Here is a 57,671-nt window from a genome sequence, read left to right as displayed (position 1 = left end):
TACGACAACTACGGCGCCGCGCTGGCCGGGCTGGCGGTCGAACGGGTCGCCGGGCGGCCGTACGCCGAACAGCTCCGGAGCGCCGTGCTCGAACCGCTCGGCATGGCCCGCACCTCCTTCGAGCAGCCGCACCCCGCCGCGATCGCCCCCGCCCGCGGCTACCGGCCGGACGGCGCCGACGGCTGGACCGAGGAGCACGGCCAGTACGGCCCGTGGACGCCCAGCGGCCCCGGCGGGATCACCACCGCCGCCGACATGGCCCGCTGGCTGCGCGACCAGCTCGCCCCCGGCCCGGCCGCCCGGCTGATGCAGACCACCCACTACCGGCAGGACCCCCGGCTGCCCGGCCTGGGCTGGGCCTACGAGGGCTGGACCAGGGACGGGTTCACCGGCTGGTTCAAGGACGGCGACCTGCCCGGCTTCCACGGTAACCTGCTGCTCCTGCCCGAACAGCACCTCGGCGTGTACGTGGTCTACAACGGCGACGGCACCGACGGCACGGCCGGCTGGGACGGCAAGCAGCTGATCCGGGCGATCGTCGACGCCCTTCCCGGCGGGCACCCGCCCGCGGACCGGGACGGGAGCGGGAGTGGGAGCGGGGATGTGGGCGGACGTGGGAACGGGGACGGGAACGGGGACGGTGGTCGGTACGCGGGGACGTACCTGGCCGCCCGGGTCAGCCGGGGCAGCATGATGCGCACCGAGGAACTGTTCGGCGCCGTCACCGTCACGGCGGAGGCCGCCGGGCTGCGCACCGAGGGGCTGGCCCTCGACCCCCGCAACCCCGTCCAGCACTGGCGGCCGCTCGGCGACGGCCAGTACCTGGAAAGCGGCGGGCAGGCCCGGATCGCCTTCCGGGACGGCGTGCTGAGCGCCTCCGACAACCCGTCCACCGGGTACCGCCGCCTGACCTGGCGTCAGCAGCCCGGCCCCCGGCTGGCGGTGCTCGGCGCGGCCCTCGCCGTCCTGCTCGCCGCGCTGGTCGCCGTCCCCGCCACCGCGCTCGTCCGCCGGCTGCGCCGCCGTCCCGCCCACCCGCTCCCGGCCCGGGCGGCCCGGGCCGCCGCCGCCCTCGCCGGGCTGCTCGCCGCCGGGTTCCTGGTCTCGCTGCTGGCCCTGGTCGCGGACGGCAACGCGATGATGGAGGCCGTCCCGCTCGGCACCCCGCTGGCGCTCGCCCCCACCTGGTGGGGCGCGGCCGTCCCGCCCGTCGCCCTGGCCGTCGCCGCCGGGGCCGTCGCGGGGTGGCTGCGCCACTGGTGGCGGTGGCCCGGCCGGCTCGCCATGACGGCGGTCGCCCTGGCCGGCGCGGTGCTCACCGGGTTCCTCGCCGACTACCACCTGATCGCCGGGCCGCTCGGCGCGCTGCTGGGCTGACGGCCGGGTGGCGGGACTGCTGCGGGTGGCGGGGTCACTGCGGGCGGCGGACGGTCAGGCCCTGGCAGCGCCAGGAGAGGCGGCCGGCGTTGGCGCGGGGGCGGCGGTGGCCCCACTGGCCGCCCGCGACGGAGAGGTTGACGATGATCCAGGCCCGCCAGTCCGGGCCGACGCCCTGCCCGTCGGAGTGCACCGCCCGGCCGTCCAGCTCCCAGTCGACCGAGTCGGTGCCGAACACGCAGGCCACGGTGAACCACTGGCCCGGCGTCACCAGGTCGTCCAGGTAGGCCGGGGTGCCGGGGCGGACGTGGTTGCTCAGCTCCAGCATCCGCGGGTGGTTGTCGTGGTACTCCAGCACGTCCACCTCCCCGTGGCCGGGCTGGGGCCGCCCCGGCGCGAGGTCCCGGCCCCAGGTCCAGATCCCGGGCCAGACGCCCTGGTCCGCCGTCACCAGGCAGCGGGCCTCCAGCCGGTCGCCGGGCCGCAGTTCGAAGCCGCCCGCAGTGCCCTCGGTGGTCACCAGCGGGGTGCGCCAGCTGAAGGTGCTCTCCCGCAGCGCGGTGAACACGTCCCCCTTCGGGCCGTAGCCGGGCACCAGGCGGTCGAGCTTGTTGTCACCGGTGTTCCGCCCGCCGGCCGGGTACGCGGAGGTGGTGCCGGCCGCCCACTGGGTGCGGTCCGCGAACGGAGCGTCGAACACCACGGGCGCCTGCGCCGGGTCGGGGCCCGGCTGCGGGGTGGTGGGCGGGGGGTCGGTGGGCTGCGGGCTGGGCGGGGGAGGGGTGGTCACGGGTTCACGCTCCGGTGGTGCGTCCGTCTGGGGCAACACGGGGCATTCCCGGCAAAAACCTTTCCGCACCCTGCTCCGACCGGCGCACAGGGGTGAGGCGGGGTGTCCGGATGCGCCTGTATTATTCGTCAGTATGACGATAACCATGGAGGACCTCCGGGCCGGAGTCGAACGGATCGCCGCCCGGCTCGACGGAGTGGAACGGCGCGACCTGGTCGGCTTCGCCGCCTCCTACGAACTGCGCCCCTACCTCGAAGTGCACGACGGGGTGGCGCACTGGATCCTCGGCGAGCGCAGCGACGTCCTCGACCGCCGCACCACCCGCGACCTGGACGAGGCGCTCTACTGGGCCGCCCGCGAGGCCACCCGCCCGCTCTCCTGGCGCCGTCAGGCCGCCCGGCATCACCTCCGCCCGCCCGGACGCGAGCCCGGACGCGAGCCCGGACATCCGGCCCGGATCGTCGCCCTGGCCGAACAGGCCGCGCTGCTCCGCGGCCTCGACCCCGCCTGGGGCCGGCGCTTCCTCGCCGAACTCCCCACCGAGCACCCCGGCGTCCCGGCCGCGGAGGTGGCGGCCTGCCTGGCCGACCGCCCGGCTGACTGACCGGCCGCTGTGTGTGTGTGGGGGGCGAGGTCAACGGCACCCGGGCCGAGATCCTGGAACGGGCCGAACTCGGCAAGGCCGGGCACGTGCTGATCGCCGCCGAGACCGGGCAGCCCCCCGACCGGGTGCGCGGACCCCTGCCGGCGGTGGCGGGTCAGGCCGGGCGGGTGGCTGACGGTGGGTCAGGCCGGGCGGGTGGACCGTTCCAGGGCGATCAGGACGGAGTGGTAGGTGCGGCCGGTGACGTGGTCCATGCCGATCTCGCACGTCCGGTTGGCGCTCAGGTGGGCGTCGAAGTCCCGGGCGAGCACCTCGGCGGCCTCGTGCCGGGTCGCCGAGGCGGTCAGCTCCTCGTGCAGCAGGCCGCGGTCGCCCGCGAAGCCGCAGCACTCGGCGTACACCGGGGTCACCACCTCGTCGCTGACCGCCCCGGCGACGGCGGCCAGGTCGCCGACCACGTCCAGGTGGCGCATCGAGCAGGTGGGGTGCAGGACGGCGCTGGCCAGCGGGGTGGTGACGGTCAGGTGCGGGAGCAGGCCGGCCGCCCAGGTGGTGGAGTCGACGACGGTCAGCTTCGCGTGCAGTTCCCGGTTGCGCGCGGTCAGGTACGGCAGGACCTCCTCGGCGATGCCGAGCGTGCACGAGGAGGCGTCGACCACCAGCGGCAGTTCGCCGTGGCCGGTCCACTCCCAGGCCCGTTCGACGATCCGGTTCGCCATCAGCGCGTTGCCCTCCAGGTAGCCCTTGGAGTGCCAGATGGTCGCGCAGCACGTCCCCGGCAGGTCGGCGGGGATCCACACCGGTTTGCCGGCCCGCCGGGACACCTCCACGACGGCCTGCGGCAGCGAGGTGTGCTCCCCGCCGCCGGTGGAGTCGAAGATCCGGTTCACGCAGGCCACGTAGTAGACGGCTGTCGCTTCGGCGCGCGGCCCGGTCGGCGGCAGCGCCTTCGTCGCGCCGGACGGGATCTCCGGCAGCCAGGCCGGGACGAGGTCGGGCCGGACGGCGGCCCGGGCCGCGCCGGTGGCGGCCGACAGCAGCCGGTCGGGCAGGTGGGCGGCGGCGTCCAGGCCGGTGCGGGCGGCGGCCTCCAGCAGGGCGAAGCGGTCGGCGGCCGTCCGCGCGTTCCGCTCCTCGAAGGCGGAGTGCCGCCGGTGCCGGAAGTCCTTCATCAGCGCGCCGGTGTCGATCCCGACCGGGCAGGCCAGCTTGCAGGTGGAGTCGCCCGCGCAGGTGTCGACGGCGTCGTAGCCGTACGAGTCGAGCAGCTCGTCCAGGACCTTCGAGCCCTCGTCCTGGCGGGTCATCTCGCGGCGCAGCACGATCCGTTGGCGCGGCGAGGTGGTCAGGTCGTGGCTGGGGCAGACCGCCTCGCAGAAGCCGCACTCGATGCACGGGTCGGCGACCGCCTCGACCGGCGGGATGGTCTTGAGGCCCTTGAGGTGGATCTCCGGGTCGCGGCTGAGCACCACTCCCGGGGCGAGGACGCCGTGCGGGTCGAACAGCTCCTTGATCCGCCACATCAGGGCGGTGGCCCGCTCGCCCCATTCGAGCGCCAGGTACGGCGCGAGGTTGCGCCCGGTGGCGTGCTCGGCCTTCAGCGCGCCGTCGAAGCGCTCGACGGTCATCGTGCAGAACGCGTCCATGAACGCGGCGTAGCGGCGGACGTCCTCGGGGCGGGAGGCGTCGAAGGTCAGCAGGAAGTGCAGGTTGCCGTGCGCGGCGTGCCCGGAGACGGCCGCGTCGAAGCCGTGCGCGGCCTGCAGTTCGAGCAGCGCCGTGCACGCCTCGGCCAGCCGGGCGGGCGGGACGGCGAAGTCCTCGGTGATCAGGGTGGTGCCGGACGGGCGGGTCTTGCCGACGGCCGTCACGAACGCCTCCCGGGCGTGCCAGTACACGGCGGCGACGGCCCGGTCACGGGTGAAGGTGTTGGTGGCGGAGGCCACCGGGCGGACCAGCTGCAGCTCCTGCACGGTGCGGCGGGCGGCCTGTTCGTATGCGTCCAGTGTTTTGTCATCCGGGCTGCGGAACTCCACCAGCAGGGCCGTCACCTCGCGCGGGATCTGCGCCCAGTCGTCCGGGACGCCCTGCACCGAGGCCAGCGCGCGCAGCGTGTTGCCGTCCATCAGCTCGACCGCGCGGGCGCCCAGGCCGTTGAAGCCCGGCACGGCGGCCGCCGCGTCCGCCAGGGTCGGGAAGAACAGCAGCGCGGTGGAGGTGCGGCGCTCCAGCGGCACCGTCTCGAACACCGTGTCGGCGACGAAGCCCAGGGTGCCCTCCGAGCCGACCACCAGGCCGCGCAGGATCTCGACGGGGGTGGCGCCGTCCAGCAGCGCGTCCAGCCGGTAGCCGTTGGTGTTCTTCAACTCGTACTTCGCCCGGATCCGGGCCACCAGCCCGTGGTCCGCCTCGACCTCCCGCTTCAGCGCCAACAGGCCGTCGCAGAGCGCCGGTTCGGCCTCCCGCAGCCGCTCGTCGGCGTCCGGCGCGCCGGTGTCCACCACGGTGCCGGACGGCAGCACGAACGTCACCTCGGACAACAGCCGGTAGGAGTTGCGGGTGGTGCCCGCCGTCATCCCGCACGCGTTGTTCGCCACCACCCCGCCCACCGTCGCCACCCGCCCGCTCGCCGGGTCCGGCCCCAGCAGCCGGTCGTGCCGGGCCAGCGCCGCGTTCGCCCGCAACACCGTGGTGCCCGGCGCGATCCGGGCGTGCACCCCGTCCGGCAGCAGCACGGCCCCCGCCCGGGCGCCCGTCCCCGCCCAGGCCCGGCGGACGTCCACCAGGATGTCCTCGCCCTGCGCCTGCCCGTTCAGCGACGTCCCCGCGGCCCGGAACACCAGCGTGCGGCCGTTGCGGTGCGCGTAGCCGAACACGGCCGCCACGTCCTGGACCGTCTCGGGGACCACCACCACCTGCGGCACGAAACGGTACGGGCTCGCGTCGGACGCGTACTTCACCAGGTCCGACACCTTGCTCAGCACCTTCGCCTCGCCCAGCAGGTCCACCAGGCCCGCGCGCAGCGGCTCCGGGGTGCCGGCCGCCCGCGAGTCCGGAACCCGGTCGGGCGAGTCCAGCAGGTTCGCGGGGCGCAGCAACTGCGGGGACGGGACGAAGAACGGCACGGCGCAGGTCCTTCTCGCGGAGGTCCGGGGGAGGGGCGGGGACGGTCCGTCGACCCGCCGTGCCCAGGGTGGCACCCCGACCGGCCGGAACGGCCGCGCGACGCGCGGGGCCGGGGCGTGCGGCGTGCGGGGCCGGGGCGTACCGCGTGCGGGGCTGGGGCGTGCGACGTGCGGGGCTGGGGCGTGCGGCGTGCGGGGCTAGACTGGGCCGCGGTCGTGACGCCGCTCCCGCCGGGCGTCCGGGGCGTACAGGAGGTGAGAGCAGTGGAGTGCAGTAGTCCGGGCCGAAGTCGGCCCCGCTCCGGGAAGTTCTCACCCGTTCCTGGCCCCCGGCACCGCCGCCCGCGCCGCGCCGCCCGCTGAACCCCGCGTTCACACCGGCACCGCCCTGCCGCGCCCGCCACCGGGGACCGCCGCCCGCCCCTCCCGTCCCCGGGCCCGGCCGGCACCAGACCCGTGGAGGTACCCGCCGTGTCCGACTGGCGTGTGCGCGCCGTGCGCGCGAGCAAGCGACCCTTCAGCCGCACCACCGCCCGGCGGCCCGCCGACCGCACCGCGGCCCCCGAGCACTCCATGGACCCGCGCTCCGAACAGCACTCCGACGTCCACGAGCCCGTCTCGCTGGAACGCTCCGTGGTCGACGCCGCCGTCTACCACGACGGCCACCGGATAGAGACCCCCGCCAGCCTCGCCGAGATCTACCGCGAACTCCCCGGCAAGCCCGGCACCATGGCCTGGATCGGCCTCTACCGCCCCGCCGAGGCCCAACTCGTCGAAGCCGCCGAGAAGTTCGACCTCCACGAACTCGCCCTCGAGGACGCCATCGTCGCCCACCAGCGCCCCAAGCTGGAACGCTACGGCGACACCCTGTTCGTCGTGCTGCGCGCCGCCCGCTACCTCGACGACGTCGAGGAGGTCGACTTCGGCGAGATCCACCTCTTCGTCGGCCCCGACTTCGTCCTCACCGTCCGGCACTCCCAGTCGCCCGACATCTCCATGGTCCGCAGCCGCCTCGAAACCGACCCCGACCTGCTCGCTCTCGGCCCCGAAGCCGTCCTCTACGCCGTCCTGGACGCCGTCGTCGACGGCTACGCCCCCGTCATCGCCGGACTCCAGCACGACATCGACGAGATCGAGACCGAGGTCTTCGGCGGCGACCCCGAAGTCTCCCGCCGCATCTACGAACTCTCCCGCGAAGTCATCGAGTTCCAGCGCGCCACCGGCCCCCTGCTGGAGATCCTCCGCGCCCTCGAAGGCGGCTTCCAGAAGTACGGCACCGACGAGGAACTCCAGCGCTACCTGCGCGACGTCGCCGACCACGCCACCTACGCCGCCGAACGCGTCGACGGCTTCCGCCAGATGCTCCAGAACATCCTCACCGTCAACGCCACCCTCGTCTCCCAGCGCCAGAACGAGGAGATGAAGCAACTCGCCGAAGCCGGCCACGCCCAGAACGACGAGATCAAGAAGATCTCCTCCTGGGCCGCCATCCTCTTCGCCCCCACCCTCATCGGCACCGTCTACGGCATGAACTTCGACGAGATGCCGGAACTCCACTGGATGTTCGGCTACCCCTTCGCCATCGGCCTGATGGGCGTGGTCTGCGTGAGCCTCTACCTGATCTTCAAGCGCCGCAACTGGCTGTGACGCTTGCCCCTCTGACTGTGGGTCAGGCGTACGTCCAGTCCGGGCAGTACTGGACGTGGAGGAGGGACGGGACGGCGGCGGTGTGGGGGGTGGGGAAGCGGGCGGGGGCGGTGGTGAGGTCGGTGCACTTGTGGCGGGGGGAGGGGTGGGCGAGGTCGTGGTGGTGGGCGGCGGGGGCCTGGGTCAGGAGGGTGTGGAGGGCGGTGCCGCTGTCCCGGAAGGCGGGGGCGCTGGCGGTGACGAAGAGGGTGGCGGCGGCGAGGGCGAAGTGCAGGTGGTCGCGGAAGTCGGGGTGGGGGAAGCGGTCGGCGAAGCGGGGCCCGGTGGGGAAGTCGGCGGCGGGGGTGGCGGCGCGTTGGGGGCGGCCGGGGCCGAGGCGGGAGCGGAGGTCCTTCCAGGCGCTGGGGCGGAACTGCAGGGAGTGGTGGGCGAGGACCAGGTCGAGGGCGGGGTGGCCGCCGGGGTACATCGGGGCGGGGGTGGGGCCGTCGGGCAGCGGGTGGCCGCGCAGCGGGAGGTGCAGCAGGGAGTGCGGGGAGCGGGCGGCCAGGGACCAGGCGGCGACCAGCCGGGCCAGGCCGGCCCGGTCCGCGTACAGCGTCAGCCAGTGCTGCTCGTCGCGCAGCGCCAGCCGTCCCGGCCGCTGCGGGACCTGGACGATCCGGTGGGTGCGGGCGCCGGCCCGGACGTGGTGCACGGTGATCGGTTGTTCCCCCATGCGGTGGGACCTTAGCCGGTGAGGAGGGTGAGGTGGTCGTCGAGGCGGCGGTGGAGGACGCGGCTGCGGTGGGTGGTGGGGTGGGTGAAGAAGAGGTGGGGGAAGGGAGGTCGGCGGCGGTGAGGCGGGCGGCGGCTTGGTACTCGGTGAGGGGAGGTGTCCCGGGGGAGGGAGGGGACGGAGGGTCGGTGCGGGCGGGGGTCAGTGCGGGCGGGGGTGGTGCAGGGAGAGCAGCGGGATCAGTAGGCAGAGTCCGATCGAGGCGGTGACTGTCAGGACGGCGGAGCTGGTCGGTCCCGGGCCTGGGGGGCCGGTGAGCAGGGTGGTGGCGGCGGTTGCGGCGGGCAGGACCAGGGCGGCGGTGAGGCGGGCGGCGGCCGGGGTGGGCGGGGTGGTGCGGTGGGTGGTCGGTGGCGGGTCGGCGGGGAGGGTGTAGGGGTGGCCGGAGTGCAGGACGTTCCAGGCGCGGGCCTGTTCGTGCTGGTCGGCGCGGCGTGCGGCGGTGGCCGAGCAGTGCAGCGCGCCGCCGGAGAGGGCGCCGGTGAGCAGTGCGCCGAGCGAGACGGGCCAGGGCAGCGGGGTGGTCAGCAGCAGGGCGGCCGCGGCGGGGGCGCACCACCAGAGCAGGCAGGCGGTGGCGGCGAGGCGGGCGGCCCGTGGGCGGTCGGCGCCTGCCCGCAGGTCGAGTAGGTCGAGCAGGGCGGGCAGGTGCCAGGCGCTGCCGGTCGCGGTCAGGGCGGCGATGCCGAGCGCGAGGGCGGGGTGGGGCACGGCGGTTCGACCTCCGGGGCGGCGGTTCCAGGGGAGGGGGTTGTTGGTGGAGCGTCAGTTGGCGTGGGGAGGGCTGGTTCCGGAGCGGGCGGGGATGGTAGCGGCCAGGTGCGGAGCCGGGGGTGCTGTGATGGGTGAGGTGGTCGGCGGCGGGGATGTCCGGATGGTGGGGCCGAAGGTTGGGGACTCGGGGCGGATCCAGGGCGGGATGGTGAAGTTGGGGAGGGGAGGGGAGAGGAGGGGGAGGGGCGGGGGGCGGGGAGGGGCGGCGCGGCGGCGTGCGCCGGACCACTCGGCGGGGGCGGCGTCCGGGGAGCGGTGCGGTCCCCGCCGAGTGGTGGCGATTCATGTTCGTGCGGTGGCGGCCTGCCGCTCCAGGGCCGATGGTCCTGCGGGTGGCGGCCCGAGGGCCCCGGTTTCGGGGGCGTCTGGTGCTGAAGGGCCCTGGGGGGGAGGGGGTGGAGGGGGGAGGGTTCAGGCTGCGGCGGGGCGGGCGTGCGGGTGGCCGCCGTGCAGGGTGTGCAGGCCGGCGGCGAGGCGGGCCGGGTCCTGGCGGAGCCACAGGCGCAGTGCGGTGCCCAGGGCGGTGCAGGGCGTGGGAGTGGTGGAGGGGGCGGAGGGCGCGGTGGGGGCGGGTGGCTGGGCCAGGTGGGCGGCCAGGGCGGGGAGCAGGTCGGCGAGTTCGGGCGGGAGCCAGACCGTCACCGCGCACGGGGCGAAGCGGCCGAGCTGTTCGGTGAGCCGGGGTGCGTCCTGGGCGAGCAGGGCGGGGAGCACGTCCAGCAGGGCGTCCGCGACCACCTCGGAGACGTCGCCCCGGTGCCCGTGCGCCAGCTGGCGCAGCAGCGTGCGCTCCGCGGTGGTGAGTCGGACAGCCAGCATGACCTCGTCGGATTCCATCACACGGCCTTCCCCGGACGCCCGTGGCGCCCACCCGATCGGCCCGCCTGGCGGGCCGGACACATCGCTGACCTGGGGTCACTGTCCACACCCGGAGCCGACGAGGGGAAGGGCCGAACGGCCCCGGATGCAGGGCCCGAACGGCAGAGCGGAATCCGCGGGGAGGGGGAGCGGGGGTGGCTGGTGGGGCGGGTGCGGCGGAGGGGTTGCGGGGGTCGGTCGGGGTGGGGAGACGGCCGTGGGGTTGCCGGGGAAGGGGTGGGGTGCGGCGGTCGGTGGTGCTGTCGGGGTGGCGGGTGAACGAGGGGAGAACGCTCATCAACTGGGCTGACAAACTGTTGACTTGATTGTGCGTCAGCTCCTATGGTCTGACCCTGCCAAGCCCGGCGATGCGGCGGGCGCCGATACCCCAGTGGGTATTCAGCGCAATCGGGGGCGGGCGCGGAACAGTGCTGTCTCTTGGTCGGGGCGCGGTTCGGCATGCCCGGAACGCGGTGGTCGGAGGAGAGTGCGTGAGTGTGGCGGTGGAGGCCGGGCAGGGCACCGGCGCCAGATTCACGGTGCTCGGGCTGCTGGCCATCGCGGACCGCCGGGAGTCGGCGGTGCTCCAACCGTCCAAGCCCGCCGCGCTGTTGGCGGTCCTGCTGACCCACCCCAACGCCGTCGTCCCGGTCGAATCGCTCCAGCGCGCGATCTGGGGTGAGGAGATCCCGGTGACGGCCAAGGCGTCCCTGCACTCCTGCGTCCTGCGGCTGCGCCGGCTGTTCGCCAAGTACGGCATCTCCGGCAGCACCATCGAGGCGCTGCCCGGCGGCTACCGGATGGCGGCCGACGCGCGCAGCCTCGACCTGCTGGAGTTCCGCGAACTGCTCGGCCGGGCCGACCGGGCCGCCGAACCGGCCGACGAACTCGCCCTGCTGCGCGCCGCGTTGGAACTCTGGCAGCCGCCGGTGCTGGGCAACGTGCACTCCGACGTGCTGCACCGCGAGGAGGTCCCGCGGCTGGCCGAGGAGTGGCTGTGGACCGTCGAGCGGGTCTACGACATCGAGCTCGCGCTCGGGCGATGTCGGGAAGTCCTGTCCGAGCTGTGGCCGCTGGCCAGGTCCCACCCGGCGCACGAGCGCTTCTGGGAACAGCTCATCGAGGCGCTCCACCGGACCGGGCGGCGCGCGGACGCGCTCGCCGAGTACCGCCGGGTCCGTGACCACCTGCGCGAGGAACTCGGGGTCGGGCCCGGACCGGCCCTGCGGCAGCTCGAACTCGCCGTGCTGAGAAGCGATCCGCGGACCCCGCCGTCGGCTGAGATCGGGGCAGGGGCAGGGGCAGGGGCAGGGGCAGGGGCAGGGGCTGGGGCTGCCGAGAAGGCGGTCGGGTCCGTCGAGGGGCTCGGGCCGGAGCGCGTCCGGCGGGAGGCGGCGCCGGGTCCGATGGCCGAATCCGTCACCGGGGACGCCGTCCTGGCCGGACTGGTGCAGGCCGGGTTGCTCCGGGAGGGGCCGGGCGGCAACTACCGGGTGCACGAGTTGCTGCGCGCCTTCGCCCTTGCAGCGGAAGGAAGTTGGGCCCGCGCGCCGGGGGCGTCGGAGCAGCCAGGTGCCGGTGCGGGCCCCGGAGTGGAGACCGGAGCGGAGACCGGTGGGGGCCCTGGAGTGGAGACCGGAGTAGAGACCGGTGGGGGCCCCGGAGTAGAGACCGAAGCAGAGCCGGACCGTGGTGCCGTCCCCGGTGCCGGTCCGATCCCGTCCGTGCGGCAGTCAGCCGCGCCGCTGCGTACCACCGAGGTGTGAGGGACATGGCCACGTACGAGGAGATCGCCGACAGCCGCCCACGGATCCGGCGCGACGTGCTGTACACCCAGACCCCCGAGGGGGTGCTGTTCCACAACGCCCACGGCGGCTTCGGCCTGACGGCGAAGGACGGCTACCGCTTCGCCTCGCTGATCGTGCCGCACCTGAACGGGCGCCACACGGTGGCCGAGATCAGCAGCGGGTTCGGCGCGCACCACCGGAACATGCTCACCGAACTGGTCCGCACCCTCTACAGCCGCGGCTTCGCCCGGGACGCCGGTCCCGCGGCCGAGGGCCCCGCGCTGCTCACCCCCGAGGTCGCCGCCCGGTTCGGCCCGCAGGTCGAGTACATCGACCACTACGCGGGCGGCGCCGAGGAGCGCTTCCACCGCTTCCGGGAGACCCGGGTCGCGGTGCTCGGCGAGGACGAACTCGCCCGCTGGGCCGCGCTCAGCCTGATCCGCAACGGCTGCGCCGCGATCGGCGTCCTGCCCGCGCTGACCGGGGCGCCCGGGTTCGCCGAGGTCGAGCAGGAGGCCGCCGAACTGGCCAAGGCCGGCTGCCCGGTGACGATCGACAGCCTTGCGGCGGGCGACGCGGACGTCGTCTCCGGTCTGTCGGCGGGCGACGCGGACTCGGCCCCCGGTCTGTCGGCGGGGGAGGCGGACGCGGCCCCTGGGTGGGGCGGGCTCGACGGCTACGACGTGGTCCTGGTGACCGGCCCGGCCGGCACCCGCCGGACCACCCGGCTGCTGGCGGCCGGCATTCCAGCGGGACGGCTGCTGCTCCCGGTCTGGACGATCGGCGGCAGCGCGGTGATCGGCCCGCTGATGTCCGCCGACCGCACCGGCTGCTGGACGTGCGCGGCCCTGCGGCTGGGCACCGGCGTCCGGGCGGGCGACGCCGCCGACCTGTGGAGCGTCCTCGCCCCGTCCGCGCCGCTCACCCCCGGCGACCGCGAGCCCGTCGGCCCGCTCGCCGCGATGCTCGGCAACCTGCTCGGCTACGAGGTGTTCCGCCTGATCACCGGCGCCCTCCAGGCCGAGACCGACGGCCGGCTGCTGGTGCAGGACCTGGACTCGCTGGACGTGATCGGCGAACCGCTGCTCCCGCACCCGCGCTGCCCGCGCTGCGGCGAGGGACGGACCGGAGCGGCCGAAGGAACCGGGGCGACCGTCACGGCGGCCGAACTCGCGGGCACGGTGGCCGAACCCGCCGTCACGGTGGCCGAGCTCGCCGCCGCGCAGGAGGCCGGACGCCGGACGCCCGGGGAGGACGACTCCGAGGCGGCGCTGGCCGCGCTGGACGCCCGCGCGGTCCTGGTCGGCCCCTACGCCGGGGTGTTCGCCGAGTACGCCGACGACACCTGGCAGCAGACGCCGCTCAAGCTCGGCACCGTGCGCCTGCACACCGCGACCGGCCGGCGGCGGGACATCACGGCCGCAGACGTGCACCACGTGGCCGGGGCCCGGCTGCGGGCCCTGTACCGGGCCGCCGAGGTGTACGTGGAGCACGTCGTCCCGCCCCGGGTGGTCGGCGGGGAGGAGGGGAGCGGTACGGCGGTCCGGGTCCGGCCGGAGGCGCTGAGCACCGCCAGCGGGCTGCCGGCCGGCGCGGTCCGGGCGTGGAGCCCGGCGACCTCGCTGCTGACCGGTGGGCAGGCCCTCGTCCCGACCGCCGCGCTGCGCACCTTCGGCCCGCACAACCGGGACCGGGTCTTCGAGGCGACCTCGGCCGGCACCGGCGCGGGCGGCACGCTCGCCGAGGCGACGGTGCGCGGCCTGCGCACGGCGCTCGGCTACGACGCGCTGCGGCTGGCGTTGCGCGGCCGACTCGCCGTGCGGCAGGTGCCGTTGGACGATTCGGTCGACCCGGTTGCCCCGGCCGAGCCGGTCGACTCGCTCGACTCGGTTGCCCCGGCCGGGGGCGGGGTGGACGCCGAGCTCGTCTTCCTGGTCCGTTCGGCCCGGAACCTGGGCCTGGCACCGGAGTTGCTGCGACTCGGCGGCACCGACGCCCCGCTGCCGGTGGTGCTGGCCCGGGCCGCCGACCCCGGGACGGGCCGCCACCGCTGGGCGCTCGGCAGCGGCCTCGCCCTGCGGGACGCCGTGGCGGAGGCGCTGCGCGACCTGCTCGGCGCGGCCCAGCTCGACCAGGAGCCGGAGACGGGGGACGGCCGGGCCGCCGCCGATCCGGGTGACCCGCTGATCGGCGAGCTGGACCCGGCGGTGCTGGCGCCCGCGGGGACGGCCGAGATCGCGGAGGCCGGGGCGGCGGAGGCTGAGACCGCGGGTGCCGGGGTGACGGATCTGGGCTGGGCGGCGGGCCTGGACTGGGCGGGCGTGCTGGAACGGCTCCGGGCCGCCGGGCGGGACGTCCTGCTGGCCCCGTGCGGACCGGCCGACCTGCGGGCCGGCCGGATCGAGGTGGTCAAGGTGCTGCTCACGGACGGGACTTCGGATGTCTGACGGCACGGCGGGCCGACCGTCCGGTGCGGTCGGGGTCGCGTACGCCGGGCCTTGGGGCGAGTTCTTCGACTGCTGGGCAAGGGAGTTGACGGAGAGTCAGGCTGGAACGGCCGTGCTGGCGATGCTCGGCGCCCGTGACGAGCTCGCTGCGGACGGCGCGGACGGCGCGGACGGCGCGGAGGAGCGGGGGGCCGGGACGTCCGTGCACGTCTACGGCCACCACGCCGTGGTCGGTCCGGACCAGCCGTCCGGCGGGGGCGGTGCGGGGTTGCCCTGTCCGCGCTGTCTGGCCCGGCGCTGGCAGGCGGTCCGTTCCGGGCAGTTGCGGAACGCGCTCGAACTGGGCACGGGCACCCGGGCGGCGGGGAGCCCGCCGTGGGCGGTGCCGTTCCTCACCGACGCGCTCGCCGCGCTGCTGGCGGCCCGCGCGGAGAGCGCCGAACGAGCTGGCGGGAAAGGCGAGTTGGGGTCCGTCCAGCTGCTCGACCTGGAGACGTTGCGGGTCAGCGGCTTCCCGTTGCTCGCCGACGCCGAGTGCCCCCGGTGCGACCGCCGGGTCGCGGACGAGGAGTCGGCGGCCCGGATCGAGCTGGCGAGCCGCCCGAAGCGGGCGCCCGACGACTTCCGGTTGCGTACGGTGGCGGAGTACGGGCTGTCGCTGCCCGCGTTCGTCAACCCGGTGGCGGGCATGCTCGGCCCCTCGGTGGTGCCGGACCTGGCGTCGGCCTCCACCTCCTCGACGGTGGGCTGTTTCACCATGCGTTCCGGCGACTACCTGCGCGAGTGCTTCTGGGGCGGGCACACCCCCCGCTACCGGGCCAGCGTCGAAGTCGGCCTGCTGGAAGGGCTGGAGCGGTTCGCCGGCATGCGGGCGCGCGGCAAGCGCACCACGGTGGTCGCCGCGTACGACGACCTCGGGGAGCGGGCGCTCGACCCGCGCAGCTGCGGCCTGTACACGGACGAGTTCCACCGGCGGAGCGGCGTGCGGCCGTTCGCCCCGGACCGGCCGGTCCCGTGGGTGTGGGGCTGGTCGCTGCGCGACCAACGGCCTTTGCTGGTACCGGAGATCATGGCGTACTACCACGCGCCCGGCGGCGTCGGGAACCGGTTCGTCCAGGAGAGCTCCAACGGTTGCGCGTCCGGCGGCTGCCTGGAGGAGGCGGTCTACTACGGGCTGATGGAGGTCGTCGAACGGGACGCCTTCCTGCTCGCCTGGTACGGCCGGCTCGCCCTGCCCGAACTGGACGGCCGCAGCAGCGCCCGGCCGCAGACCCGGGCGCTGGTGGACCGGTTGGAGATGTACGGCTACCGGGCCCGCTTCTTCGACACCCGGATCAGCTTCCCGATCCCGGTGGTGACCGCCGTCGCCGAACGCATCGACGGCGGCCCCGGACGGCTCTGCTTCGGCGCGGGCGCCAGCCTGGACCCGGAAGCGGCGCTCTGGGCCGGGCTCTGCGAGATCGGCACCGACGCCGTCAACCTGGTCGGCCGCACCCTCCGCGAGGAGCGCCGACTGCGGGCGATGGCCGCGGACTTCGACCTGGTCCAGGTCCTGCACGACCACCCGCTGCTGTACGGGCTGCCCGAAATGGCCTGCTACGCGGACTTCCTGATGGAGCGTCAGGAGACGGTGGCGCCGGTGGGGAGGCTCGCCGAGGGGTCGATCGCCCCGTCCGACGACCTGCGGGAGGACCTGCGGCACTGCGTGGACGCGGTGGCCGCGGCCGGTTTCGACGTGGTCGTCGTCGACCAGACCATGCCCGAGCAGCGCGCCACCGGCCTGCACACCGTCTCGGTGCTGGTCCCCGGCCTGCTGCCGATCGACTTCGGCTGGCGGCGCCAACGGGCCCTGACCATGCCCCGGTTGCGCACCGCACCACGGGAAGCCGGCCACTCGGCCCACGACCTGCGGACGGACCAGCTCAACCCCGCCCCGCACCCGTTCCCCTGAACCGCCCGCACACCGCGCGGGCCGCGCCCGGCGGACCGAGCAAAACCCCAGAAGCAGATGCAGCCACTGACGCAGACCTGGATGGACGAGAGGGGAACGACCATGGGTGAGGCCCGCACGTACGCGTCCGCGGTGCTGCGGCGGGGCCGGGTCCCGATGGAGCCCGCCGACTTCGCCCCCGACTGGGCCGACCGCCCCCGGAAGGGCAAGTACTACCCCAACGCCCCGCATTTCCCGCTGCCGGACGGTCCGGTAGCGGGAAATGCGGAGCGTGAGGGTGTGGGGCGCGGGCTGTTCGGGCCGGGCGGCGAGGGCGGTTTCACGCTGGAACTGCTCGGCGGCCTGCTGAAGGACTCGTACGGGCTCACCGGCCGCCGGCTCGCCGTCCAGGCCAACTCCGACCTCGGCACGCTGCCCCGCTACCCCGACGCCAACTTCTCCCGGGGCACCGCCTCGGGCGGCGGCCTGTACCCGATCGGCATCCACTGGGTCAGCGGGGCGAGCGGCCCGCTGACCCCGGGTGTCCACCACTACGCGACACCGCACCACGCCATGCGCCGGCTGCTCACCGGCGACGTCACCGCCGACGTGCGGGCGGCGCTGGGCGGGCGGGCCGAAGGGTGTGACCAGTTCCTGGTGCTCACCGTCAAGTTCTGGCAGAACGCCTTCAAGTACAACAGTTTCGCCTACCACGTCGTCACGATGGACATCGGCGCGCTGCTGGAGACCTGGCGGATCTGGGCCGGGGCGCACGGCCTGCACCTCGGCGCGGCACTCTGGTTCGACGAGGAACGGATCGGACGGCTGCTCGGGCTGAGCCCGGAGCAGGAGGGCGTGTTCGCGGTCGTCCCGCTGCGCTGGGCCGGGGCCGGGACGGGGGCGGAGAGCGGGGGGCTGCCGACCGGGGCCCGGGTCGCGGCGGTGGAACGGGAGCGTTCGCGGACGGTCAGCACCTTCGAGACCGTCCGGCGGGTCCACGAGGCGACCCTGCGGGGCGCGGCCGAACCCCCGGCGGACGGCGTCCTGGACGCGGCCCTGCGGACGGCCTGGCAGCGGCTCCGGGCGGGGGCAGGGCCGGGGTCGGATCCGGGGTCGGGGCTGGGGCTGGAGCCTGGGGCTGTGCTGCTGCCCGTGCCGGAGCCGCCGGTGCTCGGGGCCCGGGCCGCGCTGCGGGCCAGGCGCAGCAGCTTCGGGAGGTTCACCGGGAACCCGCCGATGACCGCCGCGCAACTGGCGGCCGCCCTCGCGGCCGCCGACGCGGCCGGGCGGCTGGCGCACTGCCAGGAAGGCCCGCAGCAGCAGCCGCTGACCCGGCTGCACGTGTTCGTCAACCACGTCGCGGGCATCCCCGCCGGGGCCTACGCCTACGAGCCGCAGAAGCCGTCAGGGCCGTCAGGGCCGTCAAGGCAGCCCGAGCCGTCCGAGCCGTCCGAGCCGTCCGAACTCGCTGGGCCGCCCGAGCCGTCCGGGCGGGCCGGTTGGGTGCTGCGGCCGGTGCGGCTGGGGCCGCAGGGGTGGTTCCTGCAGCGGAACTACTTCCTGGACAACTACAACCTGGAGCAGTCGGGCGCGCTGATCGTGGTCAGCGCGCCGACCCCGGCGGTCCTGGACGCCGTCGGGGACCGGGGCCTGCGCCTGGTGAACGCCGCGGTCGGTGCGGCGTCGCAGGCGCTCTACACCGTGGCCCCGGCGGTCGGGCTGGCCTGCGGGGTGGCGCTCGGCTTCGACTCGGTCTCCTACACCGAGCACCTGGGCCTGCTGGACGGCGAGGAGTTGCCGCTGCTGATCATGATGGTCGGCCAGGAGCACCGCAGTCCCGCCGACTTCGACTACACGATCGTCTGACGGGGGCGGAGGAACGGTGACCAGCGGAACGACCGGTAGAACGACCATCCCGGACCAGGGCGTCGCCCCTCCGCGGCGGGAACCCGGGTTGAGCCCCCGCTTCATGCTGCGGGTCGGCGGCCTGCCCGTCGAGGCCGTGCACGGCCTGCGCTCGGCCGAGGCGTACGACTGGGCGGAACAGGTCGCCGACGAGGAGCAGCGGCTGGCCGAACTCGGCGGTCGGCTCAGCGAGTTGCTCTCGGTGCTGGTGAAGGCCGCCCCCGCGGCCGAGCAGCGCCGCCGACTGCTCGCGCTGCGCAGGCAGGTGTTCAACAACCGGGCGCCCGAGCGGCCCGCCGAGCTGCTCGACCTGGTCGAACAGGTCGGGCAAGCCGAACAACTCGGCGCGGCGGCAGGCGAGTTGTTCGCCGCCTGGCTGCCGGCCCGCGATCGGCTGGCCCGGCTGCACGAGGCCGGACGTCCGCTGCTCGAACGTGAACTCGTCCGCACCCGGGCCGAGTTGCGCCGCCTCGCCGACCTGGACGAACTGCGCCTCGGCCTGCTGCTCGCCTCCCCCTCCCTGGAGGGGCGGCTGGACGGCCTGGGCGCGCCGAGCGCCGCCCCCGACAAGCGGACCCGCAAGGCGGAGCGGTCGCTGCTGTCCTACCTGTACCGGACGGCCTGCAAGACCAGCCCGTTCAGCACCTTCACCCCGGTTGCCGCCGGGACCTTCGCCCCGGGCCAACTCCCTTTCGACGGCGAGGTGTTGCTCGGCGAGGCGCGCGGCAGCCACCCCCGGCTGAACGTCGTGGTGCTGGCCCGGCTGGCCGAACTCGTCGCCGCCGACCCGGCGCGCCGCCGCGACCTGCCGGTCGCCCCCGCGTCCGGCCTGGAACTGACCGAGGACCGGGTCCGCTATGTGCGGCGCTCGGTGACGGCGGGGGACGCGGGCGCCGCGGTGAGCTTCGACGCGGCCCGTGACCGGCTGTTCTTCCTGCGCCTCAGCGGCGTCCTGGACCACCTGCTCGGCATCTTCCGGCAGCGCCCCCGGATCCGCTTCGGCGAACTCGCCGCCGCCCTCGACGCCGAACTCGGCACGGCCGGGGAGCCGGGCGAGGCCGAACGCTACCTGGCCGCCCTGCTGGACGTCGGCATCCTCCAACTCCCGCTGCTCGCCACCGACGTGCACACCGCCGACCCGCTGGACGCCTTCCGCCGCGCCCTGCGCTCGCTCGACCGCCCGTGGGCGGACCGGATCGCCGACCGGCTCGCCGTCCCGCTCGCCGCGCTGCGCCGCTACCCCGGCGGCGACGTCCCGACCCGGCGCGCCCTGCTGGCCGAGATCCGCGGCGAATTCGCCGCGATCCAGGAGGAGTTGGGCGGGGACGGGGCGGCCGTCCCGCACACCCTGCTCTACGAGGACGTCTCCGCGGGCGAGGTGACGGCCGACGCCCGGCTCTGGGCCGAACTGGCCGCCCGGCCGCTCGCCGAACTCGCCCGGATCCTGCCGGTCTTCGACCTCGGCCTGGCCCAACGGCTCACCCTCAAGGGCTTCTTCCTCGCCCGCCACGGCCGGGGCGGGCGCAGCGACGACCTGCTGCAACTCGTCCAGGACTTCCACGAGGACATCTTCCACCAGTACCTGCAGTTCACCGCCGCCAAGCCCGCCGAGACCGCGCACGGCGGCCACCCGCCGGAGGAGAACTGGCTCGGCCGGCCCGAGATCGCCGACCTCGACCGGGCCCGGACCGAACTCGCCCACCGCATGGGCGAGTTGGCGCGGCAACTGCCCGCCGACGCGGAGGAGCTGACCCTCGAACCGGCCGACCTCGCCGCCGTGGCCGACCACCTGTCCTGGACGGCCGGTGACTTCGCCCCGCACAGCCACTTCGTGCAACTGTCGGTGCGGGACGGCGAACCGCTCGCGGTGCTCAACCACTCCTACGGCGGGCTGTGCTTCCCGTTCACCCGCTTCACGCACTGCTTCGAGCCCGAGGACGGGGGTGAGGGCGGGAGCGGGAACGGGAATGCCCCCGGCCTGTCGGCCGCGCTGCGGGCCGTGCTGGGCGAGGCGGTGCCCGCGGGGGCGGTCCTCGCGGAGGTCACCGCCGGGGCGGCCACCACCAACCTGAACCTGCACACCCGGCTGACCGACTACGAGGTGGTGTGCCCGGGCGAGACCAGCACCGCCCCCGCTGCGGCGCAACTGCACCTCGACGACCTGTACGTCGAGCACGACCCGGCCGCCGACCGGCTGGTGCTGCGCTCGCGCCGGCTGGGCGCCGAGGTGGTCCCGGTCTACCTCGGCTACCTCGTCCCGATGGTGCTGCCCGACATCCCGCGCAGCCTGCTGCTGTTCTCGCCGACCTCCCGGGTCACCCCCGAACTGTGGCGCGGCGTGCCCGCCGGGCCGCCGGTCCACGGCGTCACCCGCCGGCCCCGGGTCCGCTACGGCAGCCTCGTCCTGCACCGGCGCAGCTGGACCGCCGACCCCGAGGCGCTGCCCTGCCCCGCCTCCGGGGCGGGCGAGTCGGAGCGCTACCTGGCGTGGCAGCGTTGGCGCCGCCGGCACGGCCTGCCGGTGAGGGTGTTCGCCCGGATCCGGCCCGGCGGTGCGGGCGCGCCCGGCACCGTCAAGCCGCAGTACGTGGACTTCGCCAGCCCGCTCTCGCTGACCGCGTTGGACGGGCTGCTGGCGGCCGGTGCCGGGCAGCTGGTCCTGGAGGAGATGCTGCCCGGCGAGGAGGCCCTGCACGTCCGCTCGGCGCGCGGCCGGCACGTCGCCGAACTGGCCCTGGAGGTCCTGCCCCGCCCCGCCGGACCCGCAGCCCGGCCGGAACAGCCCGAAGGTGACCAAGGGCCGTATCAGCAAGGACAGTTCGAGCAGTGGCGAGGAGAGCCGAACCATGACTGACCGGCCCGCAGCACCACCCCCCGGCGCCCCCGAAGCCCCTGACGCCCCCGACGCCCCCGGCCGCGCTCCGGGCGAGTGGCTCGCGCTGCACGTGTTCTACGCCGCCAGTACCCGCCCGCTGCTGCTGCAGTGCGTGCGCCCGTTGGTCGCCGAGCTGACCGGGGAGGGACTGCTCGCCGGGTACTTCTTCATCAACTACTGGGTGGAGGGCCCGCACCTGCGCCTGCGGCTGCGCCCGACCGGCGCCGCCGGGGCCGCCGCCGAGGTGCGGCGGCGGGCCGAGGCGGCCGTCGCGGAGTTCCTGCGCCGCCGCCCCGCGCTCTACCAGGTCGAGGACAGCTTCTTCGCCGAGCTCTACAACACCATGTTCGAGCTGGAGTTCACCCCGGAGGAGCGGGCCGGGCTGCTCGGCCCGGACGGCCGGATGCGGCTGCGCGCGAACAACACCTTCAGCGTCGAACCGTACGAGCCCGAGTACGGCAAGTACGGCGGCCCGGCCGGGATCGACCTCGCCGAGTGGCACTTCCAGCACTCCAGCGAGCTGGTCGTCGAGGCCACCCGCACCATGAACCTGCACCTGCGGACCGTGGTGCTCGGCCTGGCCGCCCAGCTGATGATGACCATGGCGGCCTGCTTCCTCCCCGCGGAGGAGGACCTGCTGGTCTTCCTCGACCGCTACCACGCCTTCTGGAACCGCTCCTTCGCGGGCACCAACTACACCGCCCAGCAGGGCTACGACCGGGCCTTCCGCAGCATGGGCGACACCCTCCCGGCCCGGTTCCGGGCGATCCGGTCGGCGATCGCGGACGGCGCGCCCGAGCGGCTGCCCAGCGTGCTGCGCGGCTGGGCCGCGCACTGCCTGGAACTGCGCGACCGGGCCGCCGAGTCGGCCCGCCGCGGCCTGCTGGTCTTCCGCTCCTGGGACGGCGAACGCGACCTGACCGTCACCGACCCGGACCAGGCGCTGGCCATGCTGCTCTTCCCGTACGCGCACATGACCAACAACCGGCTCTCCGCGACCGTCCGCGACGAGGCGTTCCTCTCCTACGTGCTGGCCCGCGCGCTGCGCGAGCCCCGGCCCGCGGCGGCGCCGTGAAGAGCCGCAGCCTGCTCGACCTGACGCCCAGGATCCGCCCCGAGCTGCGGATCGGCCGGCCGCTGCGGCGCGGCGCCGCCGAGGTCCACCTGATCCAGGACCCGGACGGCGGACGGCAGTTGGAGGTCGGGCCGAAGGAGCACTTCGTCATCACCCGGCTCGACGGCACCCGCACCCTGGCCGAGGTCGGCGAGCAGTACGCCGCGCACTTCCGGGCCCGGCTCGGCGAACCGCAGTGGCAGCAACTGCTGGGCCTGCTGTACGCCCGCGGCCTGATCGAGGGCGCCCCCCGCCCCGTCCCGGCCGCGACCGCGGAGCAGAACGCAGAGCGGCACGCGGGGCAGTACGCGGAGCGGCACGCGAAGGAGCCCGCGGAGCAGTACGCGAAGGAGCCCGCGGGGCAGGGGAGTTCGGGCCTGCTGGCCGGCCGGGTCCGGATGGTCGCCGACGCGCCCGCCCTGCTGGAGCGGCTGCACCGCGCCACCGGCTTCGCCCGCCGCCCCGCCTTCCTGGTCCCGCTGCTGGCCCTGGTCGTGGCACTGCCGGTTGCGGTCGCCGCCGAGTTCGGCACGCTGGCCGACGAGACCGCGACCCTGGCCCGCAACCCCATCGCGCTGCTGGCGGTCGGCGTGCTGCTCTGGTTCAGCCTGGCCCTGCACGAACTCGCCCACGGGCTGGTCGCGCACGCCTTCGGCGGCCGGGTCGGCGAGATCGGGCTGCGCTGGCGGCTGCCGGTCACCTACCTGTACTGCGAGGTGGAGGACGTCCGGTTCTTCCCGCGCCGCCGCCAGCAGGTCGCCACCGCCGCCGCCGGAGCCGTCGCCAACCTGGTCTTCCTGCTGCCGTTCTGGCCCGCCCGGCTGCTGCTGCCCGAACACGCCCAGGCCCGCCCCTTCCTGGGCGCGCTGCTGCTGCTCGGCACCGCCGTCGCGTTCGGCAACCTCGTCCCGCTGCCGCCATTGGACGGCTACAAGGCGCTCGGCTACGCCCTGGACACCCTCCAACTGGCCACCGGGAGCCGCCGGTTCGCCCTCGTCCTGGCCCGCACCGCGCTCCGCCGCGACGGCGCCCGCACCGACCTGCTCCGCTACCCGCCCCGGCTCCGGCTGGCCTACGGCGGCTACGCGCTCGGCTGCGCCGCCCTCGCCGCGGCCGCACCGACCGCCGTCGGCCTGCTGCTGGCGGACCGGTACGGCCCGTGGGCCGGCGCCCTGCCCGCGCTGGCGGTGGCGGCCCTGCTGCTGCTCTGGGCGCTCGGCCGGGCCCACCGCGGACGGCGCGGCGAGAGCGGCGGGCCGCGCAGATGAACCACCGCAACCAGGGACACGGACCCGGTCGGCCGGCACGGACCCGATCGGCCAGGAGAGCCAGGAGAGGGAGCAGCGGCATGAGCACAGGCGACAGCCACCCGGACGCGGCGGTGGTGCTGGAGGGCATCACCAAGCGGTACGGGACGGTCCAGGCCCTCGACGGGGTGTCACTGACGGTCGGGCGGGGCGAGTTCTTCGGCATCCTCGGGCCCAACGGCGCGGGCAAGACCACCCTGGTGGAGATCGTCGAGGGCCTGCGCACCCCCGACGCGGGCACCGTCAGCGTCCTCGGCGAACGCCCCTGGCCGCGCAACACCGCCCTGCTGCGGCGCCTGGGCATCCAGACCCAGAGCTCGGCCTTCTTCACCCGGCTGACCGCCCGCGAACACCTGGAGACCGTCGCCGCGCTCTACCGCCTGGACGCGGCCGCCGCCGCCCGCGCCCTCGACCTGGTCGACCTCGGCGAGCACGCCGACCGCCGGGTCGGCCGGCTCTCCGGCGGCCAGCGCCAGCGCCTGGCACTGGCCACCGCACTCGTCCACGACCCCGAGCTGATCTTCCTGGACGAGCCCACCGCCGCCCTCGACCCGGCCGCCCGCCGCTCGCTCTGGGAGGTGCTGCGCACCCTGCGCGGCGACGGCCGCACCATCGTCTACACCACCCACCACCTGGACGAGGCCGAGGCGCTCTGCGACCGGGTGGCGATCGTCGCCCGCGGCGCGGTGCTCGCCCTGGACAGCCCCCGCCACCTGGTCAAGGCGCTCGCCGCCCCGACCCGGCTGCGCGTCCCGCTGCACCGGATCGACCTGGAGGACGCCCGCCACCTCGCCGGCGTCGACCGGGTCACCGTCGAGGGCGGCGAGGCTGTGCTGTCCACCCACGCCGCCCACCAGGTGCTGATCGCCCTCGGCGACCTGGTCGACCTGGCGGAGGTCACCACCCGCACGGCGACCCTGGAAGACGCCTACCTCGAACTGACCGCAACGGAGCGCCGATCGTGAGCGCGGACCCCGAACCGACCGCGACCGAGCGCCGATCGTGAGCGCCGACCCCGAACCGACCGCGACCGAGCGCCGATCGTGAGCGCCGACCCCGAACCGACCGCAACGGAGCGCCGATCGTGAACGCCTACACCGCCGTGACCCGGGCCAGCTACCTCGCCTACCTCCGCGACCGCACCTCGGTGATCTTCACCTTCGCGTTCCCGCTGGCCTTCCTGGCCGTCTTCGGGACGATCTTCCAGGGGCAGTCCGTCGACGGCGGCCTGTCGTACATCAACTACATCGCCCCCGGCGTGCTCTCCTGGGGCATCGGCAACGCCGCCCTGTTCGGCGTCGCCTTCACCCTGATGCACTGGCGCCGCGACGACCTGCTCCGGCTGATCTGGCGCACCCCCACCCCGCTGCCCACCGTGCTCGGCGCCCGCTACGCGGTCGCGCTGGCCACCGCCCTGATCCAGGCCGTGCTGTTCACCGCCGTGGCGATGTCCGTCTTCGGCCTGCGCCTGTCCGGGAGTTGGCCGCTCGCGCTGCCCGTGCTGCTCACCGGCACCACCGCCTTCGCCGCCCTCGGCCTGGTGGTCGGCACGCTGGCCAGCACGCCCGAGGCGGTCGCCGCGATCGCCAACTGCCTGATGGTCCCGATGGCCTTCCTCTCCGGCGCGTTCTACCCCATCGACCTGATGCCCGGCTGGCTCCAGGGCTTCTCCCGGGCCCTGCCGCTGCGCTACTTCGACGAGGGCGTCACCGACACCGTCGGCGGCCGCGGCAGCGCCCTGCTCCCGTTCCTCGACAGCGCCGCCCTGCTCGGCTTCACCCTGCTCTTCGCGCTGTTCGCGGCCCGGACCTTCCGCTGGAGCAACCGCGACTGACCCCGCCCCGCCGCCCCACCTGCCCGCCCCACCCCGTACGACCCACCCCGTACGACCCCGTCCGCCCCACCCCGCACGACCCCCTCGTCCGGAGGCACCAGATGACCACCCCCGCCGCCCTCGCCTTCGCGGAGGCCGGGCACCGGATGGCCCGCCGGCTCGCCGAACGCGCCGCCGCCGACGCCGCACCCGCCCCCGCGGTGGCCGTCCTCGGCGGCACCGACCTGCTGCGCCCCGAACCCGCCGACGCCGCCCGGCACCGGGCCCGGGCCACCGTCCACCTCACCGCGCAGAGCGTCCTGATCGGCCCCTGGGGCGGCGACCCGGACGACCCCGCCCCCCGGGCCTGCGGCACCTGCCTGGCCATGCGCTGGCAGCGCCTGCGCAGCCGCACCGAACGCGAAGCCCTGGAGACCGGCCGCCCCGCCACCCTGGCCGGCCCCGCCCTGCCCGCGCTGCCGGACCACGCCGTCGACGCCGTCTGGGCCCTGCACCGCCTCACCACCGCCCCGGACGCCCACCGCCCCGGCCCGCCCCGGGTCTCCCGGCTCGACCTGGAGACCCTCCAGGTGCGCACCGTCCCGCTGCTCGCCGAACCGCTCTGCCCGTCCTGCGCCGCCACGGCTGCCCCCGCCCCCGCCGCCACCACCGGCCCGCAGCCCGAGCCGCCGCTCGTCCCGCGCCCCCGGACGTCCCCCGGCAGCCGCCGGCTGCGCCCCGCCGACGCCTACCCGCTGCCCGAGGCCGCGCTCGCCAACCCGGTCTGCGGGGTGCTCGGCGCCGGCACCTGGACCGACGTCGCCTCACCCACTACCGCACCCGTCGCCGGCAGCGTCTTCATGCGCGGCCACGCCGGACTCACCGACGTCACCTGGAGCGGACAGGCCAACTCCTTCCGCCGCAGCCGCGCCCTGGCCTTCCTGGAGGGCCTCGAACGCTACGCCGGCACCCACCGCCGCGACCCCGCCCCGCCCCTGGTCGACTCATACCGCAACCTGGCCGCCACCGCCGGCACCGCCGTCCTCGACCCGCGCGACTGCGGCCTGTACCCGCCCCGCACCTACCGCGAGGACCCGATGCTCGACCCGTTCGACCCCGACCGGCCGATCCCCTGGGTCCGCGGCCGCTCCCTGCGCGACCTGGCGCCCGTCCTGGTCCCGGCCCGGCTCTGCTACTACAGCGCCGGAACGGCCGCCGACAACTTCGTCTTCGAGTGCTCCAACGGGTGCGCCACCGGCAGCTGCCCGGAGGAGGCGATCCTGTTCGGCCTGCTCGAACTCGTCGAACGCGACGCCTTCCTGCTCGGCTGGTACGGCAACGCCCCGCTGCCCGAGATCGACCTGACCGCCGGCCCCGGCCCCCGGCTGCGCGCCATGCTCGACCGGGCCGCCCTGCTCGGCTACGACGTGCACGCCTTCGACAACCGGATCGACCTGCCCGTCCCCGTGGTCACCGCGCTCGCCGTCCGCCGCGACGGCGGCCCCGGCACCCTGGCCTTCGCCGCCGCCGCCGGACTCGACCCCGAGGACACCGTCGAGTCCGCGGTCTCCGAGATCCTCACCTACATCCCCCACCTGCCCGGCCAGGTCCGCGAACGCCCCGCCGAACTCGCCGCGATGGCCGAGGACTTCGGCCTGGTCCGCCGACTGCCCGACCACGCCGCGCTGTTCGGCCTGCCGCAGATGGCCCGGCACGCCCGCAGCTACCTCGAACCCGCCGCCCCCGCCCGGCCCGCCGCCGAGCTCTACGCCGACTGGGACCGCGACTGCCCGCGCGGCCCCGACCTGCTCGACGACCTGCTGTTCTGCCGCGACCGGCTGACCGACGCCGGATTCGACGTCATCGCCGTCGACCAGACCACCCCCGAACAGCGCGCCCTCGGCCTGCACACCGTCTGCACCCTCGTCCCCGGCCTGCTGCCGATCGACTTCGGCTGGTCCCGCCAGCGCGCCCTGCACCTGCCCCGGCTGCGCACCGCGCAGCGCCGCGGCGGCCTGCGCGACACCGACCTGACGGACGCCGAACTCCGGCTGGTCCCGCACCCGTTCCCGTGAGCGCCCGGCGCACGTCCGGCCCGCCGAACGTGCCGGGCGGGCTCAGGCGGTGCAGCTGGTGGTGGAACAGGTGCTCGAGCAGGTGCTGGTGCTGGAGCAGCTGGTGGACGAGCCCAGCATGACCTCGCTGGTGTCCGAGTAGTCGCTGATCTCGAAGGTCTCCGACTCGAGGTTCAGGATCTCCTCGGCGAGCGAGGCGAGCGAGTTGTCGGCCATGTCGCTTCTCCTTCCGGTGCAGGGCGGACGGCCCGGCCGGGAACGGCCGGACCGGGAACAGGGCGGAGCGCCGGCACGCGTCCAACGCCCGTCGCCCGCACCACAGTTGTACCGGCCGCCGCTGGCGGCACCGGGCGCACCGCACTGACAACCCACTGACACCCCCGCCCCCCCCGGCTCCGACCCGTTCCGCTCGTCCCGCCCGTCCGACCCGATGCCCGAGGAGCCCGCGCCCGATGACCGCCCCCGCCCCCGCCCTGCCCGTCCCGCCCGAGGCGCTGCGGCCCGACCGGGCCGCGCTGGCCCGGGCCGCCGAGCTCTACCTCGACCTGCACCGCCACCCCGAGCTGTCCGGCGCCGAGGAGCACACCGCCGGGCGGTTCGCCGCCCCGCTCGCCGACGCGGGCTACCGGGTCACCCGGGGCATCGGCGGGCACGGGGTGGCCGCCGTGCTGCGCAACGGGCCCGGGCCGGTGGTGCTGCTGCGGGCCGAACTCGACGGGCTCCCGGTGGCCGAACGCACCGGCCTGCCCTACGCCAGCACCGCCACCGGCCGGAGCGCCGACGGGCGCCGCGTCCCGGTGATGCACGCCTGCGGCCACGACGTCCACCTGGCCTGCGCGGTCGGGGCCGCCGCCGCGCTGGCCCGGACGCCCGGCGACTGGCGCGGCACCGTGCTGGTGGTCGGCCAGCCCGCCGAGGAGACGCTCTCCGGCGCCCGGGCGATGCTCGAGGACGGTCTCTACCGGCGCTTCGAACCGCCCGCGACCGTCCTCGCCCAGCACACCGCGCCGCTGCCCGCCGGGATGGTCGCGCACGGCCGGGGGCCGGTGACGGCGGGCAGCCGCACCCTGGAGGTGGTGGTGCACGGCCGGGGCGGGCACGCCGGGACGCCGCACCTGGCCGTCGACCCGGTGCTGGCCGCCGCCGCGATCGTGCTGCGGCTCCCGGCGGTGGTGGCCCAGGAGACCGCCCCCGCCGAGCGGGCGGTGCTCACGGTCGGCTCCGTCGAGGCGGGCGGCGAGGGCAACGTGATCCCCGAACGGGCCGTGCTGCGGCTGACCGCCCGGGCCTTCGGCGAGCCGACCCTGGAGCGGGTCACGGCGGCGGTGCGGCGGATCGTCCGGGCCGAGGCGGAGGCCTCCGGCTGTCCGCGCGAGCCGGAGACCACGGAGCTCTCCCGCTCCGGCACCAACACCCCCGACCCGGCCCTGACCGGGCAACTGCACGCCGCGCACCGGGAGTTGCTCGGTGCGTCCCGGGTCGCCGACTGGCCCCCGTCGACCGCCACCGAGGACTTCCCGCTGTTCGGTCCGGACGGCGCCGCCCTGCACGGCGTTCCCGGCATCCGCACCGGCTACTGGATGCTCGGCACGGTCGGCCCCGAACAGTGGGCCGCCGCCCCCGGCGCCGGTGCCGCCGAGAAGCTCGCCGCCCTGCCCGCCAACCACTCCCCGCTGTTCCGCCCGCACGTCGGCACCACCCTGCGCACCGGCATCGCCGCCCTGCACGCCGCGGCCCTGGTCGCCCTCGGCCGCCCCTGACGGTCCGTCAACCTGCCTCCCCGTTCCCGGAAATCGGCCGCCGGGAACGCCGGAGCGGCCCCGGGACGCTCCCGGGGCCGCTCCGGTCGGCGGGTCAGGCGGTGGCGGGACGCGCCACCCGGGTGCGGCGGCGCAGCAGCCCGCCCAGCGCGAGGCTCCCCGGACCGGCGGCGGCGATCAGCAGGAACGCCCAGCAGAACATCGCGGCGGGCTCGCCGCCGTTCTGGATCGGCCACAGGGCGTGCTCCTGGTGCACGCTGAAGTACGCGTACGCCATCGAACCGGCGCACACCACCGCCGCGGGCCGCACCGCGATGCCCAGCAGCACCAGCGCGCCGCCCACCAGCTGGATCAGCGCGGCCCACCAGCCGGGCCACTCGCCGAACGCCGGCGCCTTGCCGTGGGCCCCGCCCAGCACGCCGAACAGGGCGGCGGCCCCGTGGCAGGCGAACAGCAGCGACACGACGATCCGGGCCAGGCCCAGCAGGACGGGACGGGCGCGCTCGGCGAGCCGCGAAAGGTCTTCGATCATGAGAACTCCTCGTGTGGGGGACGAGACCTGGAACGGGTGCGGGGAGCGCGTCCCAGGGCGGCGAACCGCCCAGCTTGAAGGACCGCGATCAATTCTGTCGCGGCGTCAGTTCCCGGGCCAAGACCCGAAACCTATGAGAATCCTCTGAGTGCTGCCCCGGCCCCGGCCGCTGCCCCGGGCGGGCGGGGCCGGGGCCGGGGCGGCGGCAGCGGCCGGTCAGGAGGTGAGGGTGAAGGTGAGGTCCGACCCGGTGGCCAGGCAGAAGCCGGAGGTGGTGACGGCCCGGACGTGGATGTGGTAGGTCCCGGGCTGCCGGTAGAGGTGGGTGGCGTAGGTCTTCGGCGGCGCGGAGGGGCCGGAGCCGGTGACGTCGGTGTAGGTGGTCTCGCCGTCGCCCCAGGTGGTGGTCATGGTGAACGTGCAGCTGGTGTAGCCGCCGGTCGAGGTCACCTCGACGGTCGGGTTGTCGCTGGTGCAGGTCGCCGAGGTGGCGAACACGCAGCGCGGGCCGTACGTCCTGGCGGGCGTGGGTGTCGGGGTCGGGGTGGGCTTCGAAGCAGGGGGCGGCGGGGGCGTGGACTTCTTCGCGCTGCCGGTCGCGGTCGTGGTCGGGCTGCGACTGCCGTCCGGGCCGCTCGGGGTGCTGCTCGCGGCGGACGCCGGGTCGGTGGGGGAGGAGCCGGCGGGGTCCGGCGCGGTGCCGGAGCCGGAAGGGGTGCCGGACGTCCCGGCGGCCGGGGCGCCGCTCGGGTGGCCGGTGCTCCCGTCCGGGGTGGCGGGCTGCTGCCCGCCCTGGATCGTGCGCGGCGGCGTTCCGAACGGGAGCAGTTGCACGGCGGTGGTCGCCCCGGCGGCCAGCAGCACGGGGACGGCGAACAGGACGAGCCGGCGGCGCCGGCCGGACTCCGTCCGGGGCCGCACCACCCGCAGGGCCCTGGTCCGCACCGAGGTGCGGGAGACCGGGGGCGGGGACGGCACGGGCCGCTCGGCGAAGGCGGCGCGGGCCAGGAGCAGCCCCATGGCGGGTTCGGGCCAGCCGATCGCCTCCGCGGGGGAGGGGCCCTGCTGGGCGGCGAGCCGGGCCAGCCGGTCGGCGGTGGGGCGGGCGGCGGGGTCCTTGTCCAGGCAGGCCGCGACGGTCTCGGCGAGGTTGGGGGAGAGGGCCCGCAGGGCGGAGAGGTCGGGCTCGGTGTGGACGATGCGGTAGAGCATGTCGACGCCGGAGCCCTCGCCGAAGGGCGGGCGTCCGGTGGCGGCGTAGGCGATCAGCGCGCCGAGGGCGAAGACGTCGACGGCCGGGGTGAACGGGCCGGTGTTGCCGGCCTGTTCGGGGGACATGTAGGCGGGGGTGCCGAGCACCATGCCGGTGCGGGTGAGCCGGCTCTGGTCGGCGGCCCGGGCGATGCCGAAGTCGATGAGGGTCGCGCCGCGGGCGGTGAGCATGAGGTTCGTGGGCTTCAGGTCCCGGTGGATCATGCCCAGGGCGTGCACCGCCCGCAGGGCCGTCGCGGTCTCGCGCAGCAGCAGCCACAGCCGGGCCACGTCCAGCGGGCCGCCGTTGACCGCGAGGACCCGTTCCAGGGTGAGGCCGGGCACGTAGGCGGTGGCCAGCCACGGCGGGCGGCCCTCGCGGTCGGCGGCCAGGAGCGGGGCGGTGGCCTCCGCGGGCAGGCGCGCCAGGTTGTCGAGCTCGTGCCCGAAGTGCCGCCGGAAGTCCTGGTCCTCGATGAACTGCGGCAGCACCTGCTTGACCGCGGCGTACCGGCCCCCGACGACGCCGAGGTAGACCCGCCCCATGCCGCCGGCCCCGAGCCGCCCCAGCAGCGGGATCCCGCCGATCTCCCGCGGATCCTCGCCCTCCAGGGCCTCGGCCCCGCTCCCGGCCAGGTCGAACCCGGCCCCTTCGGTTCCCCCACGTGGTGTCATGGACGCGCATGCTAGCGAACGGGGGTGTCCGCACGACCGGGGCCGGTGCCTCCGAACTGCACCACCGGGCCGCGGACTTCGCCCGGTGGGCGGTGGACTTTACCCGGTGGGCGGCGGGCGGTGGACGGCGACCGGGTCGCGGTACCGGGCGGACGGGGCCTGGGTCGCGGTACCGGGCGGCGCAGCCGACGCGGACCGGGCCGGAGCGCTCGCCGGATACCGCCGTCCGCCCGCCCGAGCGCCGCCCGCCGTTCGCCTGCCCGTCCGCCCGCCCGAGCGCCGCCCGCCGTTCGCCTGCCCACCCGTCCGCCGTCCGTCCGCCGCCCGGCCGGCCCTCCGTCGTCAGGGCCCTGCCGGGGTGGGGGTGAAGGAGACCTCCAGGCCGGTCAGGCCGCGGAAGTTGAGGCTGCGCTGCCAGGCCGGGGCGGGGCCGTCGAGTTTCCAGTCGGGCAGGCGGGTGAGCAGCGCCTCCAGTACGATGGCGCCCTCCAGCCGGGCCAGGGCGGCGCCGAGGCAGAAGTGCGGTCCGTAGCCGAAGGCGACGTGCCGGCCGGCGGGGCGGTGGAAGTCCAGCCGGTCGGGGTCGGGGAAGACCGCCGGGTCCCGGTTGGCGGCGCCGCACACCAGCAGCACGGCCTGCCCGGCGGCGATGGTGCGGCCCGCCAGGTCGAGGTCGTGCCGGGCCCGGCGCAGCATCAGCTGCACCGGGCTGTCGTAGCGCAGGAGTTCCTCGACGGCGCCGGGGATCAGCTCGGGCCGGGCGCGCAACTGGTCGGCGGCCTCCGGGTGGTGGAGGAGGGCGAGGACGGCGTTGCCGATGAAGTGGGTGGTGGTCTCGTGGCCGGCCACCAGCAACAGGGCGCAGTTGGCGAGGAGTTCGTCGAAGTCCTGGCCGGTGTCCTCGGCGCCGGCGCTCAGCAGCGCGCGCAGGGTGTGCGGTGCGGGCGGGCCGTCGTCGCGGGTCAGGACGCCCCGCAGGTAGTCGAGCATCTGCTCCATGGCCCGGGAGGCGGCCAGGCTCTCCTCGGCGTCCAGCCGGGAGCTGCCGATGGCCGCGGCGATCGGGTCGGACCAGGCGGACAGGGCGGACCGGTCCGCCTCGGGGACGCCGAGCAGGTCGCAGATGACGGCCAGCGGCAGCGGACGGGCCAGGTCGGCGACGACGTCGAGCCGGCCGGTCGGCTCGGCGCGGGCGAGGACCAGGTCGACGGCCTCGGCGATCCGGCCGCTCAGCGCGGCCACCGCGCGCGGGGTGAAGGCCCGGCTGAGCAGGGAGCGCAGCCGGGTGTGGTCGGGGGCGTCGCTGTAGAGCATCTGCCGGCTCAGGACCGTTGCCAGCGGCCGGAGTTCCGCGGAGACCGCCGCGAGGTCCGGGTAGCGCACCGAGGAGAAGCGCGGGTCGCTCGCGGTGCTGCTGACCACGTCGTGGCCGGTGGCGACCCAGGCGTTCAGAGTGCGGTCCCAGAAGAGCTCGCCGGTGTCCCGCAGGTCCCGGTAGAAGTCGTAGAGCCGGTCCTGGTGCTGCGGCCGGAGGGCGGACAGCAGCGACAGCGGCGCGGTGGGGGCGTTCACCGCGGCAACGTAGCACCGCGGACCGCCCCGGGGCGGGGCTTTCCGCGCACCGTGACGCCCGCCACCCGTCGGCGTCCGGGAGCCGCTGCGGGGTGCCGGGCAATCCGGGGCCCGGCCCGCTCCGAACATGTGGTGTCGGGATCGTTTCCCGCGGTCGTCGGCCGGTCTGCCGTGCGGGCGGGGAGGAGCGGGTGATGGTGGTCGTGCTGCGGAGTCGGACGGTGGTGGAGGGCTGATGGGTACGGTGGTGCACCTGTCCGGGCCGGCGCGGCCGGGACCGGATCTGAAGGAGCTGCTCGCGCGGGTGGTCCGGGGGGAGCGGGACGCCTTCTCGTCGCTGTACGACGCGGTGGCCGGGCCGGTGTTCGGCCTGGTGCGGCGGGTGGTGCGGGATCCGGCGCAGTCGGAGGAGGTGACGCAGGAGGTGCTGCTGGAGGTGTGGCGCACCGCGGTGCGCTACCGGGCCGAGCGGGGCGAGGTGCTGCCGTGGGTGCTGACCATCGCGCACCGCCGCGCGGTCGACCGGGTCCGCTCCGCGCAGGCGGCGGCGGACCGGGAGCAGCGGGTCGCGGCCGCCTCGCACGCTGCGGCCTTCGACGAGGTCGCCGAGCAGGTCGAGGGCCGGCTGGAGCGGGAGCAGGTGCGGCGCTGCCTGAAGACGTTGACCGAGCTGCAGCGCGAGTCGTTGACGCTCGCCTACTACCGGGGCTACACCTACCCGCAGGTCGCCGAGGTCCTGGGCGCGCCGCTGGGCACGGTCAAGACCCGGATGCGCGACGCACTGATCCGGATGCGCGACTGCCTGGGGGTAGGAACATGAACACCGCCGACCTGCACACCCTGACCGGCGCGTACGCCGCCCACGCCCTGGAGGCGCAGGAGTCGCTGCGCTTCGAGGAGCACCTGGCGAGCTGCCCGTCCTGCACCGCGGAGGTCGCCGAGTTCCGGGCGACCCTGGCCCGGCTGGGCTCCGCCGAGAGCGCGGCGCCGCCCGCGTCCTTGAAGGCCGCGGTGATGGCCGCGCTGCCGACGGTCCGTCAGGACGCCCCGGCCCTCGCCCCGCGGGCGGGCGGGAAGCGGCAAGGAGACCGGTGGGGCCGGCGGTGGCCGAGGTTCGCGCTCGCCGCCTGCCTGGCCGCCGCCCTGACCACCGGGGCCGTCGCCGTCCAGCAGCACCAGGAGGCCGACCGGGCCCAGGCCCGGGCCGCCGCCCTCCAGCAGCAGCAGGACCGCTTCGCGGACCTGCTGACCGCCCCCGACGCCCGCACCGCCACCGCCGCCGCCACCGGCGGGACCGGCACCGGGACGGTGGTGTGGTCCCACTCCCGCGCCCAGGCCGCGTTCCTCGCCACCGCACTGCCCGACCCCGCGGCGGGCCGCACCTACCAGCTCTGGTTCGCCGACGCGGGCACGATGCGCCCCGCCGGCCTCCTGCCCCACGGCACCGGCACCCTCCTGCTCACCGGCACGCCCGACGGCGCCGACGCCGTCGGCCTCACCCTCGAACCCGCCGGCGGCTCTCCCCACCCCAGCGGAGCGCCGATCATGCTGCTCCCCCTGTCCTGACGGCCGGTCAGTGGCAGGTCCCCCGCCCGGTGGACCAATCCGCGGCCCGGGCGGCCGCGAACCCCTGGTAGGAAGAGCGATCGCGGGCCGCAGGACACGTCCGGGGCCCGGACCGCGGAACCCCTCGCAAGGACCGATCGCCATGAAACTCCGACTGCTCGCCCCCGTCCTGACCACCCTGCTGCTCGGCGCCACCGCCCTGCCGGCCGTCGCCCACGAAGGCCCCGGCAGCGACCAGGGCGGCCGCGACGGCAGCACCTTCACCGCTTCGAAGTTCCTCTCCCCCGCCCACTCCCGGTTCACCCTGGCGATCCTGCTGCCGGTGCCCGGCAACCACGTCACCGGGGCGGGAACGGCCACCGTCCGCCTCAACAGCGACAACAGCGCCCAGATCACCGTCAACGCCAGCGGGCTGCTGGGCGGAGCCCCGCATGCGATGCACATCCACGTCAAGGGCAGCGGTGAGTGCCCGGACGCCGACGACGCGACCCTCCACAACGGGCACCCGGCGATCAGCACCACCGACGGCCTGCCCGCCTACGGCCCGATCGGCACCTCGCTGACCACCAGCGGTGACACCAGCCCGGCCAGCGCGCTGGCCGTCGACCGCTTCCCCGCCACCGGCGCGTTCCACTACTCCCGGACCATCCAGCTCACCAGCGACGTCGCCCAGCAGGTGCGGGCCGACAACGCGGTCGTGGTCGTCCACGGCATCGACTACAACCACAACGGGAAGTACGACAACATCCTCGGCCCCAGCGAACTCAACCCGATGCTGCCGCAGGAAGCCACCGCCCCGGCCCTGTGCGGCCCCCTCCACTGACCGGTCCGCCGCCTCGCGGGTCCTGACCCGCGGGGCGGCGCCCTGGCGTCCTGGCGTCCTGACACCCTGACGCCTTGTCACGCTGATGCCCGGTCAGCCCCGGTCAGCCCCGGGCCACCCGGACCGCCCAGGCGACCAGCGGCGCCTGCAGCGGCAGCCGGGCGAGGGCGACGGCCCGCTGCGGGGCCGGGCGGTGGCGCCAGTCGTAGGCCATCTTCACGTTCGCGGGGAAGACCGCCGCGAACAGGCCCGCGGCCGCCAGCGCTCCCGCCCGGCGGCTGCGCGGCAGGAGCACGGCCGCGCCGACGGCCAGCTCGGCGACACCGCTCACCCGGGTCCAGGTCCGGGGCGAGCCGGGCAGGCTCCGCGGGACGATCGCGTCGAACGGCTCCGGGGCGGCGAAGTGCGCGACTCCGGCGGTCAGCAGCAGCCCTCCCAGCAGGCGGGCGGAACGGTCGGATGCCATCGGTGCTCCCGGTGCGTGTCGGCGAAAGATTTGCTACCGAAGAGTAGCTTCGGCTGCCCGGGAGTGGAACACCGCCGGCGCGGACGGCGGGCCGGCGCGGACGGAGGCCCGGTGCCCCGGCGGTCACGGGGCGAGGGCCGCCCGGGCCAGGGGCGCCTGGAGCGGGTTGAACTGCGGGTCGGTGGCCAGGGCCAGGGACAGGTCGGTGCGGGCGTCGGCGGTGCGGCCGAGGGACCGTTCGATCTCGCCGCGGTGGTAGTGGAACAGGGCGTTGCGCCAGCCGTGGGCGAGGGCGAGGTCGGTGTAGCCGAGGGCTTCGCGGTCGGCGCCGGTGCGGTGCAGGGCCCAGGCGAGGGCGTCGGCGACCAGGGGGTGGTGGCGGCGGGACCATTCGGCCCGCAGCAGCCGGACGGCCGTGGCGGGGTCGCCGTGGTCGGCCTCGAACTGGCCGAGCGTCAGGTCGTCGACGACGCCGTTCGCGGCGGCCAGGTCGGCCTCGGCGCGCAGCAGCCGGTACTGCTCGGCGGCCTGTTCGCGGTGGCCGAGGGATTCGTGGAGTTCGCCGAGTTCGAGCAGGTACTGGGGCAGCGGCACCTTGGCGGCGGCCTGGGCGTAGTGGGCGAGGGCCTCGTCGGTGCGGCCGAGGGCGGCCTCGGCGCGGGCCTGCCCGGCCAGGGCCGGGGTGTAGGCGGGGTCGGCGGCCAGGGCGCGGCGGTAGCCGTCGAGGGCGTCGGCGGTGCGGCCGGAGTTCCGGTCGAGTTCGGCGAGTTGGTGGAGGCAGAACGCCTGGTCGGCGGGGTCGTAGGCGTCGGCGAGGGCGCGGTGCAGGGCGGCTGCGGCGTCCTCGGGGCGGCCGTGCTGTTCGAGGTCGTAGGCGGCGCGGGTGAAGGACGCGGTGCCGGGGTGGAGGTCGAGCAGGTGCTGGGCGGCGTCGGTGGCGCCCGCGTCGTCGCCGAGCTGGGTGCGGGCGTCGGTCAGGACGGCCCACGCCTGCCAGTGCAGCGGGGCGGTGTCGAGGGCCCGTCGGGCCTGGTCGGCGGCCTCGGCGAACAGGTGGCGGGCGTTGGCGAGGGCGCCGAGGCCGGTGAGCGCGTCGGTGTTGCCGGTGGGGGCGAGGGCGAGCGAGCGGTGCAGGGCCTCGTCGGCCTTCGGGTAGGAGGAGGCGTCGGCGGTCAGCCGGGCCTGTTCGACGTACTCGCCGCCGAGCCGCGCCCAGGCGGTGGCGTCGTCGGGGCGGGCGCGCAGGTGCTGCTGGTCGGCGCCGATCGCCGCGGCGAGGGCGCCGCCCGGCGGCGGCGCGGCGGGGTGGGCGGGCGCGGCGGGCGCGGTGGGCGCCGGGTGCGGCGGGCCGGCCAGGCCGCCGGCCGCGGCGAGGCCGCCGCACAGCAGGACGGTGGCGAGGACAAGGGGGAGACGGCGCACGGGAGTCGGTTCCTCGGTCGGCGGCACGGCCGGCGGCGGCCCCGGCCCGGGGCCACCGCGCGGGCGGTCACTTCTGGTTGACGGCCTTGTCGTAGGGCAGGGCCAGGTAGGGGAACGTCGCGCCGAACGGCCGGTCGGGGCCGTTGACCTTGTCGCCCGCGGCGAGGGCCTGGACGAACTTGCCGGGGGTGGCGCCCTCGACGACCTGCAGGGCGATGTCGACGACGTCGTCGCCGAGGCGGCGGCCGTTGGGGAAGCCCTGGAAGTCGCCGTTGAGGACGCCGAGGCGGTCCGGCTTCGGCGTCACCGGGGTGGACATGTTCAGCCGCAGCTCCTCGGCGGGCACGAACCGGTTCGGGTCGATGTCCCGGTTCATCAGCTGGGAGTTGAGGTCGACGGCGAGCGGGCCGTTGGCGGCCTTGGCGATGCCGGTGAGGAAGATCTCCTGCAGGTCGGTGCGCGGCGCGGCGGGCGCGGGCAGGCCGTAGACCGCCTGGACGAGCTTGGGCACCTCGGGGTCGAGGACCTTGGCGACCACCGCGGGCTGGTTGTGGTCCTCGGACGGGGGCAGCGCGTTGAACGCGTCCTTCAGCCCGGCCGGCACGACGACCTCGTTGACCAGCGGGTTGCCCAGCCGCGAGACCTGGACGTACGGCCCGACCGGGTCGGCCTTGCCGGGGCCGAGCTTCATGCTCTGCTTCTCGGTGCTCGACCAGACGCCGATGACGGGGTTGCGGGTCGGGTCGCCCTTGTACGCCAGGCGGCTCTTGGGGATCTGCAGGGCCACGGAGTTGACGTTGTACCCGGCCAGGGTGTTCTGGCCGACCTCGGAGAGGTTGCCGCCGTACAGCAGGTCGAAGACCCGCAGGTCGAGGAAGAACGGGTCGGCGGCCTGGGTGGCCACCGTCTGCCCGCCGCCCGGGAGTTGGACGGTGGCCTGCTGTCGCAGCCGCCCGTAGTCGGGCATCGAGGCCCGGCCGGTGTCGGACGGGGCGACCTGGCCGTGCTCGACCAGGGTCACCGGGTCGCAGTCCGGGTGGAGCTCCTGGAGCGTGTAGTACTGGCGGAAGCGCAGGGTGGCGTCGGTGAGGTTGTTCACCGGCCCCTTGTCGTAGAGGAAGGTGTCGGTGCCGCGCAGGTCCTCGGTGTGGAAGGTCCACCGGTAGGTGACGTCGGGGTGCCCGGTGCCCTGCGAATCGATGTTGACGTCGTAGTGCGCGCCGTCCGCCCACGGGTAGAAGTTCGGGCCGCCGTTGGGCTCCTGGAACGGCAACCAGTTGGCGATCAGCGTCACCGTGTCGGGGTTGTCGGGGCTGGTGAAGGCGTACACGTCGGTGTTGTCGACCTGCGGGTCGGCGGCGATCAGCGGCGCCTCGCGGTGGCTGGACGCCGCCGATGTCCCGGCACCGGTGCCGAGCAGGGTGGTGCCGGCCATGCCGAGGGCGAGCGCGGTGAGGACCGCGGCCGTGCGGGCCGCCGAGCTGCGACCCGGGGATCGACGAAGAAGGCTCATCAAGGAGTCTCCGATTTCCTTGTCAGGAACGGTCGTTCGCATCCGTGGCGAATGCGGGACGTACGGACGTCGTGCGGCGGGTCGGCCGACACGTACTGTCCTCCGTCCTCGGACCCGGTTCGCCGCGAACCGGCCTCCGGCGTGCCGCGATCACCCTCGCGGCCCAGCGGCATCACCCGTCCGGCCGGACGGGACGGGCACGGCGGTGGACACGGCGGGCGGACGGCCGCGACAGTGTGCGGGCACCAGCGCCGAAACCCTGCCGCGCCGCCAGCCCGCACGGGGCACCCGCGCCCACCGCCGTTCCGCACCCCGGAGGCACCGCGTGGCAGTCCACCGCACCCTGACCCGTACCGGGGCCGCCCTCGCCGCGGCCCTCGCCCTCACCGCCCTGGCCGCACCGGCCGCCCGGGCCCACCCGCTCGGCAACTTCTCGGTCAACCACTACCTCGGACTCACCGTCCGGGCCGACGGCGTCGACGCGCTCGCCGTCACCGACCTCGCCGAGATCCCCACCCTCCAGGAGCAGGACGCCGCCGACACCGACCACGACGGCACCGTCGACGCCGCCGAACGCACCGCCTGGGCCACCGGCCGGTGCGACGCGGCCGCCCACCGGACCCGGCTCACCGCCGACGGCACCGTCCTCCCCTGGACGGTCGCCTCGGCCGGGTTCGCGTATCAGGACGGCGCGGCCGGACTGCGCACCAGCCGCCTCGAATGCCACCTGCACGCCGACCGGCAACTCGCCCCGGACGGCACGGACTTCCGCGTCGAGACCGGGGCCGACCCCACCCGGGTCGGCTGGAACGAGATCACCGCCCGGGGCGACGGCGCCGTCCTCGACCGCTCCGACGTCCCCGCCGCCTCCGTCAGCCGCGAACTGCGCGACTACCCGCGGGACTTGCTCGACACCCCCGAAGGCGTCACCACCGCCGCCTTCCGCGCCCGACCCGGCACCGGCACCGGGCCCGCCGCACGGGCCGGGACGGTGACGACCGCCGCCGCGAACACCTGGCTCGCCGCCCTCGACGCCCGGCTCGCCTCGCTCGGCACCGCCCGCCACCTGACCCTGCCGCTCGGCCTGCTCGCCGTCCTGCTCTCGACCGTCCTCGGCGCCGGCCACGCCCTGCTGCCCGGCCACGGCAAGACCGTCATGGCCGCCTACCTCGCCGGCAAACGCGGCCGCCCGCGCGACGCGCTCACCGTCGGCGCCACCGTCACCCTCACCCACACCGCGGGCGTGCTGGCCACCGGCCTGCTGCTCACCGCCTTCTCCACCCTCGCCGGAGACCGCCTGCTGGCCCGCCTCGGCACCGTCAGCGGCGCACTCGTCCTCCTCGTCGGCGCGCTGCTCCTGCGGGACGCGCTGCGCTCCCGGCGCGACCGGGCCGGGAACGCCCCGACCGCGGAGACCGCCGACCGGCGCAGGCCCGAAGCGCAGCCCGTGCCCGTCGGGACGGCCGTCCACGCGCTCGGACGACCGGCCCCGCCGAACACCGGCCACCAGCACCAGCACCACCAGCACCACGATCACGGCGACGAGCCGCACGACCACGGCCACGAGCACCACGATCACGGCCACGAGCACCACGGTCACGGCCACGAGCACCACCACCATCACCACGGCCCGCTCGGGCACCGCCACGGGCACGGTCACGGCCACGGCCACCACCACGGCCACGGGCACGGACCGGCCGCCCGGGCGGACCGGCGCCGGCTGATCGGCCTGGGTGTCGCCGGGGGCCTGGTGCCGAGTCCCTCCGCGCTGCTGGTGCTGCTCGGCGCCGTCGCCCTCGGCCGCACGGTCTTCGGCGTGGCCCTGGTGATCGCCTACGGGGTCGGCATGGCCGCGACCCTGACCGGAGCCGGACTGCTGCTCGTCGGCCTCGGGCACCGCCTGGGCCCGGCCGCCACCCACCCGGCGCTGGCCCGGCTGCGCGGCCTCGCCCCCTACAGCGCCCTGCTGACCGCGCTGCTGGTCCTCGCCGTCGGCGCGGGCATGGTCCTGCGCAGCCTGCCGTCCGCCCTCTGACGCACCATCAGGAGAACCGCCGTGCCCATCCGTTCGACAGCGCTCGGCCGGGGGCTCGCCCTCGCGGCCGTACCGGCCCTGCTCCTGGCCGGGTGCGCGGGCCCGACCCGGGGTGCCCTGGACATCCAGCGCGCCACCCCCTCGCCCAGCTGCCTCGTCCACCAGACCCGCGAACCCGCCGACCGCTACACCGCGGGCCGGGACGCCGACACCGTCGCGGTGCTGGAGCTTATGCGCTACTACACCGCCAACGGCCGCGCCCCCTACTGCGACGGGAAGCCGCCCACCGCCGCGGACCGCGCCTGGCAACAGCTCTACACCCGCCTCGGCGGGGACCCCGCCCGCCTCTGACCTGGGCCCGCGCCCACCGCACTGCTCCGATCGGGTGAACGTCGCCGACCGGCACCAAGCCGGCCGCCCCCGCCCTGCGAATGACGGGTGTGCGCGGAGCCAGGGTCGGCCGTCCGCGCACCACGGGGACGGGACCCTTCGGCTGGCACCACGGGTCCCGTCCCCTTCCCGCCCCCCGGCCGCGTGCTGTCGGCCGGTGCGGTCAGGGGGCCTCCGCCGGGGGGTCGGGCGTCTCGTCGGCGAGGTAGTGGAAGGCCGGGCGGGGGTGCATCAGGAACTCGTGGTGCGAGATGTTCCAGGCGTAGGCGCCGGCCATGGCGAACAGCAGCCGGTCGCCGGCGCGCAGGGCCGGGACGGGGGCGCGGGAGGCCAGGACGTCCTTGGGGGTGCACAGTTGGCCGCAGACGGTGACGGGGGAGTCGGTGACGCCGGGGCGCGGCCAGGGGTGCGGCCAGTGGTCGACCGGCAGGACGGTGAAGGGCTGGGAGTGCCCGCGGGTGGCGGGGGTGCGCAGGTGGTGGGTGCCGCCGCGGACGACCGCGAAGTCCTCGCCGTGGCTGTGCTTCACGTCCAGGACCTCGGTGGCGTACCAGCCGCAGTGGGCGGTCAGGGCGCGGCCCGGTTCGATGCGCAGGGTCAGGGACGGGTGGCGGGCGAGCAGTTCGGCCAGGCCCCGGCCGAAGCGCGGCCAGTCGAACCGGGCGTCGGGGTCCGCGTAGTCGACGGCCATGCCGCCGCCGACGTTCACCTCGTCCAGGGCCAGGCCGTGGCGGGCGGCGAGGCCGGCGGACCAGGTGACGATCCGTTCGGCGACGCGGAGTTGCTCGGCGGCGGGCAGGCCGCTGGCCAGGTGGGCGTGGATGCCGCGCAGCCGCAGGCGGGCGAAGGCGGGGGTGGCGAGCAGGGCCAGGCAGCGGGTGACCTGCCCGGGGTCCATGCCGAACGGGGTGGGGCGGCCGCCCATCGCCAGCGCGACGCCGTCCAGGGCGCCGCCGCCGACCGGCAGGTTGACCCGCAGCAGGACGTCGACGGGGCGGTCGGCGGCCGCGGCGAGGACGTGCAGTTCGCGTTCGCTCTCCACGTGCCAGCGCCGGACGGCGGGCAGGCGCAGGGCCGCGGCGATCTCCTCGGGGGACTTGCCGGGGCCGCCGAACGCCAGCGGGGCGTCCGGCACGGTGGCGTGCACGTGGGCCAACTCGCCGCCGGAGGAGACCTCGTAGCCGTCGACCAGGCCGTGCAGGGCGGCCAGCACCGGCGCCTCCGGGTTGGCCTTGGCCGCGTAGTACAGCTCGACCCGCTCGGGCAGCGCGGCCCGGACCCGGCGGGCGTGCGCCCGCAGGGCCGCCAGGTCGTAGAGGTAGGCCGGGAGCCCGGTCAGGGCGGCGGCCGTCGCGGGGACGCTCACGGGCGCTCCTTCGCAGAGGTGGAGGCGGAGCCGGCCGGGATCGACAGCGGGGAGGCCAGCGGGACGTAGCCGGCCTCGCGGTCCGGGCGGCGGCTCCACCGGGTGAGCAGGTTGGCCTTGGCGGGCAGCGGGACGCCGGCCAGCAGCGCGGCCAGCCGGGGCGGGCAGCCGTGCGCGGCGGCGTACTGCGCCAGCACGGTCCGGACGTCGTCCCAGAGGGCGGCCTCCAGGTCGGGGTGCCGGTCGGCGAGGGCGGCGAGCAGTTCGGCGAGGTGGTTGACGACCAGGCAGTACACGACGCGGTCCCAGCCGCGCTGCGCGTCGTACGTCATCGGGCCGGCGGTGCCGGCCGGGAGCGCGGCGAGGGCGGCGGCGTGCCGCTCGGGCAGCAGCTTGGTGCCCTCCAGGTCGCGGAACAGCACCTGGGCGGGCCGGCCCCGGCCGTCCACGCAGACCAGGACGTTCTGCAGGTGCGGTTCGAGGACCACGCCGTGGTCGAAGTAGGCGGCGAGCACCGGCGGGACGACCAGCCGCAGGTAGGCCGCCCACCAGTCCCGGGCGGCCGCCCCGCCGGGGCCGGGCAGCAGCGCGCCGACCTGGGCCGCGCTGGTCGGGTGCTCGTCGGCGACGGCCCCGGCCAGCAGCGGGGTCAGGCCCGGGCGGACGGCCCCGTCCAGGCCCTCGCGGACGATCAGCCCGAAGCCCTCGAACAGGTCGAGGTCCGGTTCCCCGTCCGGGCCGGGCAGCGCCAGGGTGCGGAACGCGGGCTCGCGCAGCACCGCCGCGTCCGGGAAGCGCCGGGCCAGGTCGGCGAGCGGCTCGGCGAGCAGCCGGGTGAGGGTGACGGCCCCGGCCAGCTCGTACGCGGAGTTCTTGCGCAGGCAGTTGGTGATCCGCACGTTCAGGCTGAACTTCAGGAACGCGCCCGCGCCGTACAGGGTCCGCACCGAGGCGGTGGCCGCGAACGGGGCGCCGCCCTCGCCGAGGTCGAGCACGTCGCCGCGGGCCAGGGCGGCGGTCAGCAGCGGGTGGCCGGCCAGCAGCCGGTACTGCCAGGGGTGGGCGGGCAGCAGGGTGTAGCCGTCCGGCACCGGGCGCAGCGCGTCCAGCCGGGCGAGCGCGGCCGGGTCGGCGGTGTCCTGCACGACGTACTCGGTGCGCACGGCGAGGTGCCGCAGGCGGAACGCGGCCCGGGCCTCGGGGGCGTAGTCGGACCAGGAACCGCGGTGCGCGGAGCGGGACTTGGGCGCGGGGTGGAAGCGGTGGCCGAAGAGCAGCGCCTGCTCCGACTCCAGGTACCGGTCGCCGCCGGGGGCGGGCCGGTCGGCGAGGGCGGCGGCCACCACCTGGTGGCTGGAGGCGACCTGGTCGAGGAACTCCTCGTTGGCGACGCCGGTGCGCAGGGTCAGCTCGGCCCGGACGTGCTCGGCCAGCTCGCGCCAGCCCAACTCCCGCCATCCGTCCGGCACTTGCTCGCTGACCGGTCCGGTGAAGCGGTGCGCGCCGAGCAGCGAGGTGCGGCGCAGCGCGACCCGCAGCAGGGCCCCGCGGCGGGGCAGGCGCAGCAGCAGGGTGCCGTCGGCGACGGCGGTCTGGTGCTCGGGCCCGGAGACCTCGCGCAGCAGGCAGTTGAGCAGGGTGTGGGCGACGGCGTCGTCGGCGCTCGGCAGGGCGTCGAGGCCGGGCCGGGCGTCCGGGTCCGCGGTCTCCGGCCGGTGGTCGGTCTTCGTGGTCATCGGGGGCTCCAGCGGGTCAGGAGGACGAGGAGGGCGGCGAGTGCGGCCGCGGCGGTGCCGGTGAGCACGGGGGCGGTCGGGCCGAAGGCGCCGTTGACCGCGGCGGCGACCGCGCCCGCCGCGACCGCGCCGCCCTTGGAGACGAGTTCGAGGGTGCCGAACATCCGCCCCGGGGGCCGCCCTTCGGCGGCGGCCGCGGCGAGGACGGACAGGCAGACCAGGCCGAGCGTCAGGCCGGCGCCCAGGACCGTCCGGGCGAGGACGAAGGCGGGCAGCGTGTGGGCGGCGCCGTGCCCGGCGAGGCCGAGGCCGACCAGGGCGAAGGCGGCGAACAGGCCGGTGCGCGGCCGGTGGTGGAACAGGCGGTGCACCCGGCCCGCGGTGAGCAGGTACACCAGGTGCGGCAGTGCGAACAGCACCCCCGCCACGGTGCCGGAGACCCCGGGCAGGTGCTGCTCGACCAGGGCGATCAGGTAGGGGAAGGAGACGATGGTGGCGAAGACGAACGCGAACTCGAACGCGTAGAGCAGGCGCAGCGGCCGCCGCTCCGGCGCCGCTCCGGGCGGCCCGTCGGCCGCCGCGGTGCGGGCCGGCTGCTCCGGTTCGGGCAGGAAGGCCAGCAGCACGGCGGCCGCCAGCGGCAGTACGGCCATCAGCAGGTACTGCCGGTGCGGGGAGAGCCACGGCGAGAGCGCGCCGACCAGGACCGGCGCGGCGACCAGCGAGGCGCGGGCGCTGCCCTGCATCAGGGTGAGCGCGCGCGACAGGTCGGCGCCGCGCAGCGCCGCGCCGAGGTAGCCGTTGGTGGCGGCGAAGGTGCCGCCGAGGAAGCCCTGGAGGACCAGGGCGGCGGTGAAGGCGGGCAGCGAGTCGGCGGCGCCCGCCAGCAGGAAGGAGACGGCGAGCCCGAGTTGGGCGCGCAGCAGGAGCCGCTTGCGGCCGAACCGGTCGGCGAGCCGGCCCCACAGCGGCGCGCCGAGGGCGCTGAACACGGTCGGCACGACGTACAGCAGGCCGGCCCAGCGCCCCTCGCGGTCGCCCAGGGCGGGCAGGATCCCGGTCAGGTACGGCGGCAGGCCGAGCGCCGCGAACGAGGCGACGAAGTAGCAGGCGGCCAGCCCGTGGACCTGGCGGCGGTTCAGGCCGCCGGCGGGCCGCTCGGCGGCGTGGGTGCCGCGTTCCAGTGCGCCGGTGCTCACGGCCGCCCCGCACCGAGCAGGTAGTTGGGGCCGTCGGTGTAGTGCTTGTTGACGTCGGCGGCGCCGGAGCGGTCCTTGGCCAGCAGGGTGCCGGCCGTGACCATGGCCTTGACCGGCAGCCGCCGCGCCTCCAGCAGGTCGGTGCGCAGCGGGGCGCCGGCCGGGCCGAGCCGGTCGACGGCCGCGGCGAGCGTCCCGCGCAGCAGGCCGAGGGTCGACTCCAGCGGGGCGCGGCCGTGTGCGGCCAGGCCGAAGGCGAGCGAGGCGGTGCACAGGTGGCCGGTGATGGTGGTGAACAGGTCGGTCAGCGGCCGGTCCCGGTGGCCGAAGATCCGGGCGTCGTCGAACAGCCTTCGGTAGGGGGCGAGTTCGCCGAGCCGGTCGAGGTTGATCCGGGGGCCGTCGTTGTCCTTGTACAGCAGCCGCAGCCGGGTCCGGCCGCCGTCCTCGTCCAGCACCAGCGAGGTGTTCTGCTGGTGCGACTCCAGCGCGATGCCGTACCCGAACAGGGTGGTCTGCCAGTCGACCAGCAGCTCGGTGAGCTCCCGGTACAGCTCCGGGACGGAGCCCGCGTAGAAGCGGTCCGCGAGGTGGTCGACCACCAGGCGCCCGCCGGGCGCGGCGGCCAGCAGCGCCGCCAGCGGGACGGTGACCGCGCCGTCGAGCCCGGCGGGCTGGCGCCGGACCAGGACGGCGAGCAGCTCGTCGCCGGCGGCCTGCGCGTGGCTCTGCTCGTCGGCGTGCAGGATCCGCCCGGCGAACCGGGGCTCGCGCTCCAGGACGGCCTCGATCAGCAGCTGTCCGGCGGCCCCGTCGGCGAGGGTGCCGGGTTTGATGGTGCGCCGGTTGCGCTGCCCCAGGGTGGCGGTGGCCAGCGGCAGTTTGAGGTGGACCGACGGGTCCCGGGAGACCGCGACGGTGCGCATCGACAGGGTCGGCACCACCTCCAGGTACGGCTCCTCGGCCAGCACCGCGCCGGGCAGCTCCGGGAGCCGGTCGACGGTCAGCGGGTGCACCGGGAGGGCCAGGTAGGCGCCGCGCACGCCGAACCGGCGGGCGCTCGGCCACCAGTCGGGGAGCGGCTCCATCGCCCGCGCGTCCAGCCCGGCGGCCGGCACGGCCAGCCAGCGCAGCTCGAACGACGGGTGGAACTCCGGTGAGTACGACCGCAGTTGACGCTCCGTCAGGCCAGAGCGGCCGCGGGCGGTGGGGTACACCGGGTGGTCGAGGTAGGCGGCGAGGGTGTCGAAGGCGAGCGAGGCGGCCGGGCCGGTCCACCGGGCCGGGTCCGGGCCGTACGCCGCGGCGAGCCGCTCGTGCACCCCGGCGCGGACCGCCTCGTGCAGCTCCATGGTGGCCAGGGTCTGCCGGCACTCCTCGGCGAACGCCAGGTGCCCCGGCCGGTCCAGCGGGTCGGCCGCCTCGGCCAACCGGGCCAGGATCTCTGGGAGTCCGGTCAGCGGGGCGCCGTCCGCCTCCAGCAGCGGCAGCCGGGCGGCGTACTCGCACTGGAAGCCCTCGGCCGCCACCGGCAGGGCGAAGGCGCCGCTGCGCAGCCACGGCCCGTCGGCGCGCCGCTCGACGCTCGCGCCGCTGCGCAGGCCGAGCACGTCCTCGCGCAGCAGCGCGCTCAGCACCCGCAGCGTCAACTGCTCGGCGGGGCCGGCCGGGTGCCGGGGGCTCGCAGGGTTCACTGAACTCACACGGCTCACGGGGTGATCTCCCACCGGTTGGCCGCGAGGAACCCGGCGACGGCGGCGTCCACCCGCTGCTGGTCCGGGCCGACGGCCCAGACCACGCCCAGGTAGTCGCGGTTGGTGCGGTGCAGTGCGTGGTGCTCGCCGACCCGGCGCACCGGCCGGTAGGAGAGTTCCACGCCGTCGCTCTCGGCGTCGTACGGGCCGGGGGCGGCGGTCAGGGTGCCGGCCCGGTCGGCGAGGACCGCCTCGTTGCGGGCCCGCCGGTCGGTGCGCGCGCCGAGGTCGGCGGGCAGCCGCTCGCCGAGGTGGGCGCGCAGCACCAGTTCGAAGAACGGGATGCCGAGGATCCGCGCCAGCATCAGGTCGCACTGGTCGCCGATGGCGCGGTAGTTGACCTCGATGATCCGGGCCCGGCCGTCCGGCTGGACGACGAACTCGGTGTGGCAGGCGCCGAGCCCGACGCCGAGCGCGTCGAGCTGGGCGAGCACCTGCCCGGTGACGTCCGCGGGGTGGGCCGGGACGAAGGTCAGGACCTCCTCGATGAAGTCCGGCGGCGGGGAGAGCCGGGTGCGGAACCCGCCGAGGACGTGCCGGGCGTGCCCGTCGCCGAGGGTCTCCAGGGTGTGCAGCTCGCCGGCCAGGAACTCCTCGACGACCAGCACCGCCTCCGGCCGCCGCGCGCGGATCTCCGCGCAGCGGCGGGCGAGTTCGGCCGCGTCGCTGACCAGCGAGACGTCCTCGCTGGCCACGCCCTCGCGCGGCTTGAGCACGCACGGGAACGGCACGTCCAGCTCCACCGGGTCGGCGCCGGGCGGTAGTTCGGCGGAGCGGACGGCGTCCAGGCCGGCCAGCGCCAGGTGGCGGCGCAGCTGGCCCTTGTCCTTGGCGCGCAGCGCGGCCCGCCAGTCCTTGGCGGGCAGCCCGAAGTACTCGGCGGCCAGCGCGGTCTGGGTCTGCAGATGGTCGCTGTTGCTGAACACCGCGTCCGGGGCGCCGAGTTGCGAGACGGTACTGATCACCGCGCGGAAGTCCCGGACGTCGCACTCGACCAGTCGCGGTCTGAACTCCCGTTCCGCGTAGGCCCGCTGGTGGGCCGCGGGGTCGTCGGTGAGGATCGTGACGTCGAGTCCGAGCCGGGCCGCGGCGGGCAGGAAGCCGTCGGTCACCGAGTCGGTCGGGTTCAGGGCGAGCAGGTGGAGCCGCAAGGCGATCAGTCCCGTTCGATTGGTGGGGGCGGGTGGCTACTTGGGGGCGTCGACGCCGGCGGCCGAGGCGATGTCGCCGAGCATCCGGTCGGCGGCCTGGACGCCGATGCCGGACATCCAGGTCTCGTCCGGGACGGTGAAGACCTTGCCGTTCTTCACCGCGTTCAGGCCCTGCCAGACGGCGGTCTGCTGGACCTCGGCCTGCTTGGTCTTGGACGGGTCGTCGGAGGTGGTGACGAACACCAGGTCGGCGTCGGCCTGGTTGATCTGCTCCGGGCTGACGTCCAGCATCGCCTTGTCGACGTCCGGCGCCTTGATCGCCCGGGCCAGGCCGGCGTCCTTGAGCACCACGCCGCTGAACGAGGCGTTCTGGTACAGGCGGGTCGGGCCGGCCACGAAGCGGACCACCGAGACGGACGGCGCGGTGCCGTTGTACTTGGCCTTGATCTCCTCGCCGAGCTTGGCGGCCCGGGCCTCGTAGTCGCCCAGCGCCTTCGCGGCCTCGGTCTCCTTGCCCAGGGCCTGCGCGTACAGCTTGAGGTTGGCCTTCCACGGCTCGCCGGTGGTCTCGGCCATCACGGTCGGGGCGATCGCGTTGAGCTTGTCGTACACCTTCTCGTGCCGGACCTTCGAGGTGAGGATCAGGTCGGGCTTGAGCGAGGCGATCAGTTCGAGGTTCGGCTCGTTCATCGGGCCGACGTCCTTGGTGCCGTCGACCTTGCCCTTGAGGTACGCGGGGAAGCCGCCCTCGGTCTTCAGGTGCGGGGCGACCGCGCCGACCGGGGTGATGCCGAGCAGCGTGACGTCGTCGAGTTCGCCGGAGTCCAGCACCACGACGCGCTTGGGCTGGGCCTTGATCTCGGCGGTGCCCAGCGCGTGCTTGACGCTGCGCGGGAAGGCGGCGGCGCTGTCGCCGGCCGCCTGGCTCGCGGCGGGCTTGGCGTCGCTGGTGCCCTCGCTGCCGCAGGCGGTCAGCAGGGCGGTGGAGAGCACCGCGGCGAGCACGGCGGCGGAGAGCTTGCGGTTGGTCATGTTTCTTTCCTCGCAGGGGAGTTCGGGAGCCGGGGAGTCGGCTTTCGGGCAGGGTCCATCGCCGGTGGGGCGCACGGGCGCCACCGGAAGCTCAAGGGGGTGGGTCAGCGGCGGGCCAGCGGGACGACCAGCGGCGTGCCGGTCTCGGGGTCGGGGACGATCCGGCAGGGCACCTGGAAGACCCGCTCGACCAGTTCGGCGGTCAGCACCTCGCCGGGCGGGCCGGCCGCGGCCGGCTCACCGCCGTCCAGCACCACCAGGTGGTCGGCGTAGCGGGCGGCCTGGCCGAGGTCGTGCAGCACCATCACCACCGTCCGTCCGGCGTCCCGGTGCAGGTCGGTGACCAGGTCGAGGACGTCCAGCTGGTGGCGCAGGTCGAGGAAGGTGGTCGGCTCGTCCAGCAGCAGCAGGTCGGTCTCCTGGGCCAGCGCGAGCGCGATCCAGGCGCGCTGGCGCTGGCCGCCGGAGAGCCGGTCGACCGGGCGGTCGCGCAGCACGTCGGTGCCGGTGCGGCGCAGCGCCTCCTCCACCGCGGCCTGGTCGGCGGCCGACCACGGGGTGAGCATCCGCTGGTGCGGGTAGCGGCCGAGCCGGACCAGCGCCTCCACGGTGACCGCCTCCGGGGTGACCGGCTGCTGCGGCAGCAGGCCCATCCGGCGGGCCAGCGCCCGGGCCGGCATCCGGTGGATGTCGGCGCCGTCCAGGGTGACGGTACCGGCCGCCGGGGCCAGCAGCCGGACCAGGCCGCGCAGCAGCGTCGACTTGCCGCAGGCGTTCGGCCCGACGATCGCGGTGACCGCCCCGCCGGGCAGCTCCAGGTCCAGGCCCCGGACGACCTCGCGGTCGCCGTAGCGCAGGTGCAGGCCCCGGGCGGCCAGCCGGTCGGGGGAGGGGGCGGTGGTGGTCATCGGGAGCTCCTCTGCGGCGGTCGGCCCTGGCGGATCATCAGCGCCAGCAGCCACGGGGCACCGAGCGTCGCGGTGACGGCGCCGACCGGCAGGCCGTGCACCGGCAGCACGTGCAGGACGAGGTGGTCGGCGGCGGTCAGCAGCAGCGCGCCGGTCAGCGCGGTCAGCGCCAGGGTGAGCGGGGTCGGCGGGCCGGCCAGCAGCCGCACCAGGTGCGGCACGGCGAGGGCGACGAAGCCGACCGGCCCGGCCAGCGCGGCGGCCAGCGAGGCCAGCACCACGGCGAGCAGCAGCAGGCCCAGCCGGGTCCGGTGCGGGTCGACGCCCAGGCCGCCGGCCGAGTCGTCGCCCAGGTCGAGCACCGCGACCCGACGGTCCATCAGGAACGCGGCGGCCACCGCGGCGGCGATCGCCCCGCCGGCGCCCCACAGTTCGGGCCAGGTCCGCCCGTACAGCGAACCGGTGGTCCACTGCAGCGCCTGCCCGGCCAGCTCGGCCGGGAAGCGGACGATCATCAGGTTGACGGCCGCCGCCAGGCCCGCCTGCACGGCCAGGCCCACCAGCACCAGCCGGGTCACCGCCATCCGCGAGCGCCAGGCGAACGCGCCCAGCAGCGCAGCCGCCAGCAGCCCGCCGCCCAGCGCCGCCAGCGGGGTCAGCGCCTGCGAGGCGCCGGTGGCCAGCAGCAGCACCGCGCCGAACGAGGCGCCGCCGGTCACGCCGATCACGTCCGGCGAGGCCAGCGGATTGCGGAACAGCCGCTGCAGCAGCGACCCCGCCACCGCCAGGCCGGCGCCCGCGACCACCGCGGACAGCACCCGGGGCGCCCGGAACTCGCGCACCACCAGGACGTCGCCCGCCGAGCCGGAGCCGAACAGCGCGCGCAGCGCGTCCGGCAGCGCGATCGACACCTGGCCGGTGGACAGCGCCACCCCGGCCGTCAGCACCAGCAGCACGGCCGCCGCCGCGATCAGCAGCAGGGTCCGCCGCCGGGCCCGGGCCAGCGCACCGGGCTTCGACCCGGCCGCGGCGGGGGCGGTGCGGGCGGACGGGGCGGGGGTCAGGGTGTCCGGGCTCATCGCGCCGCCGCCGCCTTCCGGGCCAGCACCGCGAGCAGCGGCGCGCCGAGGAACGCGGTGACGATCCCGACCTCGATCTCGGACGGCCGCGCCACCAGCCGGCCCAGCACGTCGGCCAGCAGCAGCAGCACCGGACCGGCGATCAGGCAGCCCGGCACCAGCACCCGGTGGTCGTTGCCCAGCAGCGGACGCACCAGGTGCGGCGCCGCCAGGCCGATGAACGCCACCGGCCCGGCCACCGCGACCGAACCGGCCGCCAGCAGCACCACCGCCAGGCCGCCCAGCACCCGGATCCGCGCCACCGGCACGCCCAGCGCCTGCGCGGTCTCGTCGCCGAGCGCCAGCGCGTTCAGCGCCGGGGCGACCAGCAGCGCCAGCAGCACGCCGACCGCGAGCAGCGGCAGCACCTGGTACAGCCCGTCCAGGCTGCGCCCGCCGACCGAACCGGCCAGCCAGAACCGGGCCTCGTCCAGCGTCCGGCGGCTCGCCAGCATCAGCGCCGACGTCCAGGACGCCAGCACCGCCGACAGCACGGTGCCGCCGAGGGCCAAGCGCACCGGGTCCAGGTCGCCCGAGTGCCGCGCCATCCCGTACACCAGCAGCGCGGCGCCGCTCGCGCCCGCCACCGCGAACCAGACGTACTGCAGCGGGTGCGACAGGCCCAGCGCGAAGATCGCGGTCACCACCGCGAACCCGGCCCCCGCGTTGATGCCCAGCGTGGTCGGCGACGCCAGCGGGTTGCGCGTCACGCCCTGGGCGACCGCCCCGGCCGCGCCGAGCGCCGCGCCCACCGCGATCCCGATGACGGTCCGGGGCACCCGGAGGCCGACCACCACGTCCGCGTCGGCGCCGTGCGCCCTGCCCGACAGGGCGTCAACCACCGTGGCGAGCGGGATCGATCGTGATCCGAGGGCGAGGCTGAGGGCCGCGCACAGGGCGAGCGCCCCGAGGCCGGCAGCGAGCAGCGAGACCTGCCGCGCTGCTGCGGACCGGGGTGCCGGGGTGGCGGACACGGTTGGTTCGGTTCTGAGCACGGAAACAGATTTTGGTTAGGCTAACCTTAATAAGTCAAGTGCCGGTGGGGGCGCGGGGAGTGAACCCGCGTCTCACGCCCGAAGGAAGCCGCCATGCTCGACCTGCCCGCCCGGCCCGCACCCGCGACCGGCCGCCTCGCCCTGACCTACCGTCAACTCGCCCACGCCTGCCCGGCGCTGACGTTCTCCCTGATGGATGGCGATCCGGCGAACGACGCGTCGGCGGGCGGGGCCCCGGCGGGCGGCCGGGAGTGGATCCCCGCGGACCGGCTCGCCTCCGCCGTCGGGCGGCTCGTCGACGCCGAGGCTGCCCGGATCCGCGACCGCCACGGCCTCGCGCCGCGCCCGCACGTCGCCGCCTCCCGGCTGCTGCACCACCACCTGTGGACCGCCTCCCTGCTGATCAGCGGCGTCTGGTACCTGGAGGGGCGGATCCCGCTCCTCCCGGCCGGCCGGCTGTGGACCGACGCCGCGACCGGCGACTTCGCGCTCCGCCCCGGCGACTGGGCCCCCGGTGACGAAGCCGCCCTGCGCGACGCCGTCGCCGCCCACGTCGGCCCCGTCCTCGCCGCCTTCCAGCCCCTCGTCCGCCGGGGCCCCCGCGCCCTGTGGGGGATGGCCACCGACGACCTGCTCTCCGGCCTCTGGTACCTCGGCCGCATGCTCGGCGAGGAGGACCGCGCCGTCGCCACCGCCACCGCACTCCTGCCCGCCGGCGCCCGGCCGTGGACCGGACCCGCGAACTTCCGCCGCGAGCACGGCGGTTGGACCCGCACCCGGCAGGGCTGCTGCCTCTACTACGCCGTCGACCCGGCCAACCCCTGCGCCACCTGCCCGCGCCGCGCCTGACGCTCCGCCCCGCGCGGCGCGATCGAGCCCGGGCCCGTATCCGCATCCGCACCCGCGTCCGGGGTCGGACCCGGTTCCGCGTCCGGGTCTGGCGTCAGGCGGTCGGACTCCCTAATGTGAGCAGTCCTCATATTATCGAGCGCAAGGGGGCCGCCATGACGGACCGCCACGACCTGCTCGCCGGGTTCCGCTGGGGCGTGTCCACCGCCGCGTACCAGATCGAGGGCGCGGTGGACGAGGACGGCCGGGGGCGCTCGATCTGGGACACCTTCTGCGAACGCCCCGGCGCGGTGAAGAACGGCGACAGCGGGCGCACCGCCTGCGACCACTACCACCGCTGGCCCGAGGACATCGCCCTGATGCGCGAACTCGGCCTGGACACCTACCGGTTCTCGCTCGCCTGGACGCGCGTCCAGCCCACCGGCCGCGGCCCCGCCAACCCCGCCGGGCTCGACTTCTACGAGCGCCTGGTCGACGGCCTCCTCGAAGCCGGCATCACCCCGCTGCCCACCCTCTTCCACTGGGACCTCCCGCAGGCCCTGGAGGACGAAGGCGGCTGGCTGCACCGCGACACCGCCCACCGCTTCGCCGAGTACGCCGCGCTGGCCGCCGACCGCCTCGGCGACCGCGTCCCGGCCTGGATCACCCTCAACGAGCCCTTCGTCCACCTGGTGTACGGCTACGCGCTCGGCATCCACGCCCCCGGCCGCACCCTGATGCTCGACGCCCTGCCCGCCGCCCACCACCAACTCCTCGCCCACGGCCTGGCCGCCGCCGAACTGCGCGCCCGCGGCCGCGAGGTCCTGATCGCCAACAACCTCACCCCGGTACGGCCCGCCTCCGCCGACCCGGCCGACCTCGCCGCCGCCGACGCCTACGACACCCTGCACAACCGCCTGTTCACCGACCCGCTCCTCCTCGGCCGCTACCCCGACCTGACCGCGTACGGAGTCGGCCCGGACCTGCACGGCGCCGTCCAGGACGGCGACCTCGACCTGATCTCCGCCCCCGGCCTGGACGGACTCGGCGTCAACTACTACAACCCGACCCGCATCGCCGCCCCCACCGAGCCCGGCCTCCCCTTCGCCGAGGCCCCCATCGACGGCGTCCCCCCCACCCACTTCGGCTGGCCCGTCGTCCCCGAGGGCCTCACCGAACTCCTCCGCACCCTCCGCGACCGCTACGGCGACGCCCTCCCCCCGATCACCGTCACCGAGAACGGCTGCTCCACCGACGACACCCTCGACGACACCTCCCGCACCGACTACCTGGCCGGCCACCTCGACGCCCTCGCCTGCGCCACCGCCGACGGCATCGACGTCCGCGGCTACTGCACCTGGTCCCTGCTCGACAACTTCGAATGGGCCGAGGGCTACAGCCAGCGCTTCGGCCTGGTCCACGTCGACTTCACCACCCAGCGGCGCACCCCGAAGGCGTCCTTCGCCTGGTACCGCGACCTGATCGCAACTCATCGTGCTTGCAATCAGGCGTAGTCGGGCTTCGGCTGCCGCGGGATGCACGGCCTCTCGGTAACGGCCGAGAGGCCATCCGTCCGACGTGGCCTGCAGTGGGTGTACCCCCCGAGACTGGGCATGAGACAGGGCGTTTGGCAGGTTCGCATCCCCTCGTCAATGGTTAACTGTCGGTCTGTTGTGTGGTACCAGGCCGCCACGTGGTTTCGGGTCCCGCAACGGAGAAATGGCGAGCGTAGTGCGTCAGCGCAGGCTTAGAGCCGGGCGATCCCAGCTACGGCGTGCTCCAGGCCATTCCGTCCTCATCGGGGAGAGCCTGCTTAGAACTCCTAACAAAATGATCAACGGTGTGGTTGGATCCCACTCAGCGTCAGATTGATCATGTGGTGGGGGCGCTGGGGTGGCGCGGCCGAAGCCGTGGCAGGTCAGCGACCAACTGTGGGCGGTGATCGGGTCGCTGCTGCCGAAGACGGAGCGGCGAACGCATCATCCGGGCCGCAGTCGGCTGGACGACCGGCTGGTCTTCCAGGGGATCCTGTTCGTCCTTCACACCGGGATCTCCTGGGAACACTTGCCGCAGGAGCTGGGGTTCGGCTCGGGAATGACCTGCTGGCGGCGCCTGGCCGAGTGGCACGAGGCGGGTGTGTGGCAGCGTCTGCACGAGGCCTTGCTCGCCGAGCTCCGGGCCGCCGACGTGCTCGACTTCTCCCGCGCGACGGTGGACTCCTCACACGTCAGGGCTCTAAAGGGGGGGGCTCCAAGACGGGACGAAGCCCCGTTGACCGGGGCAAGACGGGCAGCAAGCACCATCTGATCACCGATGCGACCGGGATCCCGCTCGCCTTCACGCTCACCGGCGGCAACCGCAACGACGTCACACAGCTCATCCCACTCCTGGAAGCGGTGCCGCCGGTGCGCGGCAAGCGAGGCCGACCACGGCGGCGCCCCGACGTGGTACTGGCGGACCGCGGCTACGACCACGACAAGTACCGTCGTATGGTGCGCGAACTGGACATACGGCCACTCATCGCCCGCCGCAACACCGGGCATGGTTCCGGTCTGGGAGTTCAGAGGTGGGTGGTCGAGAGGGCGTTCGCACTGCTGCACCACTTCCGTCGCCTGCGGATCCGCTGGGAGATCCGCGACGACATCCACGAGGCCTTCCTGTCTCTCGCGTGTGCGCTCATCTGCTGGAGGAGACTGCGCTCCGTGCGGTCCTCGTGAAGCTCCATCGCCGGCTCAGAGCGGGCTGATTCTCTTTGAGCGCGTCGAGGCGATGTTCCAACGCGGCGGCCACGGCCTGGCGGGCGGAGTACGGCGAGTTCCGCGTTCCGGTCCTCGACCATGTCCCCACCCTGCCCTTGTTCCGGCCCGTGCGCTGCCAGGGCTGACCTAGAGCCGAACCCCGTTCCGGATCAGGAGTGCCGCCAGCTCGGGACCGTCCTCGGGGCGGTGGTTCACCCCTTGTAGACCAGCCCAGTCAGATTCGCGTGCGCACTCCAGCCCAGCGACGCGTACAGCGCCTGGCCCTCGACCGTCGCCCCGAGCACGGCAGTCTCAGCCCCCTGCTCCAGCGCGGCATTGCCGAGCACCCGCATCACCGTGCTGCCCAGGCCCCGCCGCCGGTGCGCCTCGTCCGTCGCCACCCGGTCGACCACGGCCACTCGGCCCACGACGGCGGTCCAGCCGTCGGCGGCGTACTCCCCGGCCCCGGTCCGCACGCGTACGTGGACGACCCCGTCCACCACATCGGTGCTCAGCTCGTACCCGGCTGGCACCCGGACTTCGGCCGGGCGCAGCGGCGCGGTCATCATGATCTCGGGCCCGCCGATCTCCCAGCCCTCCCCGGCCCAGGCCAGCGCGGGCCGCGGGTCCACGAACGCCTTGATCCAGGTGTACGGCACACGCTGCGCTGCCTCCGCCGCCGCCCGCACCAGCTCCTCGCGCGGGTCGAGCAGCACGTGCCGCGCCCGCTCCCGCTTACGCGGCGTCTCTACCCGCAGCCCCCACGGGTGTTCCACCGGCCCGACGTCCTGCCGCGCCTTGGCCAGTCCCGCGACCCACCCCAGCATCAGCTCCGTGTCCAGCACGAGCATTCCCCCTACACGTGATCGAAACGCACAGCCTAACCGCCGTGCGCCCTCCGGCTCTCCTCAGAGGACGTCGGCACATTTCGTTAGAAGTTCTTATGCCTGATGCGTGAAAGGCTCCGCGTTACCCGGGATCCGGCCTCCAGTTGCTTGCCGTCGTCAACGACGTCCGCCGGAGAATTCGTCCGGGGCTTGCGTGGAGGGTTCCTGGCCGTCACGCCAGCCGGTAGGGCAGGGTGGTACCCATGGCAAGTGTGGTGAATCCCACGACGTGGCGCTCGGTGCGCGAAGCGGCGTTGCCGCAGATCTCTTCGGAGAGCGAAGGTGCCGTGTTCTCGGTCTTGGGTACCCGTGCCCTCCTGCTGTACCGGGTCGATGAGAGCGAGTGCCGCAGACGGCAGGTGGTCGGTGCCGAGCGACTGAGAAGCATCCCCGCGCTGGAGTGCCTGCTCGGTCTTCCGGTCGGTCTTCCGGTTCCGGTGGGTTCCCTCCCGGATCAGGCCGAGGTTCGTGGCCTTCCGGGAGGAGCTGTCGAGTGGGGCGCCGATCTGGTGACGCGCCGGGCGGTCCGACCGCTCGCTGTTGACCTCGCGGTCGTGCGGGCTGCTGGTTGGCGGACGGGTCTGGAACGAGCAGGCCGGTTCGCGCCGTTTTGCCGCCGAGCTGTCCTGCTCGACGAGGTTCTGCACGCGCGGTCGGACGAGATCTTGGCGGAGGCCGCTTTCTACGGCATCGGCGTGCTGGTCAATGAGCCGGACGGTATTCGGATCGCCTTGGAGCCCGAGGCGTA

Annotated in this window: 45 protein-coding genes (2 of these 45 running past the window's edge); 23 read left to right on the top strand and 22 right to left on the bottom strand. The window is 75.3% G+C overall.

Annotated features, from left to right (window positions below; all coding sequences use genetic code 11):
- Positions 1-1,377: the 3' portion of a serine hydrolase domain-containing protein gene (locus OU787_RS01310; RefSeq protein WP_268658220.1), read on the top strand. Its footprint begins 573 nt before the window's first position; only the last 1,377 of its 1,950 coding nucleotides appear in the window; the start codon falls outside the window, past its left edge; it ends in the stop codon at positions 1,375-1,377.
- A gap of 34 nt (positions 1,378-1,411) precedes the next feature.
- Here OU787_RS01310 and OU787_RS01305 read toward each other — a convergent pair whose 3' ends face one another.
- Positions 1,412-2,167 (bottom strand): beta-glucanase, encoded by a 756-nt coding sequence (locus OU787_RS01305; protein WP_268658219.1) that lies wholly within the window; start codon positions 2,165-2,167, stop codon positions 1,412-1,414.
- Positions 2,168-2,300: 133 nt separating this feature from the next.
- Here OU787_RS01305 and OU787_RS01300 point away from each other — a divergent pair, with 133 nt between their 5' ends.
- Positions 2,301-2,771: a hypothetical protein gene (locus OU787_RS01300; RefSeq protein WP_268658218.1), complete on the top strand. Its 471-nt coding sequence runs from the start codon at positions 2,301-2,303 to the stop codon at positions 2,769-2,771.
- Positions 2,772-2,953: 182 nt separating this feature from the next.
- Here OU787_RS01300 and OU787_RS01295 read toward each other — a convergent pair whose 3' ends face one another.
- The gene (locus tag OU787_RS01295) at positions 2,954-5,896 is read right to left on the bottom strand and encodes an FAD-binding and (Fe-S)-binding domain-containing protein (RefSeq protein ID WP_268658217.1); all 2,943 of its coding nucleotides are present in this window, start codon (positions 5,894-5,896) and stop codon (positions 2,954-2,956) included.
- 471 nt (positions 5,897-6,367) lie between these two features.
- On the opposite strand from OU787_RS01295, the gene OU787_RS01290 reads away from it, so the two are divergent.
- The gene (locus OU787_RS01290; protein ID WP_030464581.1) at positions 6,368-7,543 is read left to right on the top strand and encodes a magnesium and cobalt transport protein CorA; all 1,176 of its coding nucleotides are present in this window, start codon (positions 6,368-6,370) and stop codon (positions 7,541-7,543) included.
- Between the two features lie 22 nt (positions 7,544-7,565).
- Here the strand turns inward: OU787_RS01290 and OU787_RS01285 are convergent, their stop codons facing one another.
- From OU787_RS01285 to OU787_RS01275, 3 genes are all read right to left on the bottom strand, one after another.
- Complete coding sequence (locus OU787_RS01285) at positions 7,566-8,261, bottom strand: hypothetical protein (RefSeq protein WP_268658216.1); 696 nt, start codon at positions 8,259-8,261, stop codon at positions 7,566-7,568.
- Between the two features lie 201 nt (positions 8,262-8,462).
- Complete coding sequence (locus OU787_RS01280) at positions 8,463-9,032, bottom strand: hypothetical protein (protein ID WP_268658215.1); 570 nt, start codon at positions 9,030-9,032, stop codon at positions 8,463-8,465.
- Between the two features lie 474 nt (positions 9,033-9,506).
- Positions 9,507-9,932, bottom strand: coding sequence for a hypothetical protein (locus tag OU787_RS01275; RefSeq protein WP_268658214.1), 426 nt, complete (start codon positions 9,930-9,932; stop codon positions 9,507-9,509).
- 512 nt (positions 9,933-10,444) lie between these two features.
- Here OU787_RS01275 and OU787_RS34725 point away from each other — a divergent pair.
- The 10 genes from OU787_RS34725 (at position 10,445) to OU787_RS01225 (ending at position 27,206) form a co-directional block, all read left to right on the top strand.
- On the top strand, positions 10,445-11,719 hold the full coding sequence (locus OU787_RS34725; protein ID WP_442788401.1) for an AfsR/SARP family transcriptional regulator: 1,275 nt from the start codon (positions 10,445-10,447) through the stop codon (positions 11,717-11,719).
- Between the two features lie 5 nt (positions 11,720-11,724).
- A complete protein-coding gene (locus OU787_RS01265) occupies positions 11,725-14,187 on the top strand; it encodes a TOMM precursor leader peptide-binding protein (protein WP_268658213.1) in 2,463 nt (820 codons plus the stop codon).
- A complete protein-coding gene (locus OU787_RS01260; protein ID WP_268658212.1) occupies positions 14,180-16,138 on the top strand; it encodes a TOMM precursor leader peptide-binding protein in 1,959 nt (652 codons plus the stop codon). Before OU787_RS01265 ends, OU787_RS01260 begins: the two co-directional genes overlap by 8 nt.
- Before the next feature lie 57 nt (positions 16,139-16,195).
- Entirely contained in the window at positions 16,196-17,983 is a 1,788-nt protein-coding gene (locus tag OU787_RS01255; RefSeq protein ID WP_442788400.1) for a nitroreductase family protein, read from the top strand.
- Between the two features lie 103 nt (positions 17,984-18,086).
- Complete coding sequence (locus tag OU787_RS01250; RefSeq protein ID WP_063759744.1) at positions 18,087-20,876, top strand: lantibiotic dehydratase; 2,790 nt, start codon at positions 18,087-18,089, stop codon at positions 20,874-20,876.
- A complete protein-coding gene (locus OU787_RS01245) occupies positions 20,869-21,972 on the top strand; it encodes a lantibiotic dehydratase C-terminal domain-containing protein (RefSeq protein ID WP_035957288.1) in 1,104 nt (367 codons plus the stop codon). The genes OU787_RS01250 and OU787_RS01245 overlap by 8 nt, the downstream gene beginning before the upstream one ends.
- The gene (locus OU787_RS01240) at positions 21,969-23,279 is read left to right on the top strand and encodes a M50 family metallopeptidase (protein WP_051817942.1); all 1,311 of its coding nucleotides are present in this window, start codon (positions 21,969-21,971) and stop codon (positions 23,277-23,279) included. Before OU787_RS01245 ends, OU787_RS01240 begins: the two co-directional genes overlap by 4 nt.
- 80 nt (positions 23,280-23,359) lie before the next feature.
- Positions 23,360-24,283, top strand: coding sequence for an ABC transporter ATP-binding protein (locus tag OU787_RS01235; protein WP_030463794.1), 924 nt, complete (start codon positions 23,360-23,362; stop codon positions 24,281-24,283).
- Positions 24,284-24,402: 119 nt separating this feature from the next.
- Positions 24,403-25,152 carry an ABC transporter permease gene (locus OU787_RS01230; protein WP_030463793.1) on the top strand — a complete coding sequence of 250 codons (750 nt, stop codon included), beginning with the start codon at positions 24,403-24,405 and terminating at the stop codon, positions 25,150-25,152.
- Positions 25,153-25,253: 101 nt separating this feature from the next.
- Entirely contained in the window at positions 25,254-27,206 is a 1,953-nt protein-coding gene (locus OU787_RS01225; protein ID WP_380368959.1) for a TOMM precursor leader peptide-binding protein, read from the top strand.
- Between the two features lie 42 nt (positions 27,207-27,248).
- Here the strand turns inward: OU787_RS01225 and OU787_RS01220 are convergent, their stop codons facing one another.
- On the bottom strand, positions 27,249-27,422 hold the full coding sequence (locus OU787_RS01220; protein ID WP_030464616.1) for a thiazolylpeptide-type bacteriocin: 174 nt from the start codon (positions 27,420-27,422) through the stop codon (positions 27,249-27,251).
- A gap of 236 nt (positions 27,423-27,658) precedes the next feature.
- Here OU787_RS01220 and OU787_RS01215 point away from each other — a divergent pair, with 236 nt between their 5' ends.
- Positions 27,659-28,966: an amidohydrolase gene (locus tag OU787_RS01215; protein ID WP_268658211.1), complete on the top strand. Its 1,308-nt coding sequence runs from the start codon at positions 27,659-27,661 to the stop codon at positions 28,964-28,966.
- 94 nt (positions 28,967-29,060) lie between these two features.
- Here OU787_RS01215 and OU787_RS01210 read toward each other — a convergent pair whose 3' ends face one another.
- The 3 genes from OU787_RS01210 to OU787_RS01200 form a co-directional block, all read right to left on the bottom strand.
- Positions 29,061-29,498, bottom strand: coding sequence for a DoxX family protein (locus OU787_RS01210; protein WP_030464618.1), 438 nt, complete (start codon positions 29,496-29,498; stop codon positions 29,061-29,063).
- 216 nt (positions 29,499-29,714) lie between these two features.
- Positions 29,715-31,424, bottom strand: a complete 1,710-nt coding sequence (locus tag OU787_RS01205) for a serine/threonine protein kinase (protein ID WP_268658210.1) — start codon at positions 31,422-31,424, stop codon at positions 29,715-29,717.
- A gap of 342 nt (positions 31,425-31,766) precedes the next feature.
- Positions 31,767-32,996: a cytochrome P450 gene (locus OU787_RS01200; RefSeq protein WP_035956732.1), complete on the bottom strand. Its 1,230-nt coding sequence runs from the start codon at positions 32,994-32,996 to the stop codon at positions 31,767-31,769.
- Between the two features lie 235 nt (positions 32,997-33,231).
- Here OU787_RS01200 and OU787_RS01195 point away from each other — a divergent pair, with 235 nt between their 5' ends.
- The 3 genes from OU787_RS01195 to OU787_RS01185 all read left to right on the top strand — a co-directional run bounded on the left by OU787_RS01195 (position 33,232) and on the right by OU787_RS01185 (position 35,385).
- Positions 33,232-33,816, top strand: coding sequence for a sigma-70 family RNA polymerase sigma factor (locus tag OU787_RS01195; RefSeq protein WP_030462739.1), 585 nt, complete (start codon positions 33,232-33,234; stop codon positions 33,814-33,816).
- The gene (locus OU787_RS01190) at positions 33,813-34,562 is read left to right on the top strand and encodes an anti-sigma factor (protein ID WP_030462740.1); all 750 of its coding nucleotides are present in this window, start codon (positions 33,813-33,815) and stop codon (positions 34,560-34,562) included. Before OU787_RS01195 ends, OU787_RS01190 begins: the two co-directional genes overlap by 4 nt.
- Before the next feature lie 142 nt (positions 34,563-34,704).
- On the top strand, positions 34,705-35,385 hold the full coding sequence (locus OU787_RS01185; RefSeq protein ID WP_051817476.1) for a hypothetical protein: 681 nt from the start codon (positions 34,705-34,707) through the stop codon (positions 35,383-35,385).
- Between the two features lie 103 nt (positions 35,386-35,488).
- On the opposite strand, the gene OU787_RS01180 is transcribed toward OU787_RS01185, so the two are convergent.
- The 3 genes from OU787_RS01180 to OU787_RS01170 all read right to left on the bottom strand — a co-directional run bounded on the left by OU787_RS01180 (position 35,489) and on the right by OU787_RS01170 (position 38,786).
- Positions 35,489-35,851 (bottom strand): DoxX family protein, encoded by a 363-nt coding sequence (locus tag OU787_RS01180; RefSeq protein ID WP_030462742.1) that lies wholly within the window; start codon positions 35,849-35,851, stop codon positions 35,489-35,491.
- Between the two features lie 123 nt (positions 35,852-35,974).
- Complete coding sequence (locus tag OU787_RS01175; RefSeq protein WP_030462743.1) at positions 35,975-37,273, bottom strand: tetratricopeptide repeat protein; 1,299 nt, start codon at positions 37,271-37,273, stop codon at positions 35,975-35,977.
- Positions 37,274-37,340: 67 nt separating this feature from the next.
- Positions 37,341-38,786: a DUF4331 domain-containing protein gene (locus OU787_RS01170; protein WP_030462744.1), complete on the bottom strand. Its 1,446-nt coding sequence runs from the start codon at positions 38,784-38,786 to the stop codon at positions 37,341-37,343.
- A gap of 325 nt (positions 38,787-39,111) precedes the next feature.
- Between OU787_RS01170 and OU787_RS01165 the strand changes: the two genes are divergently transcribed.
- Together OU787_RS01165 and OU787_RS01160 are read left to right on the top strand one after the other, a co-directional pair.
- On the top strand, positions 39,112-40,821 hold the full coding sequence (locus tag OU787_RS01165; protein ID WP_232795129.1) for a high frequency lysogenization protein HflD: 1,710 nt from the start codon (positions 39,112-39,114) through the stop codon (positions 40,819-40,821).
- Between the two features lie 21 nt (positions 40,822-40,842).
- A complete protein-coding gene (locus OU787_RS01160) occupies positions 40,843-41,172 on the top strand; it encodes a hypothetical protein (protein ID WP_051817478.1) in 330 nt (109 codons plus the stop codon).
- A gap of 202 nt (positions 41,173-41,374) precedes the next feature.
- On the opposite strand, the gene OU787_RS01155 is transcribed toward OU787_RS01160, so the two are convergent.
- The 9 genes from OU787_RS01155 to OU787_RS01115 all read right to left on the bottom strand — a co-directional run bounded on the left by OU787_RS01155 (position 41,375) and on the right by OU787_RS01115 (position 52,449).
- Positions 41,375-42,577 (bottom strand): type III PLP-dependent enzyme, encoded by a 1,203-nt coding sequence (locus OU787_RS01155; RefSeq protein WP_051817480.1) that lies wholly within the window; start codon positions 42,575-42,577, stop codon positions 41,375-41,377.
- Complete coding sequence (locus OU787_RS01150) at positions 42,574-44,313, bottom strand: IucA/IucC family protein (protein ID WP_030462748.1); 1,740 nt, start codon at positions 44,311-44,313, stop codon at positions 42,574-42,576. Before OU787_RS01150 ends, OU787_RS01155 begins: the two co-directional genes overlap by 4 nt.
- Positions 44,310-45,512 carry an MFS transporter gene (locus OU787_RS01145; RefSeq protein ID WP_081967196.1) on the bottom strand — a complete coding sequence of 401 codons (1,203 nt, stop codon included), beginning with the start codon at positions 45,510-45,512 and terminating at the stop codon, positions 44,310-44,312. The genes OU787_RS01150 and OU787_RS01145 overlap by 4 nt, the downstream gene beginning before the upstream one ends.
- On the bottom strand, positions 45,509-47,215 hold the full coding sequence (locus OU787_RS01140) for an IucA/IucC family protein (protein ID WP_051817482.1): 1,707 nt from the start codon (positions 47,213-47,215) through the stop codon (positions 45,509-45,511). Before OU787_RS01140 ends, OU787_RS01145 begins: the two co-directional genes overlap by 4 nt.
- 5 nt (positions 47,216-47,220) lie before the next feature.
- The gene (locus OU787_RS01135; RefSeq protein ID WP_268658209.1) at positions 47,221-48,417 is read right to left on the bottom strand and encodes an ATP-grasp domain-containing protein; all 1,197 of its coding nucleotides are present in this window, start codon (positions 48,415-48,417) and stop codon (positions 47,221-47,223) included.
- Between the two features lie 36 nt (positions 48,418-48,453).
- Positions 48,454-49,449, bottom strand: coding sequence for an ABC transporter substrate-binding protein (locus OU787_RS01130; RefSeq protein ID WP_030462752.1), 996 nt, complete (start codon positions 49,447-49,449; stop codon positions 48,454-48,456).
- Between the two features lie 104 nt (positions 49,450-49,553).
- Positions 49,554-50,357, bottom strand: coding sequence for an ABC transporter ATP-binding protein (locus tag OU787_RS01125; RefSeq protein WP_030462753.1), 804 nt, complete (start codon positions 50,355-50,357; stop codon positions 49,554-49,556).
- Positions 50,354-51,436 (bottom strand): FecCD family ABC transporter permease, encoded by a 1,083-nt coding sequence (locus tag OU787_RS01120; RefSeq protein ID WP_030462754.1) that lies wholly within the window; start codon positions 51,434-51,436, stop codon positions 50,354-50,356. The genes OU787_RS01125 and OU787_RS01120 overlap by 4 nt, the downstream gene beginning before the upstream one ends.
- Positions 51,433-52,449 (bottom strand): FecCD family ABC transporter permease, encoded by a 1,017-nt coding sequence (locus tag OU787_RS01115; RefSeq protein WP_030462755.1) that lies wholly within the window; start codon positions 52,447-52,449, stop codon positions 51,433-51,435. Before OU787_RS01115 ends, OU787_RS01120 begins: the two co-directional genes overlap by 4 nt.
- Positions 52,450-52,563: 114 nt before the next feature.
- Here OU787_RS01115 and OU787_RS01110 point away from each other — a divergent pair, with 114 nt between their 5' ends.
- The 3 genes from OU787_RS01110 to OU787_RS01100 all read left to right on the top strand — a co-directional run bounded on the left by OU787_RS01110 (position 52,564) and on the right by OU787_RS01100 (position 56,015).
- The gene (locus OU787_RS01110; RefSeq protein WP_268658208.1) at positions 52,564-53,319 is read left to right on the top strand and encodes a (2Fe-2S)-binding protein; all 756 of its coding nucleotides are present in this window, start codon (positions 52,564-52,566) and stop codon (positions 53,317-53,319) included.
- 155 nt (positions 53,320-53,474) lie between these two features.
- Complete coding sequence (locus tag OU787_RS01105; RefSeq protein WP_268658207.1) at positions 53,475-54,812, top strand: GH1 family beta-glucosidase; 1,338 nt, start codon at positions 53,475-53,477, stop codon at positions 54,810-54,812.
- A gap of 379 nt (positions 54,813-55,191) precedes the next feature.
- Positions 55,192-56,015, top strand: a protein-coding gene (locus tag OU787_RS01100) for an IS5 family transposase (protein ID WP_442788398.1) whose coding sequence is annotated in 2 segments (ribosomal slippage) — positions 55,192-55,533 and positions 55,536-56,015 — 822 coding nt in all. Because the reading frame shifts where the segments join, the coding sequence is not laid out codon by codon here.
- Between the two features lie 233 nt (positions 56,016-56,248).
- Here the strand turns inward: OU787_RS01100 and OU787_RS01095 are convergent.
- On the bottom strand, positions 56,249-56,881 hold the full coding sequence (locus tag OU787_RS01095; RefSeq protein WP_268658205.1) for a GNAT family N-acetyltransferase: 633 nt from the start codon (positions 56,879-56,881) through the stop codon (positions 56,249-56,251).
- A 245-nt stretch (positions 56,882-57,126) separates the two neighbouring features.
- Here OU787_RS01095 and OU787_RS01090 point away from each other — a divergent pair, with 245 nt between their 5' ends.
- On the top strand, positions 57,127-57,671 hold the 5' portion of the coding sequence (locus tag OU787_RS01090; RefSeq protein ID WP_268658204.1) for a hypothetical protein. 67 nt of this gene lie beyond the right edge of the window; only the first 545 of its 612 coding nucleotides appear in the window; it begins with the start codon at positions 57,127-57,129; its stop codon lies off the right edge, out of view.

The organism is Kitasatospora sp. YST-16 (assembly GCF_026802215.1).
In the GTDB taxonomy this organism is placed as follows: Bacteria; Actinomycetota; Actinomycetes; order Streptomycetales; family Streptomycetaceae; genus Kitasatospora; species Kitasatospora cineracea.
The sequence above is the reverse complement of the archived record's forward strand: the minus strand, read 5'-3'. Positions and strand labels throughout refer to the sequence as shown.

Bases quoted from the DNA above. Each gene is read 5' to 3' on its own strand.
- OU787_RS01170 (WP_030462744.1), bottom strand. From the start codon at position 38,786: ATGAGCCTTCTTCGTCGATCCCCGGGTCGCAGCTCGGCGGCCCGCACG.
- OU787_RS01195 (WP_030462739.1), top strand. From the start codon at position 33,232: ATGGGTACGGTGGTGCACCTGTCCGGGCCGGCGCGGCCGGGACCGGAT.
- OU787_RS01205 (WP_268658210.1), bottom strand. From the start codon at position 31,424: ATGACACCACGTGGGGGAACCGAAGGGGCCGGGTTCGACCTGGCCGGG.
- OU787_RS01130 (WP_030462752.1), bottom strand. From the start codon at position 49,449: ATGACCAACCGCAAGCTCTCCGCCGCCGTGCTCGCCGCGGTGCTCTCC.
- OU787_RS01260 (WP_268658212.1), top strand. From the start codon at position 14,180: ATGTCTGACGGCACGGCGGGCCGACCGTCCGGTGCGGTCGGGGTCGCG.
- OU787_RS01245 (WP_035957288.1), top strand. From the start codon at position 20,869: ATGACTGACCGGCCCGCAGCACCACCCCCCGGCGCCCCCGAAGCCCCT.
- OU787_RS01275 (WP_268658214.1), bottom strand. From the start codon at position 9,932: ATGGAATCCGACGAGGTCATGCTGGCTGTCCGACTCACCACCGCGGAG.
- OU787_RS01255 (WP_442788400.1), top strand. From the start codon at position 16,196: ATGCAGCCACTGACGCAGACCTGGATGGACGAGAGGGGAACGACCATG.
- OU787_RS01225 (WP_380368959.1), top strand. From the start codon at position 25,254: ATGACCACCCCCGCCGCCCTCGCCTTCGCGGAGGCCGGGCACCGGATG.
- OU787_RS01190 (WP_030462740.1), top strand. From the start codon at position 33,813: ATGAACACCGCCGACCTGCACACCCTGACCGGCGCGTACGCCGCCCAC.
- OU787_RS01120 (WP_030462754.1), bottom strand. From the start codon at position 51,436: ATGAGCCCGGACACCCTGACCCCCGCCCCGTCCGCCCGCACCGCCCCC.
- OU787_RS01185 (WP_051817476.1), top strand. From the start codon at position 34,705: ATGAAACTCCGACTGCTCGCCCCCGTCCTGACCACCCTGCTGCTCGGC.
- OU787_RS01220 (WP_030464616.1), bottom strand. From the start codon at position 27,422: ATGGCCGACAACTCGCTCGCCTCGCTCGCCGAGGAGATCCTGAACCTC.
- OU787_RS01150 (WP_030462748.1), bottom strand. From the start codon at position 44,313: ATGACCACGAAGACCGACCACCGGCCGGAGACCGCGGACCCGGACGCC.
- OU787_RS01105 (WP_268658207.1), top strand. From the start codon at position 53,475: ATGACGGACCGCCACGACCTGCTCGCCGGGTTCCGCTGGGGCGTGTCC.
- OU787_RS01215 (WP_268658211.1), top strand. From the start codon at position 27,659: ATGACCGCCCCCGCCCCCGCCCTGCCCGTCCCGCCCGAGGCGCTGCGG.
- OU787_RS01300 (WP_268658218.1), top strand. From the start codon at position 2,301: ATGACGATAACCATGGAGGACCTCCGGGCCGGAGTCGAACGGATCGCC.
- OU787_RS01125 (WP_030462753.1), bottom strand. From the start codon at position 50,357: ATGACCACCACCGCCCCCTCCCCCGACCGGCTGGCCGCCCGGGGCCTG.
- OU787_RS01210 (WP_030464618.1), bottom strand. From the start codon at position 29,498: ATGATCGAAGACCTTTCGCGGCTCGCCGAGCGCGCCCGTCCCGTCCTG.
- OU787_RS01265 (WP_268658213.1), top strand. From the start codon at position 11,725: ATGGCCACGTACGAGGAGATCGCCGACAGCCGCCCACGGATCCGGCGC.
- OU787_RS01250 (WP_063759744.1), top strand. From the start codon at position 18,087: ATGCTGCGGGTCGGCGGCCTGCCCGTCGAGGCCGTGCACGGCCTGCGC.
- OU787_RS01285 (WP_268658216.1), bottom strand. From the start codon at position 8,261: ATGGGGGAACAACCGATCACCGTGCACCACGTCCGGGCCGGCGCCCGC.
- OU787_RS01110 (WP_268658208.1), top strand. From the start codon at position 52,564: ATGCTCGACCTGCCCGCCCGGCCCGCACCCGCGACCGGCCGCCTCGCC.
- OU787_RS01235 (WP_030463794.1), top strand. From the start codon at position 23,360: ATGAGCACAGGCGACAGCCACCCGGACGCGGCGGTGGTGCTGGAGGGC.
- OU787_RS01180 (WP_030462742.1), bottom strand. From the start codon at position 35,851: ATGGCATCCGACCGTTCCGCCCGCCTGCTGGGAGGGCTGCTGCTGACC.